This is a genomic window from Herbaspirillum sp. 1130 (assembly GCF_017833835.1).
Taxonomy (GTDB): Bacteria; Pseudomonadota; Gammaproteobacteria; order Burkholderiales; family Burkholderiaceae_D; genus Herbaspirillum; species Herbaspirillum huttiense.
The window spans coordinates 57,672-112,816 of sequence record NZ_JAFICQ010000006.1; the positions used below are offsets into that span (position 1 = coordinate 57,672).

The 55,145-nt window shown below is 64.0% G+C and carries 56 protein-coding genes (1 of these 56 only partly in view); 30 read left to right on the forward strand and 26 right to left on the reverse strand.

Annotated elements, in window-relative coordinates:
- Positions 1 to 285 precede the first annotated feature (285 nt).
- The 7 genes from JOD78_RS24475 to pilM form a co-directional block, all read right to left on the reverse strand.
- A complete protein-coding gene (locus tag JOD78_RS24475; RefSeq protein WP_209569357.1) occupies positions 286 to 1,437 on the reverse strand; it encodes a deoxyguanosinetriphosphate triphosphohydrolase in 1,152 nt (383 codons plus the stop codon).
- Between the two features lies 1 nt (position 1,438).
- A complete protein-coding gene (gene aroKB, locus JOD78_RS24480) occupies positions 1,439 to 3,238 on the reverse strand; it encodes a 3-dehydroquinate synthase (RefSeq protein ID WP_209569356.1) in 1,800 nt (599 codons plus the stop codon).
- A gap of 199 nt (positions 3,239 to 3,437) precedes the next feature.
- A complete protein-coding gene (gene pilQ / locus JOD78_RS24485; protein ID WP_209569354.1) occupies positions 3,438 to 5,474 on the reverse strand; it encodes a type IV pilus secretin PilQ in 2,037 nt (678 codons plus the stop codon).
- Positions 5,471 to 6,118, reverse strand: coding sequence for a hypothetical protein (locus JOD78_RS24490; protein ID WP_121040528.1), 648 nt, complete (start codon positions 6,116 to 6,118; stop codon positions 5,471 to 5,473). The genes pilQ and JOD78_RS24490 overlap by 4 nt, the downstream gene beginning before the upstream one ends.
- A complete protein-coding gene (gene pilO, locus JOD78_RS24495; RefSeq protein ID WP_204727006.1) occupies positions 6,115 to 6,702 on the reverse strand; it encodes a type 4a pilus biogenesis protein PilO in 588 nt (195 codons plus the stop codon). Before pilO ends, JOD78_RS24490 begins: the two co-directional genes overlap by 4 nt.
- Entirely contained in the window at positions 6,699 to 7,283 is a 585-nt protein-coding gene (locus JOD78_RS24500; protein WP_245202283.1) for a pilus assembly protein, read from the reverse strand. Before JOD78_RS24500 ends, pilO begins: the two co-directional genes overlap by 4 nt.
- Positions 7,284 to 7,291: 8 nt before the next feature.
- Positions 7,292 to 8,191 (reverse strand): pilus assembly protein PilM, encoded by a 900-nt coding sequence (pilM, locus tag JOD78_RS24505; protein ID WP_134136950.1) that lies wholly within the window; start codon positions 8,189 to 8,191, stop codon positions 7,292 to 7,294.
- Positions 8,192 to 8,543: 352 nt separating this feature from the next.
- Between pilM and JOD78_RS24510 the strand changes: the two genes are divergently transcribed.
- Positions 8,544 to 10,859, forward strand: coding sequence for a penicillin-binding protein 1A (locus tag JOD78_RS24510; protein ID WP_121040522.1), 2,316 nt, complete (start codon positions 8,544 to 8,546; stop codon positions 10,857 to 10,859).
- Between the two features lie 163 nt (positions 10,860 to 11,022).
- Here JOD78_RS24510 and JOD78_RS24515 read toward each other — a convergent pair whose 3' ends face one another.
- From JOD78_RS24515 to JOD78_RS24530, 4 genes are all read right to left on the reverse strand, one after another.
- On the reverse strand, positions 11,023 to 12,210 hold the full coding sequence (locus tag JOD78_RS24515) for a serine hydrolase (protein WP_209569352.1): 1,188 nt from the start codon (positions 12,208 to 12,210) through the stop codon (positions 11,023 to 11,025).
- Between the two features lie 38 nt (positions 12,211 to 12,248).
- Entirely contained in the window at positions 12,249 to 12,998 is a 750-nt protein-coding gene (queC, locus tag JOD78_RS24520; RefSeq protein WP_121040518.1) for a 7-cyano-7-deazaguanine synthase QueC, read from the reverse strand.
- 120 nt (positions 12,999 to 13,118) lie between these two features.
- Positions 13,119 to 13,889, reverse strand: coding sequence for a DUF3108 domain-containing protein (locus tag JOD78_RS24525; RefSeq protein WP_121040516.1), 771 nt, complete (start codon positions 13,887 to 13,889; stop codon positions 13,119 to 13,121).
- A 158-nt stretch (positions 13,890 to 14,047) separates the two neighbouring features.
- Positions 14,048 to 15,193, reverse strand: coding sequence for a DUF3108 domain-containing protein (locus JOD78_RS24530; RefSeq protein WP_209569350.1), 1,146 nt, complete (start codon positions 15,191 to 15,193; stop codon positions 14,048 to 14,050).
- A gap of 110 nt (positions 15,194 to 15,303) precedes the next feature.
- Between JOD78_RS24530 and JOD78_RS24535 the strand changes: the two genes are divergently transcribed.
- From JOD78_RS24535 to rfaE2, 4 genes are all read left to right on the forward strand, one after another.
- The gene (locus JOD78_RS24535) at positions 15,304 to 16,608 is read left to right on the forward strand and encodes a branched-chain amino acid ABC transporter substrate-binding protein (protein ID WP_209569348.1); all 1,305 of its coding nucleotides are present in this window, start codon (positions 15,304 to 15,306) and stop codon (positions 16,606 to 16,608) included.
- Between the two features lie 29 nt (positions 16,609 to 16,637).
- A complete protein-coding gene (locus tag JOD78_RS24540; protein WP_209569346.1) occupies positions 16,638 to 17,510 on the forward strand; it encodes a PhaM family polyhydroxyalkanoate granule multifunctional regulatory protein in 873 nt (290 codons plus the stop codon).
- 137 nt (positions 17,511 to 17,647) lie between these two features.
- The gene (locus tag JOD78_RS24545; RefSeq protein ID WP_034331293.1) at positions 17,648 to 18,502 is read left to right on the forward strand and encodes a ferritin; all 855 of its coding nucleotides are present in this window, start codon (positions 17,648 to 17,650) and stop codon (positions 18,500 to 18,502) included.
- A gap of 124 nt (positions 18,503 to 18,626) precedes the next feature.
- Positions 18,627 to 19,109 (forward strand): D-glycero-beta-D-manno-heptose 1-phosphate adenylyltransferase, encoded by a 483-nt coding sequence (gene rfaE2, locus JOD78_RS24550; protein ID WP_034331294.1) that lies wholly within the window; start codon positions 18,627 to 18,629, stop codon positions 19,107 to 19,109.
- Positions 19,110 to 19,187: 78 nt separating this feature from the next.
- Here rfaE2 and JOD78_RS24555 read toward each other — a convergent pair whose 3' ends face one another.
- Positions 19,188 to 19,706, reverse strand: a complete 519-nt coding sequence (locus JOD78_RS24555) for a copper chaperone PCu(A)C (protein ID WP_121040508.1) — start codon at positions 19,704 to 19,706, stop codon at positions 19,188 to 19,190.
- An 88-nt stretch (positions 19,707 to 19,794) separates the two neighbouring features.
- Positions 19,795 to 20,181, reverse strand: coding sequence for a DUF2946 family protein (locus tag JOD78_RS24560; protein WP_134136946.1), 387 nt, complete (start codon positions 20,179 to 20,181; stop codon positions 19,795 to 19,797).
- A gap of 211 nt (positions 20,182 to 20,392) precedes the next feature.
- Here JOD78_RS24560 and JOD78_RS24565 point away from each other — a divergent pair, with 211 nt between their 5' ends.
- From JOD78_RS24565 to JOD78_RS24580, 4 genes are all read left to right on the forward strand, one after another.
- The gene (locus JOD78_RS24565) at positions 20,393 to 21,373 is read left to right on the forward strand and encodes an ABC transporter substrate-binding protein (protein ID WP_121040504.1); all 981 of its coding nucleotides are present in this window, start codon (positions 20,393 to 20,395) and stop codon (positions 21,371 to 21,373) included.
- Between the two features lie 166 nt (positions 21,374 to 21,539).
- Positions 21,540 to 22,511: an ABC transporter substrate-binding protein gene (locus tag JOD78_RS24570; protein WP_187697720.1), complete on the forward strand. Its 972-nt coding sequence runs from the start codon at positions 21,540 to 21,542 to the stop codon at positions 22,509 to 22,511.
- A gap of 142 nt (positions 22,512 to 22,653) precedes the next feature.
- Positions 22,654 to 23,547, forward strand: a complete 894-nt coding sequence (locus JOD78_RS24575; protein ID WP_034331299.1) for an ABC transporter permease — start codon at positions 22,654 to 22,656, stop codon at positions 23,545 to 23,547.
- A gap of 1 nt (position 23,548) precedes the next feature.
- Positions 23,549 to 24,343, forward strand: a complete 795-nt coding sequence (locus tag JOD78_RS24580; protein ID WP_034331301.1) for an ABC transporter ATP-binding protein — start codon at positions 23,549 to 23,551, stop codon at positions 24,341 to 24,343.
- Positions 24,344 to 24,404: 61 nt separating this feature from the next.
- On the opposite strand, the gene JOD78_RS24585 is transcribed toward JOD78_RS24580, so the two are convergent.
- Positions 24,405 to 24,887 (reverse strand): tRNA (cytidine(34)-2'-O)-methyltransferase, encoded by a 483-nt coding sequence (locus JOD78_RS24585; RefSeq protein WP_039783793.1) that lies wholly within the window; start codon positions 24,885 to 24,887, stop codon positions 24,405 to 24,407.
- A 37-nt stretch (positions 24,888 to 24,924) separates the two neighbouring features.
- A complete protein-coding gene (locus JOD78_RS24590) occupies positions 24,925 to 25,776 on the reverse strand; it encodes a ComF family protein (RefSeq protein ID WP_134136945.1) in 852 nt (283 codons plus the stop codon).
- Between the two features lie 136 nt (positions 25,777 to 25,912).
- Here JOD78_RS24590 and JOD78_RS24595 point away from each other — a divergent pair, with 136 nt between their 5' ends.
- From JOD78_RS24595 to JOD78_RS24630, 8 genes are all read left to right on the forward strand, one after another.
- A complete protein-coding gene (locus JOD78_RS24595; RefSeq protein WP_134136943.1) occupies positions 25,913 to 26,857 on the forward strand; it encodes a methyltransferase domain-containing protein in 945 nt (314 codons plus the stop codon).
- A gap of 426 nt (positions 26,858 to 27,283) precedes the next feature.
- Complete coding sequence (locus tag JOD78_RS24600) at positions 27,284 to 27,754, forward strand: DUF2244 domain-containing protein (protein ID WP_121040498.1); 471 nt, start codon at positions 27,284 to 27,286, stop codon at positions 27,752 to 27,754.
- 22 nt (positions 27,755 to 27,776) lie between these two features.
- Complete coding sequence (gene coxB, locus JOD78_RS24605) at positions 27,777 to 28,937, forward strand: cytochrome c oxidase subunit II (RefSeq protein ID WP_088756825.1); 1,161 nt, start codon at positions 27,777 to 27,779, stop codon at positions 28,935 to 28,937.
- Between the two features lie 18 nt (positions 28,938 to 28,955).
- Entirely contained in the window at positions 28,956 to 30,575 is a 1,620-nt protein-coding gene (ctaD, locus tag JOD78_RS24610) for a cytochrome c oxidase subunit I (RefSeq protein ID WP_204727015.1), read from the forward strand.
- A gap of 49 nt (positions 30,576 to 30,624) precedes the next feature.
- Positions 30,625 to 30,735, forward strand: coding sequence for a cytochrome oxidase small assembly protein (locus JOD78_RS24615; RefSeq protein WP_209532642.1), 111 nt, complete (start codon positions 30,625 to 30,627; stop codon positions 30,733 to 30,735).
- Positions 30,732 to 31,304, forward strand: a complete 573-nt coding sequence (locus JOD78_RS24620; RefSeq protein WP_039783803.1) for a cytochrome c oxidase assembly protein — start codon at positions 30,732 to 30,734, stop codon at positions 31,302 to 31,304. Before JOD78_RS24615 ends, JOD78_RS24620 begins: the two co-directional genes overlap by 4 nt.
- 73 nt (positions 31,305 to 31,377) lie before the next feature.
- Positions 31,378 to 31,554 (forward strand): DUF2970 domain-containing protein, encoded by a 177-nt coding sequence (locus tag JOD78_RS24625; RefSeq protein ID WP_166675599.1) that lies wholly within the window; start codon positions 31,378 to 31,380, stop codon positions 31,552 to 31,554.
- A gap of 138 nt (positions 31,555 to 31,692) precedes the next feature.
- Positions 31,693 to 32,553, forward strand: a complete 861-nt coding sequence (locus tag JOD78_RS24630; protein WP_034332705.1) for a cytochrome c oxidase subunit 3 — start codon at positions 31,693 to 31,695, stop codon at positions 32,551 to 32,553.
- A 72-nt stretch (positions 32,554 to 32,625) separates the two neighbouring features.
- Here the strand turns inward: JOD78_RS24630 and JOD78_RS24635 are convergent, their stop codons facing one another.
- Positions 32,626 to 32,826: a twin transmembrane helix small protein gene (locus JOD78_RS24635; RefSeq protein ID WP_006461519.1), complete on the reverse strand. Its 201-nt coding sequence runs from the start codon at positions 32,824 to 32,826 to the stop codon at positions 32,626 to 32,628.
- A 108-nt stretch (positions 32,827 to 32,934) separates the two neighbouring features.
- Here JOD78_RS24635 and JOD78_RS24640 point away from each other — a divergent pair, with 108 nt between their 5' ends.
- The 5 genes from JOD78_RS24640 to JOD78_RS24660 are packed head-to-tail and all read left to right on the forward strand — an operon-like array spanning position 32,935 to position 36,944.
- Positions 32,935 to 33,651, forward strand: coding sequence for an SURF1 family protein (locus JOD78_RS24640; protein WP_209569344.1), 717 nt, complete (start codon positions 32,935 to 32,937; stop codon positions 33,649 to 33,651).
- Entirely contained in the window at positions 33,638 to 34,270 is a 633-nt protein-coding gene (locus JOD78_RS24645; RefSeq protein ID WP_209569342.1) for a cytochrome C oxidase subunit I, read from the forward strand. Before JOD78_RS24640 ends, JOD78_RS24645 begins: the two co-directional genes overlap by 14 nt.
- Before the next feature lie 44 nt (positions 34,271 to 34,314).
- Complete coding sequence (locus JOD78_RS24650) at positions 34,315 to 35,451, forward strand: COX15/CtaA family protein (RefSeq protein ID WP_209569341.1); 1,137 nt, start codon at positions 34,315 to 34,317, stop codon at positions 35,449 to 35,451.
- Positions 35,448 to 36,341, forward strand: coding sequence for a heme o synthase (gene cyoE / locus JOD78_RS24655; RefSeq protein WP_134136935.1), 894 nt, complete (start codon positions 35,448 to 35,450; stop codon positions 36,339 to 36,341). The genes JOD78_RS24650 and cyoE overlap by 4 nt, the downstream gene beginning before the upstream one ends.
- A 12-nt stretch (positions 36,342 to 36,353) precedes the next feature.
- Complete coding sequence (locus JOD78_RS24660; RefSeq protein ID WP_034332698.1) at positions 36,354 to 36,944, forward strand: SCO family protein; 591 nt, start codon at positions 36,354 to 36,356, stop codon at positions 36,942 to 36,944.
- A gap of 88 nt (positions 36,945 to 37,032) precedes the next feature.
- On the opposite strand, the gene rpoH is transcribed toward JOD78_RS24660, so the two are convergent.
- Entirely contained in the window at positions 37,033 to 37,902 is an 870-nt protein-coding gene (gene rpoH, locus JOD78_RS24665) for an RNA polymerase sigma factor RpoH (RefSeq protein ID WP_227022784.1), read from the reverse strand.
- A gap of 661 nt (positions 37,903 to 38,563) precedes the next feature.
- Here rpoH and JOD78_RS24670 point away from each other — a divergent pair.
- Entirely contained in the window at positions 38,564 to 39,505 is a 942-nt protein-coding gene (locus tag JOD78_RS24670) for an Abi family protein (RefSeq protein WP_121041346.1), read from the forward strand.
- A gap of 17 nt (positions 39,506 to 39,522) precedes the next feature.
- Here JOD78_RS24670 and ftsX read toward each other — a convergent pair whose 3' ends face one another.
- Genes ftsX through ftsY form a run of 3 tightly spaced genes read right to left on the reverse strand, consistent with a single transcriptional unit; the run spans position 39,523 to position 42,360 of the window.
- Positions 39,523 to 40,446 carry a permease-like cell division protein FtsX gene (gene ftsX / locus JOD78_RS24675; RefSeq protein WP_121040484.1) on the reverse strand — a complete coding sequence of 308 codons (924 nt, stop codon included), beginning with the start codon at positions 40,444 to 40,446 and terminating at the stop codon, positions 39,523 to 39,525.
- The gene (locus tag JOD78_RS24680; RefSeq protein WP_121040482.1) at positions 40,443 to 41,135 is read right to left on the reverse strand and encodes an ATP-binding cassette domain-containing protein; all 693 of its coding nucleotides are present in this window, start codon (positions 41,133 to 41,135) and stop codon (positions 40,443 to 40,445) included. The genes ftsX and JOD78_RS24680 overlap by 4 nt, the downstream gene beginning before the upstream one ends.
- A 4-nt stretch (positions 41,136 to 41,139) precedes the next feature.
- A complete protein-coding gene (gene ftsY / locus JOD78_RS24685) occupies positions 41,140 to 42,360 on the reverse strand; it encodes a signal recognition particle-docking protein FtsY (protein WP_121040480.1) in 1,221 nt (406 codons plus the stop codon).
- 170 nt (positions 42,361 to 42,530) lie between these two features.
- Between ftsY and JOD78_RS24690 the strand changes: the two genes are divergently transcribed.
- The 7 genes from JOD78_RS24690 (at position 42,531) to JOD78_RS24720 (ending at position 48,785) form a co-directional block, all read left to right on the forward strand.
- Complete coding sequence (locus tag JOD78_RS24690) at positions 42,531 to 43,910, forward strand: pitrilysin family protein (RefSeq protein ID WP_204727019.1); 1,380 nt, start codon at positions 42,531 to 42,533, stop codon at positions 43,908 to 43,910.
- Positions 43,911 to 44,046: 136 nt separating this feature from the next.
- The gene (locus JOD78_RS24695) at positions 44,047 to 44,706 is read left to right on the forward strand and encodes a ParA family protein (RefSeq protein ID WP_121040476.1); all 660 of its coding nucleotides are present in this window, start codon (positions 44,047 to 44,049) and stop codon (positions 44,704 to 44,706) included.
- Positions 44,707 to 44,743: 37 nt separating this feature from the next.
- Positions 44,744 to 46,066 carry a pitrilysin family protein gene (locus tag JOD78_RS24700; protein WP_209569339.1) on the forward strand — a complete coding sequence of 441 codons (1,323 nt, stop codon included), beginning with the start codon at positions 44,744 to 44,746 and terminating at the stop codon, positions 46,064 to 46,066.
- A gap of 95 nt (positions 46,067 to 46,161) precedes the next feature.
- Positions 46,162 to 46,833, forward strand: coding sequence for a 16S rRNA (guanine(966)-N(2))-methyltransferase RsmD (rsmD, locus tag JOD78_RS24705; RefSeq protein WP_121040472.1), 672 nt, complete (start codon positions 46,162 to 46,164; stop codon positions 46,831 to 46,833).
- Positions 46,834 to 46,869: 36 nt separating this feature from the next.
- Positions 46,870 to 47,352, forward strand: coding sequence for a pantetheine-phosphate adenylyltransferase (coaD, locus tag JOD78_RS24710; protein ID WP_006461533.1), 483 nt, complete (start codon positions 46,870 to 46,872; stop codon positions 47,350 to 47,352).
- A gap of 83 nt (positions 47,353 to 47,435) precedes the next feature.
- Positions 47,436 to 47,696, forward strand: a complete 261-nt coding sequence (locus JOD78_RS24715) for a YfhL family 4Fe-4S dicluster ferredoxin (protein WP_034330680.1) — start codon at positions 47,436 to 47,438, stop codon at positions 47,694 to 47,696.
- Between the two features lie 201 nt (positions 47,697 to 47,897).
- Positions 47,898 to 48,785 (forward strand): DMT family transporter, encoded by an 888-nt coding sequence (locus tag JOD78_RS24720; protein ID WP_209569337.1) that lies wholly within the window; start codon positions 47,898 to 47,900, stop codon positions 48,783 to 48,785.
- Positions 48,786 to 48,793: 8 nt separating this feature from the next.
- Here the strand turns inward: JOD78_RS24720 and JOD78_RS24725 are convergent, their stop codons facing one another.
- The 6 genes from JOD78_RS24725 to JOD78_RS24750 all read right to left on the reverse strand — a co-directional run.
- Complete coding sequence (locus tag JOD78_RS24725) at positions 48,794 to 49,912, reverse strand: sensor domain-containing diguanylate cyclase (RefSeq protein WP_034330685.1); 1,119 nt, start codon at positions 49,910 to 49,912, stop codon at positions 48,794 to 48,796.
- A gap of 221 nt (positions 49,913 to 50,133) precedes the next feature.
- Entirely contained in the window at positions 50,134 to 51,033 is a 900-nt protein-coding gene (locus tag JOD78_RS24730; protein ID WP_209569336.1) for an SAM-dependent methyltransferase, read from the reverse strand.
- A 198-nt stretch (positions 51,034 to 51,231) separates the two neighbouring features.
- The gene (pcaF, locus tag JOD78_RS24735; protein WP_121040466.1) at positions 51,232 to 52,434 is read right to left on the reverse strand and encodes a 3-oxoadipyl-CoA thiolase; all 1,203 of its coding nucleotides are present in this window, start codon (positions 52,432 to 52,434) and stop codon (positions 51,232 to 51,234) included.
- Between the two features lie 41 nt (positions 52,435 to 52,475).
- The gene (gene paaK, locus JOD78_RS24740) at positions 52,476 to 53,816 is read right to left on the reverse strand and encodes a phenylacetate--CoA ligase PaaK (RefSeq protein ID WP_121040464.1); all 1,341 of its coding nucleotides are present in this window, start codon (positions 53,814 to 53,816) and stop codon (positions 52,476 to 52,478) included.
- 35 nt (positions 53,817 to 53,851) lie between these two features.
- On the reverse strand, positions 53,852 to 54,340 hold the full coding sequence (paaI, locus tag JOD78_RS24745; protein WP_121040462.1) for a hydroxyphenylacetyl-CoA thioesterase PaaI: 489 nt from the start codon (positions 54,338 to 54,340) through the stop codon (positions 53,852 to 53,854).
- Positions 54,333 to 55,145 carry the 3' portion of a 3-hydroxyacyl-CoA dehydrogenase gene (locus JOD78_RS24750; protein WP_134136923.1) on the reverse strand. The gene runs 726 nt beyond the window's last position, so 813 of the gene's 1,539 nt are visible here — the last part of the coding sequence; its start codon lies beyond the right edge, outside the window; it ends in the stop codon at positions 54,333 to 54,335. Before JOD78_RS24750 ends, paaI begins: the two co-directional genes overlap by 8 nt.

Here is a 55,145-nt window from a genome sequence, read left to right on the forward strand (position 1 = left end):
GTTGACAAGTCTGCATTGCACCCGCGCAATCTTTGGAAAAGCCTTGCTGGAAGCGGGTTTGCGGCGATACCGTGCGTGCCGTCGGGCTGACTGCGATGGACGCAGGCGATCAAGAAAAAATGTAACGAAATGTGCGCGGGATGCTGGCAGCGGGATTTCAATTGCATTGGGGTAATGAAATCGCGCTGGCAGCACGACGATGAGGGCGCACGGATGCGCTGAATGAAAACGCCGCGTATCGATACGCGGCGTTCAACGCGGGCGTTGCACCCGCTCCATCAATCCTCACTCCATCACGAACAAGCGCCGATGCTCGCGAATGGCATAGCGATCGGTCATGCCGGCGATGTAGTCGGCGACTTTGCGCGCCTGCTTGTCTAGACGTTGGGTTTCATCCGTGATGCCCTTGACCTGATAGTCCGGCGGCAGCAGGCTGGGTTGGCCGATGAAAGCTTGGAACATCTCGGCGATGATGCGGCGTGCCTTGGCCGTCATGCGATTGACCTGATAGTGGCGGTAGAGCTTCTCGCGCAGGAATTTTTTCAGTATCGCGGCTTCGGCGGCCATCGCATCGGAGAAGGCGATGAGCTGCGGCGCATTGCGCACATCCTCGATGTCGCGCGGGGCGATCTCGGCGATGCGGCTGCGCGAGGTCTGGTTCAGGTCGACGATGAGCGCATTGATCATGCGGCGCACGGTCTCATGGATGACGCGGCGTCCGGTGATGCCGAGATACGCCTGTTCGACTTCGCGCAGATGGCGTGCGAAGAAATCGACTTCGCTCATCAGCTCCATGGTCAACAGTCCGGAGCGCAGGCCATCGTCGATGTCGTGATTGTTGTAGGCGATCTCATCGGCCAGGTTGGCCAGCTGCGCTTCCAGCGAGGGCTGCTTCTTTTCCAGGAAGCGCACGCCGATCTCGCCCAGCTGGCGCGCATTGTGCAGGGAGCAGTGCTTGAGGATGCCTTCGCGCGTCTCGAAGGTGAGATTGAGGCCATCGAAGGCAGCGTAGTGCTGCTCCAGCTCATCGACCACGCGCAGGCTCTGCAGGTTGTGTTCGAAGCCGCCGTGATGCTTCATGCAGTGGTTGAGCTCGTCCTGCCCGGCATGGCCGAAGGGCGTGTGGCCGAGGTCGTGGGCCAGCGAGATGGCTTCCACCAGGTCTTCGTTCAGTTGCAGGTTGCGCGCGCAGGAGCGGGCGATCTGGGCGACTTCGATGCTGTGGGTCAGGCGGGTGCGGAACAGGTCGCCTTCATGATTGACGAAGACCTGCGTCTTGTATTCGAGACGGCGGAAGGCGGTGGAGTGGACGATGCGGTCACGGTCGCGCTGGAATTCGCTGCGCGAGCCCGGTGGCGTTTCACTGAAGCGCCGGCCTCGCGAACTTGCCGAGTGGGCGGCATAGGGGGCGAGATGGTCGGGCGCTTCAGTGTGCATGTCATTCTCCGGTGCAGGCCGCCAGGGTTTGCAAGAGCAGTTCCTGCGGCGCGTTGGTAATCAGGGGACTGCCCAGCGGCTTGATCAGGATGAACTTGATCGCACCGCCTTCGTTTTTCTTGTCCACTTCCATCAGGTCCAGCCAGCGTTCGGTGCCCAGATTCGGAGCCACCGTCGGCAGGCCGGCCGCGGCGGTCACGGCGCGGATGCGCTCGCGCGTGGCGCCATCGATATAGCCCAGGCGCTGCGACAAATCGGCCGCCATCACCATGCCGCAACCGACGGCCTCGCCATGCAGCCACTGGCCGTAGCCCAGGCCATTCTCGATCGCATGGCCGAAGGTGTGGCCGAAGTTGAGGATGGCGCGCAGGCCACCTTCGCGTTCGTCCTGGCGCACCACCTCGGCCTTGATCTCGCAGGAGCGCTGGATCGCATAGGCCAGGGCGGCGTCATCCTTGGAGACCAGGCGCGCCATATTGGTTTCGATCCAGTCGAAGAAGGGCGCGTCGATGATGGCACCGTGCTTGATGACTTCTGCAATGCCCGCCGCCAGTTCGCGCGGGGGCAGGGTGTGCAGGGTGGCGGTATCGGCGATGACGGCCTGCGGCTGGTAGAAGGCGCCGATCATGTTCTTGCCGAGCGGATGGTTGATGCCGGTCTTGCCGCCCACCGAGGAATCCACCTGCGACAGCAAGGTCGTGGGCACTTGGACGAAGGGCACGCCGCGCATGTAGGAGGCCGCCGCAAAGCCGGTCAGGTCGCCGATCACGCCGCCGCCCAGGGCGATGAGGGTGGTCTTGCGGTCGCACTTGTCGGCCAGCAGACGATCGAAGATCTTCATCAGGCTGGCCCAGTTCTTCTCTTCCTCGCCGTCGGGCAGCACGATCTCGGTGACCTGCTTGCCGGCCGCGCGCAGCGCTTGCGCCACCTTGTCGAGGTAGAGCGGACCGACCTTGTCATTGGTGACGATGGCCACGCGCTTGCCCTTGACGTATTGCGGCAAAAGCGTGGCGTCATCCAGCAGGCCGCGGCCGATGTGGATGGGATAGCTGCGTTCGCCCAGGTCGACGTTGAGGGTCAGCGAGGCAATCGTGGTAGCGGCGGGAGCGATGTTCTGGTTCATGCTGCGAAGATTCGGTTCGGTGCTGGCGGCACCATGGAAGATCTGGGTGGAATGACTGCGGGACAGCGTGGTGCTGCCGTCCGCGCCTTGCGTCAGGACCGCGCTGTGACTCTCGAATACGACGGTTTCGTCAGGTTCCGGTTCGGTCAGCCAGGAACCGTCCTTGGGCGAGAGTTCCAGATGGCTGATGATGGTCTGCACCAGGAATTGCACGTTGGGCCGGTTGGTCTCGACCACGAAATCGGCCACTTCGCGATACAGCGGATCGCGCTGGCGCGACAGCTCTTCGAGCTTGCGGCGCGGATCGGCGGTCTGCAGCAGCGGGCGGTTCTTGTCGCGGCCGGTACGTTGCAGGATCTGGTTGATGCTGGCGCGCAGGTAGACGACGGTGCCGCCCTTCTTGAGGTTCTCGCGATTCTCGGCACGCAGGACGGCGCCGCCGCCGGTGGCCAGCACGATGTCGGGCTGGGCCGCGAGCTCGCGGATGATCTCGGCTTCGCGGCGACGGAAGTTCTCCTCGCCCTCGATCTCGAAGATCACCGGGATGGTGGCACCGGTCCGCGCTTCGATCTCGTGGTCCGAATCGACGAAGCGCTTGTTCAGCTTTTTGGCCAGGGCCCGGCCTATGGTGGTCTTGCCGGCTCCCATCAGGCCGACAAGGAAAATGCTTCCCGTCATATCTAAGAATTCTGCGCTTTGCGCTACTGGCCAATGTCATGGCGCCGCACGTCTGCCGGCACGGTCGCCTGCCGCCCGGTGGACGGCTGTGTTGCCCGCCGCTGGCGGGCTTGCGCCCGGCGCAGCGGGCCTGGAACAGCGATTTTACCGTTCTTTGGCCCGCCACCGGGGAAAAATCCCGTGGCCGGGGCCTTCCGGCTCAATACGGGCGCGGCCCGGCGACGATGCGCGGGGTCAGGAAGATCAGCAGCTCGGTCTTGTCCCGCACCTTGCTCTGGCTGCGAAACAGCGCCCCCAGTACCGGGAGGTCGCCCAGCAGCGGTACCCGCGTCTCGTGGTCGTTGTCGGTCTGGGTGTAGATGCCGCCGATGACCACCGTGCCGCCATCCTCGACCTGGACCTTGGTCTTGATGTGCTTGGTGTTGATGGCCAGCCCGCCCGGCGTGACGCTGCCCCGGCTGTCCTTGTTGACGTCCACGTCGAGGATCACGTTGCCGTCCGGGGTGATCTGGGGCGTGACCTCCAGCTTGAGGTTGGCCTTCTTGAAGGCGGTAGCGGTGCTGCCATTGCCGGCAGATTGCTGGTAGGGAATTTCTTCGCCCTGCTCGATCAGCGCTGCCTGCTGGTCGGCCGTGATCAGGCGCGGGCTGGAGACGATCTTGCCGCGCCCGTCGGCTTCCAGTGCCGAGAGTTCGACGTTGAGGAAGCGCCGGGCAGCGGCATTGAAGAGGGTGAAGGCGAAGCTGCCCGGGGCTGCGCCGCTGAGACCGTCGGCGCGCAGGTTCAGGGCCGGTTCGCGCAGGGTGAGATCGGGTGTGGCCGGCGTCTGGCCACTCTGTTCAGCGATGGCCGCATAGCCGTTGCCGACGGCGGCACCGCGTGTGGTGGCGGCCAGTCCCAGCTTGATGCCGAGATTGCGCGAAAAGCTGTCGTCGGCCTCGACGATGCGGGCTTCGATGAGCACCTGGCGCGAGGCCACGTCGATGCGCTCGATCAGCTTGCGTACATTGGCCAGCACGGCCAGCGTGTCGGTGACCAGCAACTGGTTGGTGTGGCTGTCGATCATGGCGCTGCCCCGGCGCGACAGCAGGGCATTGCGGCGATTGGCCTGGGTGCTGCCGTCTTCGCCGATGCCCAGCGCCTTGCGCAGGGTGTCGGCGCGCTGGTAATTGAGCTGGAAGCTCTCGGCGTGCAAGGGTTCGAGGTCGGCGATCATGGCTTTCTGCTCCAGCTCCAGTCGCTCGCGCGCCAGCATCTCGTCGCGCGGCGCGATCCACAGCACTTCGCCATGGCGGCGCATTTCCAGCCCCCGGGCCTGCAGGATCAGGTCCAGCACCTGCTCCCAGGGCAGGTCCTTCAGGCGCAGGCTCAGCTGGCCCGTGACCGTATCGCTGGCCACGATGTTGACGCCGCTGTGCTCGGCCAGCACTTGCAGGGCGGTACGCACCTCGATGTTCTGGAAGTTCAGCGACAGCCGGGGGCCGCCGTAGGTCTTGCCTTCCTGCAAGCCGGCCGCCGCAATCCCGGGCAGAGCCGATTTGACCGGCAGGACATCGATCATCAGCCGGCGTTTGCTCTGATAGGCCTGGTAGCGCCACTGGCCCTGCATCTCCAGGACCAGACGCGCGCCGTCCTGATGGCCGTAAGCACGGTATTGCAGGACCGGCGTGCCCATCTGTCCGGTCTCGACCAGCCGCCGCAGGGCCAGCGGGACGGTCGCACCGGCGATGTCGGCGATCAGGCGTCCGCCCAGCTGGCGTACCTGCACGGTATGTGCGTGGCTGCCCATGTCCACTGCCAGGTGCGCCTCGCCCTGTGGGCCGCGGCGCAAGTCGATCGCTTGCAGCGCAACGGGATCGGAGGGCGGCTGCAGCGTCAGGTCCACCAGCAGGCGCACTTCTTCGGTGCGCAGTTGATAGATGGCGGCGTGCTTGAGCATCACCTGCAGGCGCAGGCGTTCATCATCCTCGGCCAGCTGGATGCGCTTGACCAGGCCGCTGCCGCTCAGGGACCGTGCGAGCGTTGCCGCCGCCGTGCTCCGGGGCAGGTCGAGGACCAGTTGCGGTGGCTCGATCAACAGGAAGTTCTGGACCAGTGCAGGGTCCACCGGAGCCTGCAACTGCAGTTCCAGGGTCGTACCGTCTGCACGGGGATGGAGGTGGATGGCCAGCAGGCGGTTTTCCGCCAAGGCAACGTGGTTCGCCAGCAGGGCCAGCAGGAACAGGATCATTTTCATGGCGACATTCCGGGACGGATCAGGCGGCGACGTGTGTGGCGCTGGGAAGTTCGCGCCGGGACCTTGCGCGCAGGGGCGAGGGGCATCGGGCCGGCAGCGGGGAGGGCGGCCATGGCAATGGTCTGTCGAGCAGCGTCGTCCTGGCCGATGTCGAGGGCGTCTTCGCGTACCGCCAGGACACGTCCGAGGCCGCCAGGCAGCGTATCCCCGGTTTGCAACTGCCTGGTGCTGCCCTCCAGTTCAGCGATGGCGATCCACTCCTGATCACGGCGCAGCGTACCCAGCAGGCGCAGGACGGGCGTCGGAAGCGGAGCAGTTGGGGCTGCGGGTTGGACCGGATTGTTTTCTTCATCCTCCTCATCTTGCGCGCGAACCCGTGAGGCGGCCGGTCGCGTCGGACTGGCGGGCGCAAGCGCGCCGAGCTGGAAGGGATCGGGCAACTCGCTGTCCTCGCCGGGGAGGCTGTCTTCCGTCGCCGCGTCGGAGAGGGCGGCAGCAGGAAGGGGCAGGGTGGAAGAGGGCCGGACCTGCGTGATCCACATCCGCGTGGCGTGGACTTCATCGGGATGGTCGAGCGCCATCATTGCGCCCATCACCAGCCCCGCCAGCAAGACCGGCAGCGCTGCCAGCCAGAGCGGGCTCATGGCGCGCTCTCCTTCGTCCCGGTGCCGGACAGGCTCGCCGTCACCAGTGCGCTCACGGAGGCATTCATCTGCAACTCGCTTTGCCCGTCCTGTTCGACGACATTGACATCGAGCCGCTCGACCATCACCGGCAAGGGCAGGCTGCTGACCAGTTCCACAAAGCGCAGCAGGCCGGCATGGCTGCCGCGCAGCACGATGGCCGCGGCCAGCTTGCCGCTCAATGGCTTGAAGGAGGACAGCGTCAGCCCGCATTCACTGGCGCGGCGGGCCAGCTTGGCTTGCAGCAGCTCCGGCTGCAGCTGATCGGTCGGCCACAACTGGCTCTGCTGCGCGGTCAGTTGTACCGCCAGCGCCCGTTCACGTGATTGCAGGGCAGGCAGTTGCGCCTGCTGGGTCAATGCCGCCTGGTATTGCACGCGCAGATCCTGCTGTCGCTGGCGCGCGGACCGCCGTGCCTCATCCAGTTCGCTCACGGCCAGCAGCAGGCCACTGCCTGCACACGCCAGCAGGGCCAGCAAACACAAGGCCAGCCGGGGCAGCAACGGCCAGTGCGCGGGATGGGTCTGCCAGCGCGACTGGTTCACGGTGCGGCCACCTTGGCTGCGGTTGCGGGGGCGGGCGCGGGGGACGTGCCCGTCTGCAAGGCCGGCAGGGGGATGGCCAGGATGAAGGCATAGGCACCGTCTTCGACGTGCAGGTCATGCAGGGTGGCCCCCTCCAGGCCGGCAGCACCCAGCGCGGCGGTAAAGTCGCGGACTTCCTGCGCGCTGGCCGCCTGGCCGCGCAATTCGCCGCGATCGCCTTGCAGCAACAGGCGGTGCAGGCGGATCTTGCCCGCGCTTGCCTGCGCCGCTCGGGCGGCAGCCCGCAGCAATTGCGCCGACTGCTGGCGGCGTTTGCCGAGCTGCTGGTGTGCCGTGATCTGCTTTTCCAGCGCGGCGATCTGGCTGCGCAACTCGGCCGTTTGCCTGGCCTGGGGGGCCAGGGTATGCAACTCGCCGGTCAACAGCACATTGGCTTTTTCCAGTGAGGCCGTGTGCAAGGAAACGCGCCAGCCGGGGAAGGCCGCCAGCGCGATGCCCAGCAGCAGGAAGAAGACCAGCACCCGATAGAAATTCCGTTCCCGCGTGCGCCGCCGCTGTGCCGGTGACTGAGAGAAATCCATGTCGCATCTCATGCCAGTCCCTCCCAGGCCAGGGCCAGTGCCAGCTGGTAGTCCGGCGGCATCAGCGCCGCGATCTGCGGCGTCAGCACCAGCGAGGAGGGAGGCGCGGCCACCCGGGCCTCCAGCCCCGCGTACTTGACGAAGGCGCGGGCAATCGTGCCGAGAGCCGGATGGTCGCCACTCAGGAGCAGGCGACGCGGCAGGGGTTTCAGCAAGGGCGCGGCATGCGCCAGCAGGGCCAGGTGCCCGCCGCGGGCGCTGACCTCCGGCAAGGCGTGGCTGGGACCCTCGCCGTGCAGCAGCCAGCGGGCGCTGCGATCCAGGCGCAGCACGGCGGTCTCGCCGGGAAGCCGGTCGTCGCGCAGCCAGGCGGCCAGGCACAGGTCTTCCGGTGCCAGGGTGACCAGCGGCCGGCCCACCGCTGCAGCCAGCGACAGGCGGTCTTCGATGATGAGCCGGGAGGCGGCCACCGCCAGTACCTGCTGGTCCGAGGGCGAGCCCGGCGGCGGACCCAGTTCACGGTAGTCCATGGCGTGATCGTCAGCGCCGATGCCGTGGGCCGCGAGTTCGGATTGCACTTGCCGCCAGCGTTGTACCGGGTGGCTGTCAGCCGGCAGCACGAGTCGGCGTCCGGTGAGGCCTTGCACCGGGACCGCCAGCGCCAGGGTGGCGCCCTGGCAGCCGGCCTCGTCCAGCAGGGAGCGGCAGATCAGGGTCAAGGCCTCGAAGTCGGTGATCTGTCCGTCCCGGCAGATCACTCCGCCGGTGAGCCGCTGCGTCAGCTTCAATAACTGCGCGCGGCGACCGCTACGGCGCAGCAGCGCCAGCCGCACACGGTCGGTCGCGATGTCGAGGCCTGCGCACAGGCGCGGGGTGCCGAGGCCGAAAAAGAGGGGTAAGCCTGTCATATGCCGTTCTCATGCGGAGGGAAACCCCGGATTCTCCGGTCTGCGCGGCCAGGCGGGAATCGCTGAAACTTGAGGAATGCCCGTCAATTTGCAGCAATTTGCGCCCAATGCCGCACTTCCCCGCTCTCACTCCGGAACCGGCCTCCTGCCCTTTGGTCTATTTGCAACACCCGGCCGCGCGGCGGCTCAGGGCGAGCCGCTATAATGCGGGCTTGTTTCTTCCACTCCGGCTCTGGCCTGCAGCTTCGGCCTGCTTTAACGCTTAATTCGAATGTCTTCATCTTCCAACGGCGGCGATCAACCCAAACCGGCATCGGCGGATGCCCCCGCAGAAAAAGCGCCCCGCAAGCGCATGCACTGGTCGCTGCGCATCCTTCTGGGTTTGTTCGGTACCGTGCTGGGCCTGGTGGTGATGGTGCTGTTGGGCGTGACCTTCATCGTCGCCCTGACCTATCCCAAGCTGCCCGACCTCGATACGCTGACCGACTATCGCCCCAAGATCCCGCTGCGCATCTTCTCCGCCGATGGCGTGCTGATCGGCGAATTCGGCGAGGAGCGCCGCAACCTGGTCCACTTCAAGGACATCCCGGACATCATGAAGAAGGCCGTGCTGGCCATCGAGGATGACCGTTTCTACGAACACGGCGGTGTCGACTACCAAGGTATCGCCCGCGCTACCTTCTCCAACCTGTCCGGCGGCGGCGGCGGTGCTTCCACCATCACGCAGCAGGTGGCGCGCAACTTCTTCCTGACCAGCAACGAGCCGACCTTCCTGCAGAAGGCCACGCGCAAGTTCTTCTACGAGATCCCGCTGGCCTGGAAGATCGAGAACAACCTCACCAAGGACCAGATCCTTGAGGTCTACATGAACCAGATCTATCTGGGCCAGCGCGCCTATGGCTTCGCCTCGGCCGCCCAGATCTATTTTGGCAAGCAACTGAAGGACCTCACCATCGCCGAAGCAGCCATGCTGGCCGGCCTGCCCAAGGCCCCCTCGGCCTACAACCCGGTGGTCAATCCCAAGCGCGCGCATGCGCGCCAGCAGTACATTCTCTTGCGCATGCGCCAGCTGGGCTACATCACCGATGCCCAATATCAGGAAGCCAAGGATGAGGAGCTGCGCGTCAAGGGCGACAGCTCGGCCTTCGGCATGCATGCCGAATACGTGGCCGAAATGGCGCGCCAGCTGGTCTATGCGCAATACAAGGACGAGACCTACACGCGCGGCCTGAACGTCTTCACCACCATCACCAAGGCTGACCAGGACGCCGCCTACATCGCCCTGCGCCGCGGCATCATCGACTATGAGCGCCGCCATGGCTATCGCGGTCCGGAAGGCTACATGGAGCTGCCGGAGAAGGCCACCAAGGAAGTGGTGGAAGATGCGGTTGAAGTGGAACTGGCCGACCATCCCGACAGTGACGACATGGTCGCCGCCGTGGTGCTGGAGGCCAAGCCCAAGGAAATCACCGCCATGCTCTCGACCGGCGAAGAGATCAGCATCTCCGGTGCCGGCCTGGGCTTCGGTGCCAACCTGCTGTCGGACAAGGCACCGCCGCAGAAAAAGATCCGCCGTGGCGCCATCATCCGCGTGTTCCAGGATGGCAACAGCTGGATCATCACCCAGATGCCGGAAGTGGAATCGGCCTTCGTCTCGGTGAACTCGCGCGATGGTGCGATCCGCTCGCTGGTCGGCGGCTTCGACTTCAACCGCAACAAGTTCAACCACGTCACGCAGGCGTGGCGCCAGCCGGGTTCGTCGTTCAAGCCCTTCATCTATTCGTCGTCGCTGGAAAAGGGCCTGTCGCCGGCCACCATCATCAATGATGCGCCGCTGACCTTCACCCAGACCGGCGGCCAGGTGTGGCAGCCGAAGAACTACGGTGGCAAGTTCGAAGGCCCGATCTCGATGCGCCGCGCCTTGCAGAAGTCGATCAACCTGGTGTCCATCCGCATCCTGGAGCGCGTCGGCGTGAAGTATGCGCAGGAATACATCACCCGCTTCGGTTTCGATGCCGACAAGAACCCGCCCTACCTGACCCTGGCGCTGGGCGCGGGCAACGTCACGCCGCTGCAGATGGTGGGCGCGTATTCGGTGTTTGCCAACGGCGGCTACAAGATCAATCCCTACCTGATCACCAAGGTCACCGACAGCAACGGCGAAGTCCTCTCGCAGGCCAAGCCGGCTACTGCCGAGGATGAATCCAATCGCGTCATCGATGCACGCAATGCCTTCATCATGGACAGCATGCTGCGCGACGTGGTGCGCCATGGCACCGCCGTCAAGGCCTTGTCGCTGAAGCGTACCGACCTGGCCGGCAAGACCGGTACCACCAACGATTCCATGGATGCCTGGTTCGCCGGCTATCAACCGGGCCTGACCGCGATTGCGTGGATTGGCTATGACCAGCCCAAGAGCCTGGGCGACCGCGAAACCGGTGGCGGCCTGGCCCTGCCGGTGTGGATCAGCTACATGTCCAAGGCGCTCAAGGATGTGCCCAACGTGGATCGCAAGGTGCCGGATGGCGTGATCGAAGCGGGCGGCGAGTACTACTATGCCGAGTTCCCGCCCAGCGCCATGGTGCGTGACCTGGGCATGGGCGATCGCGGTGGACTGACGCCGGAAGAAGAAAAAGCCAAGACGCAGATGAAGAACGAGCTGTTCTGATTTCTGATTTCTGATTTCTGATTTCTGATTTTCGATGAACGGATCAAAAAATATAAACGATTTATATCATTTAAATTTTTTCCGTTGATCGCTGCTTCAAACGAAAACCGTCTGTTGCAAGACAGGCGGTTTTTTCATGGCCATCGGTATGCGGCAGGCCAGCTTACTCCTTGCCCGACACCACATGACTGATGCTGCGCATGGCCAGCATGGTCAGCACTTCATCCTGCTCCGTGCCGTAGTCGCTGAGTTTGACGATGACCGTGCGCGTGGCCGGGTTGACGTAGATGTACTGGCCGAACACGCCGATAGCCGAGAAGTCGCGGTCATTGGCATTGCCCGGCGGGATCCACCAGCCATCGCGATAATCCAGCGCATTGCCGTTGTTGACCGGCTGGCGTGGCTCGGCGGCCCAGGCCGGGCTGACGATCTGTTGCTCGCCGATGCGGCCGCCATGCAGATAGAGCAAACCGAGGCGGGAGAAGTCGCGCGCCGTGGTATTGAGGCAGCAGAAGGCCTTCTCCACGCCATGCTGGCGGCTGTCCACGCTCCAGCTGGCATCCTGCTCCATGCCCAGCGGCTCCCACAGCGCCTGCTGGGCGAAGTCGGAGAGGCGCATGCCGGTGGCGCGCGCCAGCACCCGCGACAGGATCAGCGTATCGACGCTGCGATATTCGAAGCGAGAACCCGGTGCAAAGCGCAAACCACTGCGGCGGGCGATGAAACGCTGCAGGTCGGTGCTGACGAACATGCGCACCACCGGCGAGGCGAGCGAACCGCCGTAGTTTTCATCGACATCGATGCCGGAGCGCATGTCCAGCAACTGGCCGATGGTGATGTTGGCGTAAGCCGAGGAAATCTCATCGGGTTTCAGATAGCGGCCAATGGGATCATTGAGCGATCGGATCTTGCCCTGTTTCAGCGCCACACCGGTCAGCGCCGAGACGAAGGACTTGGCCACCGAGAAGGAAGTGAAGCGCGAATTGGCATCGTAGCCATCGATGTAGCGCTCATAGACCACGCTGCCATCCTGGATCACCACAAAGGCGTGCGCCGCCGTGCCCTTGATGAAATCGATCAGCGGCAGGCGCTTGCCGTCTTTCCAGGGCACATCAATGTTGAGCGGGCGCAGCGCGGTGGGCAGCGGCTGTGGATGCGAGGATCGTGCAATCGGGTTGTCCTCGAATACCTTGAAGCTCTGACTGCGCGGGGTCAGGTCGAATTGCAGGTCGACCAGCGCGGGCAGGCTGGGCAGGTCGGCGATGCGGCGGCCGATCTCGGCGCTGGCCAGCAGCACCAGCAAGGCGGCGGCGCTGCGGGCGAGCAGAAGGGTGGTGCGGGCTTGGGGCATGAGGCTCGCTCTTGGAATGGTGAGCCTATTGTGCCCGATTACCCGGCGCTTTTGCGTACCGCGTACTGTTGATAGCCACGGGCGCGCAGTTCGCAGGCCGGGCACTTGCCGCAGCCATGGCCCCAGTCATGCAGCTGGCCGCGTTCGCCCAGGTAGCAGGTGTGGGTGTCGGCGCGGATCAGGTCCACCAGCGCGGTGCCGCCCAGCGATTCGGCCAGGGACCAGGTCTCGGCCTTGTCGATCCACATCAGCGGGGTTTCCACCTTCAGTTGCGTGGCCATGCCCAGGTTGAGCGCCACTTGCAGCGCCTTCATGGTGTCGTCGCGGCAATCGGGATAACCGGAAAAATCGGTCTCGCACATGCCGCCGACCAGCACGTTCAAGCCACGGCGATAAGCCAGCGTGGCGGCCACGGTCATGAACAGCAGGTTGCGGCCGGGCACGAAGGTATTGGGCAGGCCGTTGTCCTGCATGGCGATGGCGACATCGCGTGTCAAGGCCGTGTCGGAAATCTTGCCGATCAGCGACAGGTCGATCATGTGATCCTCGCCCAGGCGTGCTTGCCATGCGGGCGAGAAGGCTTTCATCTTTTCCAGCAGGGCCGGACGCACTTCCAGTTCGATGGCATGGCGCTGGCCGTAGTCGAAGCCGATGGTCTCCACCCGTTGATAGCGGGACAGCGCCCAGGCCAGGCAAGTGGTGGAATCCTGTCCGCCGGAGAAGAGCACCAGGGCGCTCTGGGTGCTGAGGGTCGGGGCGATGGCGGGAGTGGCGGGATTGGCGGACATGGTCGGGCTCAACAAGTAATCGGAATCGGGGGAATCAGGCGCGTGATGGGGGCGAAAAACGCACGCGGGGCCAGGCGGCATCGCTGCCGGCCTGGCCCCGCGCCTGCAATAGCGGCAAGCTTAGTTGGTTTTCTTGACCGAATCCAGCACCTGCTCGATATAGTCGCCATTGGGATCGGTGAACTTCAGGCGCACCGGATACCACTCCATCTTCGGTGCCAGCCAGATGTCGAGTTTCTGGGCCTGGTCGTCCGGGGGCGGATTGCGGAACAGGTGCAGCGCTTCGGTCTCGCCCTGGGCGGTCTTGATCTTTTCGCGGCCCACCACCTTGAAGGTCCACTGCTCGGCATCACGCGGACCGGCCACGAAGAAATTCCACTCCGAACCCGGCTTCATCTTGGCGGCATTGGCGCGGGCAATCGCCACGAACTGCCAGGTGATGCCGGTGCGGTCCTGCTCGCCCCCCTGCAGCGGGAAGCTCTCGGCCGATTCGGTGAAGGTGATCTTGTTCTGTTCGCGATTGAAGGTGGTGGTGGTCGGTTCGCGGCGCAGGCGCTTTTCGACAAAACGCGACGGAGCCAGGCCGTAGGCGTCGATGCCGCCCTCACTGCTGGTTTCCAGGATCTTGCCCAGCAGCATGGCGCGGGTTTCGGTGTTGACGCTGTAGGCGGTCTTGCTCTGCGTCCACTTGACCAGGCCTTCCCCCTTCAGATCGAGGCCGCTTTGCTTGGCGGTGATGGCGTAATGCAGCTCGGCCGAAGGCGGCAGGTTGAAGGGGCGCTTGTCCACCGGATGCGGACCGTCGGCGGCCAGGGCGGGCGCGCTGGCGATCAGGGCGGCCAGCGGCAGCGCAGCGAGGGTGGTTTTGAGGCGATATGAAAGAAATGTCATGGCGAGCTCTTCGTGTTGGTCTCTGTGGGGCTCGGCGATGAGGCAATGCCGAGCCATATGAAGGAATACGACCAAAATGCCGGGGGGCGGTTCTGCCTTCCGGGCGCGTAATTGTGCGCAATTGTTTCCGATTTTGACAGGGCTTGCAGGATCTGGTCTTACTGGTCCACCGGTTTGAGGCCCGACAGGTCCAGTTGGGTGTAGTCGCCATTGGGCCGCAGGTCGGTATAGCGCACCCGCACCGGATACCACTCATGCTGCGGGGCCAGCCAGATATCGACGCGGTCGTCATAGGAGCCGGGCTTGGGCTGGCGCACCACGTGCCAGGTCTGGACCGTGCCGACGGGCAGCGTCAGGCTTTCCTGGCCCAACACCTGCACGCGCCAGATTTCGCCATCGCGCACGCCGGCCACGAACAGGTCGATCACTGCGCCCGGCTGGAGCTGGCCCGGATCGCCCCGGCCGATGGCGGCCAGTTGCCAGATCAGGCTGGCGCGGTCCTGCTCGCCGCCCCGGCGCGGGTAGCTGGTGGTGGAGGCGGAAAAGCTGACGACGTTGCGTTCGCGGTTGAAGTGGGTGTTGGTGGCCGACTTGAAGCCCTTCTGTTCCGTATAGAGCTCGGGCGAGACGCCCCAGGCATCAAGCTCGCCCACGCTGGTGAAATTGAGAAGCGTGAAGAACAGCGCCTTGGCCTTGCCTTCCACCTTGTAGTGATCGCCCTCGTTGTGCCAGGCGATGCTGCCGCGGCCGTAGGCCGGCTGCTGGTCCTTGGTGCCGGTGACGTCGTATTCCAGCAGCACGCTGGGCGGGGCGCTGGTCTGGTATTGCTTGCCGGTGGCGGCCTCGGGCGCATCGCCGCTGCCGGTTGCGGTGCTGGCGGTGCCGCTGCCCGGCCCGCTGCCTGGCGAGGCCGGGCCCGCAGTTTCCGCAGGGGAGGGCGCTGCGGCCGTTTGCGTCGCTTCCGGGGCAGGCGTGGTGATGCGTTCCACGGTCTCGCGGATAGGCTCGTCTGGCGGTTCGACGGAGGGCTCGGGTGCGCGCCGTGGCTGTGGAGCCGGGCGACTGGCGGGAGTGGACGGTTTGGCCGTCTTCGGTGGTACCGGCTTGGGTGTCGGCAGTGCCACCGGCTGCTCCGGCGGCGGCACCGGGCGCAGTTCCACCGTGATGGCCTGTTCCTGCGTCCGGCCCGGCATCACGATCTGGCGCCGGCCCCAGTCCACCAGCGCGGCGTGCAGTGCCAGGCTCGATGCAATCAGGATCAACAGGCGCGGCCAGCGCCGGGTGGGACGGGAAACTTCGATCATGCCCGCCAGTGTATCGGATCATGCAATCAGCGTCGTGGGGGCGCAGGGCAAAGGAGGGCCATTTCAAACAACGTACAATGCGGGTTTTGCCGCCGTCTCTTGCAGAATCGATGAACCTGTCCCTGTCTTCCCGCCCGCCCCTGCGCATGTTCCCGGCCGCCCTGCTGGCGCTGGCCGCCTTGTCCACCCCGGTTTCCAGCGTTGCCGCACCCTTGCCGCCGGTGCGCATCGGCATGATCGATGGCCTCTCCGGTCCTTTCGCCAATGCCGGTGAAGCGGTGGTGCGCAACATCAGCTACGCCATCGAGCGCGTCAATGCGCGCGGCGGCGTGAATCTGCCCGATGGCAAGCACCTGCTGCAGTTCTCCACCTTCGACAACAAGCTGGGCGTGGAAGACTCGCTGGTGCAGTTCCGCCAGTTGACGGACGAGCGCATTCCCTTCCTGATCGAAGGCAACAGCTCGGCCGTGGCTGCGGCCTTGATCGATGCGGTCAACAAGCACAACCAGCGCGAGCCCGACCGGCGCGTGCTGTTCCTGAATTATTCGGCGGTCGATCCCACGCTGACCAACGAGAAATGCAGCTTCTGGCATTTCCGTTTCGATGCCAGTGCCGACATGCGTATGCAGGCCCTGACCGAAGCCATCAAGGCTGATCCGGCGACCAAGAAGGTCTACCTGATCGGCCAGGACTACAGCTTCGGCCGCCAGGTCGCCAAGGCCGCGCGCGAGCAGATCACGGCCAAGCGGCCCGATATCGCCATCGTCGGCGACGAGCTGCATCCCATCGGCAAGATCAAGGATTTCGCGCCCTACATCGCCAAGATGCGCAGCGCCGGGGCCGACGCCGTCATCACCGGCAACTGGGGCAATGACCTGACGCTGCTGGTGAAGGCCGCACGCGATGCCGGCTTCAAGGCCAAGTTCTACACCTTCTATGCCAACAGCCTGGGCGCGCCGGCGGCCATTGGGGACGCGGGTGTGGGCGTGGTGCGCGCGGTGGCGGAATGGCATCCCAATGCGGGCGGCAATCCGGGCTCGCCCAGTGACGCCTACTACCAGGAATTCCGCAAGCGCTACCCGCAGCCCAAGGATGATTACCTCTACCTGCGCATGCAGGTGATGATCGACATGCTGGTCAAGGCCATCGAGAAAGCCAGGAGCACCGATCCCAAGGCGGTTGCATATGCATTGGAAGGCGCGCATTATCAGAGCGCCTTCCACGAGGCCACCTTGCGGGCCGAGGATCACCAGCTGATCCAGCCGCTCTACCTGATGCAGATGCAGCGCGCCGACAGCGGCGGCATCCGCTTCGACAATGAGGGCAGCGGCTTCGGATTCCGTACCGAGCGCTTCATCCCGGCCGAGCAGACCGCACTGCCGAGCACCTGCCGGATGCAGCGCCCGCCACGCTGAGCACGACACCACAACAAGAGGAGCGATCAATGTTGAACCATGAGCAGATGCCGGGCGCAGGCTCGGTAGCCGATACCATCGATTTCATGAAGAAGATGTGGAGCAGCATGGGCGCCCCCGCCATGGCCACGCCTTCGCTGTCGGTGGAGGACATCAACAAGAAGATCAGCGACCTGAAGACCGTGGCCTCCTGGCTGGAGCTGAACCTGAACATGCTCAAGGCCACCATCCAGACCCTGGAAGTGCAGAGCGCCACGCTCTCCACCCTGCAGGCCATGAGCGAGATCATGGCGTCGCGCGGCACGCCCCAGGCCGAGGCCCCGGCGGAGGAAGAGGGCAGCGCGGCCCCGGCTTTCCCCTTCGGTTTCCCGATGTGGCCGGGAGCAGGCGCCCAGCCCGAAGAAACGCCTGAAGAAGAGGAAGAGCCTGCTTCCGTGCCTGAAGTTGCAGAGGAGCAAGCCGCCGCGCCGCGGGCCGATGCCGGGCCCGCTGCAGAAGCCGAGGGTAGCGTCCCGCCGGCCCCGGACTTCCAGTCCGCCATCGCCAATCCCAATGCCTGGTGGAATGTGTTGCAGGAGCAATTCAAGCACGCCGTCGGCAACGCCCTGGCCGGTGGCCTGGCTGAGCAGGAGCCGCTGTTGAAGCCCGCCAAGCCGCCCAAGCCCGAGAAGGCCCCCAAGCGTAGCGAAAATAAGACAGTTGCCCCCAAGCCCAAGGCAGGCGCCAAAGCCAAGCCCGCTGGCGCTCCCAAGCCGGCCAAGGGAGCCAAGACGGCCCCGAAGAAGCCACCGGTCAAGAAAGCGCCCAAGCGTGCGGAAAATACGAGCGCGCCCGCCCGGACGGCTGTTGTACAATCCCGGCAAAACAAGAAGCCAGCCTCCCGCAAGCCAAATTCCCCCTGATCCTCGCCATGGCAGAGCCTGGCCCCGGGCGCAGCCGCGCCGGGCCTCTGTCATATTGCTGAAACCTGACCGTTTTAGTATGGATCGGGAAAATCTTGTTAAAATCAAACACTTAACGCATATAGGCACATACTGAGATGCTGTACCCAGAATTGTTCAAATCGCTAGAGCAGGTCCGTTGGAATATGGATAAGGATATTCCCTGGGACAAGTTCGACGCTTCCTTGCTCACCGACGAACAGGCGCAGACCATCCGCATGAACGCCATCACGGAATGGTCGGCGCTGCCGGCTACCGAGATGTTCCTGCGCGACAATCGCGGGGACAGCGATTTCTCGGCATTCATGTCGGTATGGTTCTTCGAGGAACAGAAGCACTCGCTGGTGCTGATGGAATACCTGCGCCGCTTCCGCCCGGACCTGTGCCCGACCGAAGAAGAGCTGCACAACGTGCGCTTCGAGTTCGATCCCGCCCCGCCGCTGGAAACCCTGATGCTGCACTTCTGCGGCGAGATCCGCCTGAACCACTGGTATCGCTGTGCCGCCGACTGGCACACCGAGCCGGTCATCAAGCAGATCTACAAGATCATCAGCCAGGACGAAGCCCGCCACGGCGGCGCCTACCTGCGCTACATGAAGAAGGCTCTGAACGAAGTGGGCGACAAGGCCCGTGCCGCCTTCGCCAAGATCGGCGTGTTGATGGCCTCGGCGCGCCGCACTGAAAAGCCGCTGCACCCGACCAACCTGCACGTGAACCAGGCGCTGTTCCCCAACGACACCGTCCAGAGCCGCCTGCCGGATCCGGAATGGCTGGAACGCTGGCTGGACAACCAGATCAAGTTCGACGGCGAGTGGGAAAAGAAGGTCGTGGACCGCATCCTGCACAACATGTCGCTGCTGTTTGAACGTACCTTCAGCAACGTCCAGGAACTGAACCGCTACCGCAAGGAAGTGACCCAGCGCATCCTGCCGCCGGGTACGGCGGCCGCCTGACAGGGAAAAATCCTTCACAGGCAGCAAGGCAGTACAATCACGAAAGCCGCAACCCAGGTTGCGGCTTTTTTCATCCTGCAATCAGCAATCAATCACCCGCTCACCCGAACCGATCCCGATCAACATGGCCGACTTCGAATCCAAACTCTGCACCCGCGACGAACTCCAGCAGCGCGTAGCGCAATTGCCCAAGCCGGTGGTGATGACCAATGGCGTCTTCGACATCCTGCATCGCGGCCACGTGACCTACCTGGCGCAGGCCCGCGCCCAGGGTGCGTCGCTGGTGGTGGCAGCCAATACCGATGCCTCCGTCAAGCGCCTGGGCAAGGGCGATGACCGTCCGATCAACACCTGCGAAGACCGCATGGCGGTACTGGCGGCGCTGGAATCGGTGTCGCTGGTAGTCCCCTTCGATGAAGACACGGCGCTGGAAGCCGTGCAGCAGGCGCGTCCGGAGATCTACGTCAAGGGCGGCGACTACGACATGCACGCCATCCCCGAAGGCCAGGCCGTGGCGGCCTATGGCGGCCAGGTGCTGTCGATTGCCTTCGAGCATGACCGCTCCACCACCAAGCTGCTGGCCAAGGTGCGCAAGCTGGCTGGCTGATCGCGTCAGGCTGCAAACGACAAGGCCGGCAGGAGCATCGCTCGCTGCCGGCCTTGCCGTTTCAGGCTGCCCGGTGGGTCAGTGGTGCGTGTGGCCCTTCATGTCCTTCATGTCGTCCTTGCCCGCCGCTGCCGCATTGCGGTCCTCGACGTTGAAGGTCACGTCGACCTTGCCGGCCTTCTCGAAGGTCAGCGTGGCCGGCACCTTCTCACCCGCCTGCAGCGGCTTGGACAGGCCCATCAACATGATGTGGTAGCCATTGCCCGGCTGCATGGTGATCTTCTGGCCGGGTTTGACTTCCAGGCCGCCCTCGACTTCGCGCATCTTCATGACGTTGCCTTCCATGGCCATGGTGTGGATTTCACCCGACTTGGCCACCGGCGAGGACACGCCCACCAGGCGATCCGGTGCGCTGCCCTTGTTCTCGATGCTCACGTAGGCACCGGCGGCCGGCTGGCCGGGAACCGTCGCGCGGGCGTAGGGATGGCCGATTTCCAGCTGGCCCAGCTTGTATTCATGGGCCTGTGACAGCGGGGCGGCAGCCAGCAGGGCGGAGGTGATGGCCAAGGTGGCCAGCTTTTGGACGAAATGCTTCATATCAGTGATTCCTGGTTGTCTTGTTCATGTCTGGAATGCGGGCGCGCGGCCTGCATGGGTGGGCGCAAAGGCCCGGGGAACGGCGGGTTCAGGCCGGTGGCGCACGGGCCCGCGGCGAACCCGGTGCCAGGCTGAGCGGACGCAGGCGTAGCGCGGCGCCGGCCAGCGGATAGCCGATGCCCGGCAGGACCGTGGTATCGAAGGAAGAGTCCGGTGCCGGCGTGGCCGCCTGTGTGCCGCAACAGAGCGGGCAATGGCTGGCCGCCAGATGCGCAGGTGCATTGCCGGAAGCGCCGCCGCCCACGCTGCAGATGGCCATGGCCGGACTGTCCCGCAGGGTGCGCGCGGCGGCCTGCTGCCACCAGGGCGCGGCCACCATCGCCAGCAGCAGCGCCAGGCTGGTCCACACCTGCAGGCGCAGCCAGGGGCGGCGCAAGGCAAGTCGTGTGGGGGAGGGGCGCAGGCGGGAAGACATGGGGCCTGATTATAGCGCCCGTCTTCTTTTTTGCCCGGTGCGCTGCTTGATCCCGATCAGGGGATATCCTGCAATGCGAGCCGCCCGGCCCGCCTGCCAGCGCGGGCGGCGGCGGGCCTTCATGCAAATTGATTGTTGACAGGCGCTAGGCTAGACTTAGCGTCTTTTCGGGTTTTTGGGTTTTCGTTCACATTTTTCCAAGGGAGACTGCATGTCCTACACCAACAAGCTGACACTGCGCGCGATGGTCGCCGCCCTGTCCCTGGCTGCCGTCTGCGCAGCCCCGGCCATGGCTGCCGACAAATCGGTCGCCGTGACCGCCATCGTCGAACACCCGGCCCTGGACGCCGTGCGTGACGGCGTGAAGGACGAGCTGAAGGAAGAAGGCTTTGAAGCCGGCAAGAACCTGAAGTGGGAATACCAGAGCGCCCAGGGCAACACCGGCACCGCCGCCCAGATCGCGCGCAAGTTCGTCGGCGACAAGCCCGACGTCATCGTGGCCATCGCCACCCCCTCGGCCCAAGCGCTGGTATCGGCCACCAAGAGCATCCCGGTGGTTTATTCCGGCGTGACCGATCCGGTCGCAGCCCAACTGGTGAAGGACTGGAAAGCCTCCGGCACCAACGTCACCGGCGTGTCCGACCTGCTGGAACTGGACAAGCAAATCGACCTGATCAAGCGCGTGGTCCCCAACGCCAAGCGCGTGGGCATGGTCTACAACCCGGGCGAAGCCAACTCCGCCGTGGTGGTCAAGGCCCTGAAGGAACTGCTGGCCAAGTCCAACATGACCCTGGTGGAAGCCGCCGCACCCCGTTCGGTGGACGTCGGTTCGGCCGCCAAGAGCCTGATCGGCAAGGTCGACGTGATCTACACCAACACCGACAACAACGTGGTGTCGGCCTATGAAGCGCTGGTCAAGGTCGGCAACGACGCCAAGATCCCGCTGGTGGCCTCCGACACCGACAGCGTCAAGCGCGGCGCCATCGCTGCCCTGGGCGTGAACTACTATGACCTGGGCCGCCAGACCGGCAAGGTGGTCGGCCGCATCCTCAAGGGTGAAAAGCCGGGCGACATCGCCTCGGCCACCAGCAGCAAGCTTGAACTGTTCGTCAACACCGCCGCCGCCCAGAAGCAGGGCGTGACCCTGTCGCCGGAACTGGTGAACTCGGCCAAGACCGTCATCAAGCAATAAACCAGGTATCGCCTGAAGATCCCGCTGCCATGCGGGATCTTCCGTATCTGGCCGCAACAACGCAACAACGCAACACCGCAACAACGCAGCAAGATCTGCCCATACGCATAACGGGCCCGGTCGAGAGGAACGCCGAGGCCTGACCACCATGAACGAGGAGAGGACCATGTTTGCAGTATCGAAGTCATTGCGCGCCATCGCCGGCGCGCTCGCCCTGAGCGCCATCTGCGCGTCGGCCCTGGCCGCCGAGAAGGTGGTGGCCATCACCTCCTTCGTCGAACACCCGGCGCTGGACGCCGTGCGGGACGGTACCAAGGATGAACTGATCGCCGAAGGCTTCGAGCCCGGCAAGAATCTGAAGTGGGATTTCCAGAGCGCCCAGGCCAATGCCGGTACGGCCGGCCAGATCGCCAAGAAGTTCGTGGGTGACAACCCCGACGTGATCGTGGCCATCGGCACCCCCTCGGCGCAGCCGATGGTGGCCGCGACCAAGAGCATCCCCATCGTCTACTCGGCCATCGCCGATCCCATGGCCGCACAGCTGGTCAAGGACTGGAAGCCGTCCGGCACCAACGTGACGGGCCTGTCGCACATGCTGGACCCGGTCAAGCAGGTCGAGGTCATCAAGCGCGTGGTGCCCGAGGCCAAGCGGGTGGGCGTGGTTTACAATCCGGGCGAAGCCAATTCCGTGTCGGCCCTGAACAACCTCAAGGGCGAGCTGCAGAAAGCCGGCCTGACCCTGGTGGAAGCCGCCGCGCCTCGTTCGGTGGACGTGGCCCCGGCCGCCAAGAGCCTGATCGGCAAGATCGACGTGATGTACACCACCACCGACAACAACGTGGTCTCGGTCTTCGAGTCGCTGGCCAAGGTCTGCAACGATGCCAAGATCCCGCTGATCGCCTCCGACACCGGCAGCGTCAAGCGCGGTGCCGTGGCCGCCCTGGGCGTGAACTTCTACGACATGGGCCGCCAGACCGGCAAGGTCGTGGCCCGTATCCTGAAGGGCGAGAAGGCCGGCGAGATCGCTTCGTCGCCGGTCAAGAATCTTGAGCTGTACGTCAATACCTCGGCGGCGCAGAAGCAGGGCGTGACCCTGTCGCCGGAGTTTTTGAAGTCGGCCACCAAGGTCCTCAACTGAAACTGAGCATGACCGCAGTCTGATTCGTCGGCCATGCACCGCCGGCGCCGCACCACCCGTGCAGCGCCGGCGCCACGCAGAAGACATTCGGCATTGGCGTACCGCGCCGTGCCGAATGTGTTTTTTTTAGAAAGTCCTTTTTATGTCGCTGTATACCCTCCTGGGCGCCCTGGAGATCGGCCTGATCTTCAGTCTGGTGGCCCTCGGCGTGCTGATTTCCTTCCGCATCCTGGTGTTCCCTGACCTGACCGTCGACGGCAGCTTCCCGCTGGGCGGTGCCGTGGCCGCCACCATGATCGCAGCCGGTTTCAATCCCTTCCTCGCCACCTTCGTCGCGCTGCTGGCCGGTGCGCTGGCCGGTTTCATCACCGCCTGGCTGAACGTGCGCCTGAAGATCATGGACCTGCTGGCCAGTATCCTCATGATGATCGCGCTGTACTCGATCAACCTGCGCGTCATGGGCAAGCCCAACGTGCCGCTCATTTCCGAGCCGACCATCTTCACCATCCTGCAGCCGGGCTCGATTCCCGACTACGTGGCCCGACCGCTGATCCTGCTGGTGGTGGTGACTGGCGCCAAGCTGCTGCTGGACTGGTTCTTCTCTTCCGAGATCGGCCTGGCCATGCGCGCCACCGGTGCCAATGCCCGCATGGCGCGTGCCCAAGGCATCGCCACCGGCCGCGCGACGCTGGCCGGCATGGCCCTGGCCAATGCCCTGGTGGCCCTGGCCGGCGCCCTGTTTGCACAGACCCAGGGCGGTTCCGACATCTCCATGGGCATCGGTACCATCGTCATCGGCCTGGCTGCCGTCATCATCGGCGAGAACATCCTGCCGGCGCGCCGCCTGGTGTGGACCACGCTGGCGGTGATCCTGGGCGCGATCCTGTATCGCTTCTTCATTGCCCTGGCGCTCAACAGCGACTTCATCGGCTTGCAGGCGCAGGACCTGAACCTGGTGACGGCCGTGCTGGTGATGCTGGCGCTGGTGCTGCCCATGGGCAAGCGCAAACTGAAACTGCTGAGAAAGGGAGCCTGAAATGTTGAAAGCCACCGATCTCAAGATCACCTTCAATCCCGGCACGCCCATCGAGAACCCGGCCCTGCGCGGCCTCTCGCTGGAAATCCCGACCGGCCAGTTCGTGGCCGTGATCGGCTCCAACGGCGCCGGCAAGTCGACCTTCCTCAACGCCATCTCCGGTGACCTGCTGGTCGATACCGGCAAGATCGAAATCGACGGCACCGACGTCACCCGCAAGCAGGCGTGGGATCGCGCCGGCATGGTGGCGCGCGTGTTCCAGGACCCGATGGCCGGTACCTGCGAGGCGCTGACCATCGAGGAGAACATGGCGCTGGCAATGGCCCGTGGACGCCGCCGCGGCTTCAACTTCGCCATTCGCGGCAAGATGCGCGAGCTGTTCCGCGAGAAGCTGGCCATCCTCAACCTGGGCCTCGAAAACCGTCTGACCGACCGCATCGGCCTGCTCTCGGGCGGCCAGCGCCAGGCGGTGAGCCTGTTGATGGCTTCGCTGCAGCCTTCGCGCATCCTGCTGCTGGATGAGCACACGGCCGCGCTGGACCCGAAGACGGCCGCCTTCGTGCTGGAACTGACGGCCAAGATCGTCTCCGAGGCCAAGCTGACCACCATGATGGTGACCCACAGCATGCGCCAGGCGCTGGACTACGGCGACCGCACCGTGATGCTGCACCAGGGCCGCGTGGTGCTGGATGTCTCCGGCCCCGAACGCGCCGGACTGGACGTGCCGGACCTGCTCAAGATGTTCGAGCAGACGCGCGGCGAGAAGCTCTCGGACGACGCCCTGTTGCTGGGCTGATCGGCCCTGCCAACGAAAACGGCTCCCTCGGGAGCCGTTTTTTCATGGGCGCAGCGGGTCGTCAGCTGCCACCGTCATAGCCATTCTGCCGCCAGGCTTCATACACCACCACCGCCACCGTATTGGAGAGGTTGATGCTGCGGTTGCCCGGCCGCATCGGCAGACGGATGCGCTGTGCTGTGGGGAAGGATTCACGCCGCTCCGGCGCCAGCCCGCGCGTTTCGGAGCCGAACACGAAGGTGTCGCCCGGACGGAAGGCCAGGCCGGCAAAGGGCGTGGAGCCATGCGTGGTCATGGCGAACATGCGCGCCTCATCGAATTGCGGATCCTGGCGGCGATGGGCCAGGAACTGGTCCCAGTCCTTGTGCACCTGCATGTTGGCGTATTCGTGGTAATCCAGCCCGGCACGCCGCATCTTGGCGTCATCGAGCGGGAAGCCGAGCGGCTCCACCAGGTGCAGTTGCGCGCCGGTATTGGCGCACAGGCGGATGATGTTGCCGGTATTGGGAGGGATCTCCGGCTCGACCAGGACGACGTGGAACAAACAATTCTCCTGCTATGTAAAGGATGGCCGACCCGCTTCAGGTCGGCAGGGTGCGCGCAAAGACCAGGTTGGTCACGCGCCGGGCGCCGTGCCGCTTGAGCACGATCGCCACTTCATTCAAGGTGGCGCCGGTGGTCATGACATCGTCGACGATGCCCACATGCAGCCCGCGCACCTGGTCCATGGCCGCGAACGGCAGGGCGAAGGCCGAACGCACGTTGCGCGCGCGAGCCCCGACCGGCAGGGCCGACTGCGCATCGGTTTCCTTCTTGCGTTCCAGCAGGCGCGGCTGCACCGGGATGTCCATCAGCTTGCCCAGCGGCCGGGCGATTTCCAGCGCCTGGTTGAAGCCGCGTTCCTGCAATCGCGCCAATCCCAGCGGCACCGGGGCCAGCAAGGTCGGCATCGGCAGCTGCACGTCGCTGCCGGGCACCGGATTGCGGCGCGTGGCATCGAAGATCAATCGCGCCAGCAGCGGTGCCAGGCGCAGGTCGCCGCCGAACTTCAGGGCCAGCGCCAGCTGGTCGGACGGGGCGAAATAATCGGTGGCCACGATGGTGGCGTCGAAGGCCGGGCGATCCTTGAGGCAGGCACCGCAGCGCAGTTCCTTGCCGGTCACCGGCATGGGCAGGGCGCACTGAATGCAGCGGCGGTGCTGGCGCGTGTAGAAACGCTTGTGGCAGGGCGCGCAGAGAGTCTCGCGTCCGGCCGCGCCGCACAGCGCGCAGGACGACGGCAGCAGCTGCGGTACATGCGCCAGCAGGCGCTGCAGCCAGCCGGGGCCGGATGGCTTGCCCGGCCGTGCCGGCTTGCCGCCGACGGCGCGATAGGCGGTGCCAGGCTTGGCCTGGGGCGATGCGGCAGCGGGTTTGGAGGATTTGAGATCCATGCGAGGTGCGCCCGGGAAAAATGGATTTCGACTAAACTACGCGCATTATCGCATCAGCCCCGTGGATCGGCGGCCCTCTGCTGGCCGCCCGAGCTTGCCACGCTGCTGCGCAGTCCATCTTCCTGTTCCGTTGCCCATGTCCCTGCCGCCGCCTTCTGCCAGCGCCAAGCTGAGCGCTCCCATCGACCTGCCCCTGGTGCGCCGCCGTTTCGGCCAGCCCCAGCGCGTGGCCGAATCCGATTTCCTGCGCCGCGAAGTCTCGGCCCGCATGCAGGAGCGCCTGGCCCTGGTGAAAATCGCCCCACGTGAAGTATTGGACGCCGGATGCGGCGAAGGGGCCGACCTGCCGGTGCTGCAGAAACGCTATCCCGAGGCGCAGGTGATCGGTCTGGACGGCGCCTACGGCATGCTCGCCAGGGCCGCCGACCACCAGCGCGGCGCGCAGACGGCCATGAACCGCCTGTTCGGCTCCATCAACAAGTGGCTCGGTTCCGGTCCGAATGCCGGTGGTCCCGAACTGGCCTGTGCCGACTTCGCGCGCCTGCCGCTGGCGGCCAATGCGCTGGACCTGGTCTGGTCCAACCTGGCCCTGCACTGGCATCCCCAGCCCGACCGCGTGTTTGCCGAGTGGCGTCGCGTGCTGCGGGTGGAGGGTTTGCTGATGTTTTCCTGCTTCGGCCCCGATACCCTGCGCGAAGTGCGCAGCGCTTTCGAACAAATCGATCTTGCACCGCACACCTTGCCCTTCGTCGACATGCACGACTTCGGCGACATGCTGGTCAATGCCGGCTTTTCCACACCGGTGATGGACATGGAAACCATCACCGTCACCTACGAAACGCCCCAGCGTCTGCTGGAAGATGTGCGCGCCTGGGGTGGCAATCCGCTGGAATCGCGGCGCCGCAGCATGATGAGCCGCCGCCAGTACCAGCGCCTGCTGGCGGCCTTCGAGGCCATGCGCAAGCCCGACGGCAAGATCCCGCTGACCTTCGAGGTCGTCTACGGCCACGCCTTCCGTCCGGTGCCCAAGACCACCGCGGCTGGCGAGAGCATCATTCGCTTCGAACGCCCGCCGCGATAGTCGAAACTTCATATAAGGCTTAGTCGCCCAGCCCTATCTGGCCTGTCAGATAGTTGCTGTATCGTTACGCCCTGCCTGTTCCTGCCGAAGCCTTCATATCGCCGCAAAGCCGCGCCCCTGGCGGCTCTGCTGCCGCTATCCCGGCCCGCCGGACAGCCCGCAAGCGCCACCGTTGTCAATGCGGCGGTGCGTGCTTGATCCATGGCGACGTTAGCCCTTATACTCAAATGGGTAAAAAAATTCACACAAAGAAATTCCAGTACGAACGAATAGCAAGAATAAATAAAGACCGCAAAACGGATAGCCACGGAGTGCGCCCCACGCAAGACGGCCCCCGGCAGGAACGGGCTGGCCCGCATCCAGTGAGCATCCCCTGCGGTAAGAGACAGAGACACGCTCGACCGACAATCATGCTGGCGAGGTGCCATGGAGACGCGGGAATGGATATTGAAGCGCAATTGTTCGATTGCGCCACGCCAGCTGGCGTGGGTCTTCGCAGTCCTTTGTACGGTTTCACTCACGGTCGCGCTGGGCTTCACGCTGCGCGGCGCTTGGATCATCCTGGTTTTTTCATGCATTGAACTGGTGGCGGTGGGCGCGGCCATGCTGGTCTACGCCCGTCACGCCACCGATCGCGAAGTGCTGGTGCTGGCCGATCATGGCCTGGAGGTGGAAGTCATCCAGGGTAGTCGTTCGCACCGCAGCAGCTTGCAGTTGCATGGCATGCGCATCGCTTTTCCTGTGGGCCGGCAGTCGCTGGTGGCCCTGGAAAGCCGGGGGCAGCGCGTGGAAATTGGCCGGTTCATGAGCTTGTGGCAGCGGCGCGCTTTGGTGCAGGAGCTGCAACAGGAACTGGCCGCCAGGGGTGGCGGGGTGGCAGCACTCTCATTCTTATAATTTTGGGCTTTTGAGGAAATCCATGAAACTTGCGAAGCGCCTTCAATCCTTGACCCTCGGTGCCTCGCTGCTGGCGGCCGGCTTGCCGGCCTGGGCAGTGGTGGATAGTCCGGGCGGACCGGCCGTGCTGCAGATGAATTTCCAGCCGCCGGTGACCAAGATCGCCGAGCAGATCTATGACCTGCACATCCTGATGCTGATCATCTGCCTGGTCATCTTCGTGGCGGTCTTCGGGGTGATGTTCTATTCCATCATCAAGCACCGCAAGTCGGTCGGCCACAAGCCCGCCAGCTTCCACGAAAGCACGACCGTGGAAATCGCCTGGACCGTGGTGCCCTTCCTGATCGTCATCGGCATGGCCTTGCCGGCCACCAAGACCGTGGTGGCCATGAAGGACACCTCCAACGCCGACCTCACCATCAAGGTCACCGGCATGCAGTGGAAGTGGGGGTATGACTATCTCAAGGGCGATGGTGAAGGCATCTCCTTCCTCTCCAGCCTGGCCACGCCGCGCGAGCAGGTCACCGATCCCACCCTGAAGAAAAACGACAACTACCTGATCGAAGTCGACAATCCGGTGGTGGTGCCCGTCAACAAGAAGGTGCGCATCGTCACCACCGCCAATGACGTGATCCACTCCTGGACCATCCCCGCTTTCGGCGTGAAGCAGGATGCGATTCCCGGCTTCGTGCGCGACACCTGGTTCCGCGCCGAGAAGATCGGTACCTATCGCGGCCAGTGCGTGGAATTGTGCGGCAAGGATCACGCCTTCATGCCCATCGTGGTCAACGTGGTCAGCGATGACGACTACAAGAAATGGGTCGAGGGCAAGAAGAAGGAAATGGCCGCCAAGGCCGATGATCCCAGCAAGGTCTGGACGGTGGATGAGCTGAAGCAGCGCGGCGAGAAGGTCTATGCGGCCAACTGCGTGGCCTGCCACCAGGCCAATGGCAAGGGCGTGCCGGGTGCCTTCCCGGCGCTCGATGGCAGCGCGATGGTCAATGGCCCCAAGGATGGCCAGATCCACATCCTGCTCAACGGCAAGAACGCCATGCCGGCCTGGAAGGGTGTGTTGAACGACACCGAAATCGCCGCCGTGATCACTTATACGCGCAACAGCTGGTCCAACAAGGCCCAGGAAAACATCGTGCAGCCGGCCGAAGTCCTGGCCGCCCGCAAGTAATCGTTTGGAGAACCGGACATGACTACCACCGTCGATCACGCCCCCGATCATTCCCACGATCACGGGCATGGGCACGCTCACGATGACCACGCGCACGACCATCCGCACGGCTGGCGGCGCTGGCTCTTTGCCACCAATCACAAGGACATCGGTACGCTCTACCTGTGGTTCTCGTTCACCATGCTGCTCTCGGGCGGCGTGCTGGCGCTGTTGATCCGGGCCGAGCTGTTCCAGCCGGGCCTGCAGTTCTTCCGTCCTGAATTCTTCAACCAGTTGACCACCATGCACGGCCTGGTGATGGTGTTCGGTGCGATCATGCCGGCCTTCGTGGGCTTCGCCAACTGGATGATCCCGCTGCAGATCGGGGCGTCCGACATGGCCTTTGCGCGCATGAACAACTTCTCGTTCTGGCTGCTGCCGCCGGCCGCGCTCCTGCTGGCCGGTTCCTTCCTGGTGCCGGGCGGCGCCACCGCGGCCGGCTGGACGCTGTACGCACCGCTGTCGACCCAGATGGGCCCAGGCATGGACATGGGCATCTTCGCCATGCACATCATGGGTGCTTCTTCCATCATGGGTTCGATCAACATCATCGTCACCATCCTCAACATGCGCGCGCCCGGCATGACGCTGATGAAGATGCCCATGTTCTGCTGGACCTGGCTCATCACCGCCTACCTGCTGATTGCCGTGATGCCGGTGCTGGCCGGTGCCATCACCATGACGCTGACCGACCGTCACTTCGGCACCTCCTTCTTCAACGCTGCCGGCGGCGGTGACCCGGTGATGTACCAGCACATCTTCTGGTTCTTCGGCCACCCCGAGGTCTACATCATGATCCTGCCGGCCTTCGGCATCGTCTCGCAGATCATCCCGGCCTTCGCGCGCAAGCCGCTGTTCGGCTATGCCTCGATGGTGTATGCGACGGCCTCGATTGCGATCCTGTCCTTCATCGTCTGGGCGCACCACATGTTCACCACCGGCATGCCGGTGACCGCGCAGCTGTTCTTCATGTACGCCACTATGCTCATCGCCGTGCCCACCGGCGTGAAGATCTTCAACTGGATCGCCACCATGTGGCGCGGCTCCATGACCTTCGAGACGCCGATGCTGTTCTCGGTGGGCTTCATCTTCGTCTTCACCATGGGCGGCTTCACCGGCCTGATCCTGGCGGTGACCCCGATCGACATCCAGATGCAGGATACCTACTACGTGGTGGCCCACTTCCACTACGTGCTGGTGGCCGGTTCGCTCTTCGCGCTCTTCGCCGGCTACTACTACTGGGGCCCGAAGTGGACCGGCTTCATGTACAACGAATGGCGCGGCAAGTTCCACTTCTGGGCCTCGCTGATCACCTTCAACATCACCTTCTTCCCGATGCACTTCCTGGGGCTGGCGGGCATGCCGCGCCGCTATGCGGATTACCCGGCACAGTTCACCGACTTCAACATGGTGGCCTCCATCGGTGCCTTCGGGTTCGGGCTGTCGCAGGTGTACTTCCTGTTCTTCGTGGTGATCCCCTCGATCAAGGGTGGCAAGAAGGCGGAAGCCAAGCCCTGGGAAGGGGCAGAGGGCCTGGAATGGACCGTGCCCAGCCCGGCGCCTTTCCACACCTTCGAAGAACCGCCGGTGGTGAAGTAAACGCCTGTGGATAACACAAGTCATCGTCCCTAATGCAAAGGCAACCCTCATGACCGAACGCAAGAAACCCAACAACCTGCGCACCGGCCTCCTGCTGGGGCTGGTGGCGCTGGCCTTCTTCGTCGGCATCTTCATCAACCGCATCTGGTTCGCCAAATGAGCAGAGATGACGATCAGGTGGAAGAGACGACATCACGCGGCCTGAACCGCGTGATGTTCAGGAAGCTGCTGGTGGTGGCGGTGCTGATGTTCGGCTTTGGCTATGCGCTCATCCCGGTCTATCGCAAGATTTGCGAAGTGACCGGCGTGAACTTCCTCACGCCCAAGGATGTGACGGTGGAAGCGCCGGCCAATACGCAGATCGACAAGACGCGCACCATCACTGTGGAGTTCGATGGCAATGCCCAAGGACCGTGGCGCTTCCGCCCGACGGTGGCCAGCATGCAGGTGCACCCCGGCGAGATGACGCAGGTCACCTACGAAGTGGTCAACACCCAGCCGCGCAATGTGGATGCACAGGCCATCCCGAGCTATGCACCGCTGCAGTCGGCGGCCTTCTTCAAGAAGGTGGAGTGCTTCTGTTTCACGCAGCAGACATTGGGACCAAACCAGGCCAAGCAGATGCCGGTGGTGTTCTATATCGACCCCAAGCTGCCCAAGGAAGTGACCACGATCACGCTGTCCTATACCTTCTTCGAGATCAACGGCAAGGCCAAGACGGCGGGCTGACCAGCCCCGAGGAGCGGGTGTGAACGATGAGCTGAAAAAGGCGGCCCGGCGCAAGGCCTCCTTCGGCGCGACGATGAAGGCGGTGTTCTGGTCCTTCTTCGGCGTGCGCAAGCGCAAGGATTACGAGTCGGATGCAGCACGCCTCAATCCGGTGCACGTCATCATCGCCGGCATTCTCGGTGCGGTGATCTTCGTGACCGTGCTGGTGAGCATCGTCAAGCTGGTGGTGCGTAGCGCGGCAGGTGGATGAGACTGATCGAGACTGACCGAAAAAGAGCATTAAGGAAACGTAAACCCTGTATCGCAAGAGCATTCAACGCAGCTTAATGCCCATCTTTGCTGCTCTTGCCCAGGCCAGGACAATCGGATTTCGTACCGGGAGAAGAACATGAGTTCTCAACAAGCCAAGGCACCCCATTATTTCGTTCCAGGCCCGTCGCGCTGGCCGATGATGGCGGGCATTTCCATGCTCATCACCATGATCGGGGCTTCGGCCTGGGTCAATGGCGTCTCGTGGGCGCCCTACGTCAATATCCTCGGCATCCTGATGGTGCTGGTGGTGCTGTACTACTGGTTCGGCGATGCGATCCGCGAATCGGAGTCGGGCCTCTACAGCGAGCGCATCGACCTGTCCTATCGCTGGAGCATGAGCTGGTTCATCTTCTCGGAGGTGATGTTCTTCGCGGCCTTCTTCGGCGCGCTGTTCTATGCGCGCAGCATCACCATGCCGTGGCTGGCCGATCTGGACCACAAGGTGATCTGGCCCGACTTCACCGGCCAGTGGGGCAATGTCGGCCCGGCCGGCACGGTGGAGAATTTCACCACCATGGGTCCGTTCCCGATTCCGACCATCAACACCTTGCTGCTGCTGACCTCGGGCGTGACGCTGACCATCTCGCACCACGCCATGCGCGCCGGCCATCGCGCGCAGACGGCCGTGTGGCTGTTCCTGACCATCCTGCTGGGTGCCGTCTTCATGGGCTTCCAGGCTTATGAATACATCCACGCCTACAGCGAGCTCAACCTCAAGCTGACCTCCGGCATCTACGGCTCGACCTTCTTCATGCTGACCGGCTTCCACGGCTTCCACGTGACCATGGGCGCGATCATGCTGTCGGTGGTGCTCTATCGCGTGCTGCGCGGGCACTTCACGCCCACGCATCACTTCGCCTTCGAAGGCGCGGCGTGGTACTGGCACTTCGTGGACGTGGTGTGGCTGGGCCTGTATGTGGTGGTGTACTGGCTGTAAGGCACGCCCTGTCTGCGCAATGACAAAGCCGCACTTCGGTGCGGCTTTTTTGTGGGGTGCGTGCGGATGAAATCAGCGGATGCCGGTCGGCTGTATCCAGCCCAGCTTGTAGCTCAGCAGGATGAAGAGGAACAGCGCCACCGAGAAGCCGACCCGCAGCGTCAGCGCCTGGACCGTGCGATTGCTCTTGCCCTTGTCGCGCATCAGGAAGATCAATGCCGAGGCCAGGCTGGCCAGGATCAGGATGAAGGCGATGGCGACGATGATTTTCATGAGGATGGAACCCTGTCTCCGAAGGCGTGCATGCGGTATGCTGCGACGCTGATGTGCAAGATTTTTTCTTGTCCTGTGTGCGCTTCATTGTAAGGCCAAACTTCATCGATGCCGACCCGATTCGTTTTTCGCCTCATCCCGTTTTGCGCCACGCTGCTCGTGGCTGCCGCCAGCATTGCGCTGGGCCAGTGGCAGACGCATCGCGCCGAGGAGAAGCTGGCCCTGCAGCAGCGCATGCAGGCGCGGGGCAGCGAGGCTCCTCTGAGTGCGCTGCCGGTTGACGCGAGCGATGCGGAGTTTCGACAGATCCGCCTGCGCGGCCACTATCTTGCGCAGTGGACGCTGTATCTGGAGAACCGCCCCTACAACGGTGTCGTTGGTTTCCATGTCCTCACGCTGTTCCAGCCCGAGGGCAGTGGACCGGCCGTGGTCGTGGCACGCGGCTGGGCCCCGCGCGATGCTGCCGATCGCACGCGCGTGCCTCAGGTGCCGCCGCCATCGGGCGTTACCGAGGTGGAAGGCATCCTGCGTCGCGATGCCGGGCATGTGCTGCAACTGGGGACGGCCGATGCACCGCGTCCGCAAGCCATCCTGCAGAATCTCGATGTGCCGGCACTGGCCAAGGCCAGCGGTATAACGCTGGCACCGCTGGTGATCGAGCAGGGCGGGGCGGCGGGCGATACCTTGGTGCGCGACTGGCCCGCTCCGTCATTGGGTATCGATCGTCATCGTGGCTATGCCGTGCAGTGGTACGCACTGGCGGGCATGGCTCTTCTTTTTTTCATCGTGACAGGATTCAAACGTGGTCGTCATGACAAAGCCTGAAGCTGAGCAATCCGCGCAAGCCGCATCCGCCGACGAGGTGCGCCGCCGCCGCATTGGCCGCTGGAAGATGCTGGCGGTGGTGGCCGTGTGTGCCGCACCGATGATCGCTTCCTACCTCACCTATTACGTGATCAAACCGCAGAGCCGCAACAACTATGGTGCGCTGATCGATCCGCGCCAGTATCCGATTCCGGATCTCGGCAGCAGTGCCATCGATGGCGGTCCGGCCAGGCTGCAGGATTACAAGGGCAAGTGGGTGATGCTGCAGGTCGATCGCGGCGACTGCGGCGAACCCTGCCAGAAGAAACTGTTGACCATGCGCCAGCTGCGGCTGATGCAAGGCAAGGAAATGGAGCGTATCGAGCGCGTGTGGCTGGTCACGGATCGCGCACCGATTGCGACTTTGCTCCTGCGCGAATTCGACGGAACCGATATCCTTCGGGTTGACGCTGGCAAATTGCAGTCCTGGTTGCCGGCCGATGCCGGCACCTCGGCCGAAGACCACATCTACCTGATCGACCCGCTGGGCAACCTGATGATGCGCTTCCCCAAGGACCCCGATCCCGGCAAGATGAAGAAGGACATTTCCAAATTGCTGCGCGCTTCCTCCATCGGCTGATGCGGATGGATCGCCTGCGCGCAGTGACGCACGTTTGACTCAAGATGAATGCAACGACGCTGATACAACTGGGCCTGACCGGGCTCGTGGTGGCCCTGATTCCGCTGGCGCTGGTGTGGCGCGCACAGGGCGTGGCCAACAAATACCGCAAGCTGGTGTGGGTGACGCTGTTCTTTACCTTCGACCTGATCATGTTCGGGGCCTTCACGCGCCTGACCGATTCGGGCCTTGGCTGTCCCGACTGGCCGGGCTGCTACAGCCATGCCAATCCGCTGCTGGCGCATGAGCACATCAATGCCGCGCAGGAAGCCATGCCGTTTGGTCCGGTGACCTGGGCCAAGGCCTGGATCGAAATGATCCACCGCTATTTCGCCATGGCCGTGGGCTTCCTCATCATCGTGCTGATGGTGGCCGCCTGGCGGCGCTGGATCAAGTCGGGCAAGACCGAACTGCAGTTCCGTCCCTGGTTCCCGACGGCGCTCCTGGGCTTCGTCTGCCTGCAGGGCGCCTTCGGTGCCTGGACCGTGACCATGAAGCTGCAGCCCATCATCGTCACCATCCACTTGCTGCTGGGCCTGACGCTCCTGGCCATGCTGGCCTGGCTGGGGGCGCGGCAGGAAGAGCATGTGCCGGTCTCGCCCGCAGGCCGCGCGCTGGTGGTGCCGGCCACTATCGGCGCGGCCCTGCTGGGTTTGCAGATCGCGCTGGGCGGCTGGGTCAGCACCAATTACGCGGCGCTGGCCTGTTCCGATTTCCCGCTGTGCAATGGCAAGCTGGTGCCGGAGATGGACTTCGAACACGGCTTCACGCTCTGGCGCCACCTCGGCATGACCTCCTCGGGCGACTACCTGCCGGTGGAAGCGCTGACCGCGATCCACTGGGTACATCGCAGTTTTGCCTTTGTCGTCATCTTGTATGTTGTATGGCTGGCACACCGCGCGCTGCGTGATGAAGGCTTGCGCAAGACCGCCCGCTGGATGCTGACGGTGCTGGGTTTGCAGCTCTGTACTGGTCTGGCGACCATCTATCTGAACTGGCCGCTGGCCATTGCGGTGATCCATAACGGCGGCGCGGCGCTGCTGGTCATCCTGATGGTCATGTTAAACTACAAGGTCCGTTACGCACCCTCCGGCCTGGCCGCCGCTGCTCCACCAGCATCCGCCCGGCCCGTCACGCCATGACCACATTGACCGCCCAACCCAACCGCATCGCCCAGTACTGGGCACTGACCAAGCCGCGCGTGACGCAGCTGGCAGTGTTCTGTGCCGTGATCGGCATGTTCCTTTCCACGCCTGACCTGCCGGACTGGCACAAGGTCATCTTCGGCACGCTGGGCATCTGGCTCCTGGCCGGCGCGGCTTTCGCCATCAATTGCCTGGTCGAGCGCGAGATCGATTCGCGCATGGCCCGCACCGCCCGCCGTCCGATGGCGCGCGGCGAAATCACGGTAGGCCAGACGCTGGTGTTCTCGGGCGTGCTGGGTGGCCTGGGCATGTGGGTGCTGTACAACCTGGTCAATCCGCTGACCATGTGGCTGACCTTCGCCACCTTCGTTGGCTACGCCATCATCTACACCATCATCCTGAAACCCGCGACCTCGCAGAACATCGTCATCGGTGGCCTGGCTGGTGCCATGCCGCCCGCGCTGGGCTGGGCGGCCATGGCCAATGACGTGCCGATGCAGGCCTGGGTGCTGGTGATGATCATCTTCATCTGGACCCCGCCGCATTTCTGGGCGCTGGCCATGTACCGCCGCGACGATTACGCCAAGTCCGGCCTGCCGATGCTGCCCATCACGCATGGCATGGAGGTCACCAAGCTGCACATCCTGATGTACACCATTGCACTGCTGGCGGTGAGCATGCTGCCCTTTGCCATCGGCATGAGCGGCCTGATCTACCTGGGTACCGCCATCGTGCTGGGTGCGATCTTCTTCTGGTATTCGTGGCAGATCTATCGCCACTACACCGACCTGATCGCGCGCAAGGCCTTTGCTTATTCGATCGTCTACCTGTCCATCCTGTTTGCGGTGCTGCTGGTGGACCATTACTTCCTGTTCCGCAGTTTCTGATTCCCTGAACGCATGAAACGATTCCTCTCGGCGCTGCTGCTGGCCGGCTGCGCAACGCTGCTGGCGGCCTGCGGGCCGTCCAAGCCTGAACTGAAGTTCAACAATACCGATGTCACCGGGCTGGATTACGCGAAGGACTTCGCCCTGACCGACCACACTGGCAAGCCGCGCACTCTGGCCGATTTCAAGGGCAAGGTGGTGGTGATGTTCTTCGGCTATACGCAGTGCCCGGACGTGTGCCCGACCACCATGGTCGAGATGTCCAACGTCATGAAGGAACTGGGACCGGATGCCGACCGCGTGCAGGTGCTCTTCGTGACCGTCGATCCGGAGCGCGATACCCAGGAAGTGCTGGCGCAATACGTGCCGGCCTTCGACAAGCGTTTCCTCGGCTTGCGCGGCGACCTGCAGCAGACCGAGAAGGTGGCCAAGGAATTCAAGGTGTTCTACCAGAAGGTGCCGGGCAAGCAGCCGGGCAGCTATACGATGGATCACACGGCGGGCAGCTACGTATTCGATCCGCAGGGACACATCCGCCTGTTCGTCAAGCACGGACAAGGGCCGCAGACGCTGGCGCATGACATCAAGTTGCTGCTGTCGTGATGGCTTGAAACGATATAAATCGTTTGGATAAAAAGAAAGGCACCCGAGGGTGCCTTTTTCATTGCTGCTGACCTGAATGAAATCCGGATCAGGAGTAAGCCTGCAGCGCGGTCTTCATCTTCTTCAGCGCGACTGCTTCGATCTGGCGGATACGCTCGGCCGACACGCCGAACTCGTCAGCCAGTTCATGCAGGGTTGCACCCGAGCCGTCGTCATTGGCGAGCCAGCGGGCTTCGACGATGCGGCGCGAACGGTCATCCAGCTTGGACAGTGCAGCTTCCAGGCCTTCGGACTGCAGGCGGTCGTATTGCTTGGCTTCGATCACGCGGGTCGGTTCCGAATTGTCGGAGGACAGGTAGGCGATGGGGGCGAACTTGTCATCTTCATCATCGGTGGGCGACTCCAGGGCGATGTCGCGACCGGACAGACGGGTTTCCATCTCGATCACTTCTTCGCGCTTGACGTCCAGGGTCTTGGCCAAGGCCTCGACCTGGGCCGGCGTCATCGCGTCCAGGCCTTCCTTGTGGCTGCGCAGGTTGAAGAACAGCTTGCGCTGGGCCTTGGTGGTCGCGACCTTCACGAGACGCCAGTTCTTCAGGATGTACTCGTGGATCTCGGCCTTGATCCAGTGCATGGCATAAGACACCAGACGCACGTTCTGGGCCGGGTCGAAGCGCTTGACGGCCTTCATCAGGCCGATATTGCCTTCCTGGATCAGGTCGGCGTGCGGCAGGCCGTAGCCGAGATAGCCACGGGCAATCGACACCACCAGGCGCAGGTGCGACAGCACCATCTTCTGAGCGGCGCCCAGGTCGTTCTTTTCACGCAGGTCGCGCGCCAGCTTGATCTCTTCTTCGTGGGTCAGCATGGGCAGGCGGTTCACTGCCGAGATATACGCGTCGATATTGCCCAGGCTGCCGGAAAAACCCAGCGCGAGTGCATTGGACTCGGCAGGCATGAGTGCAGTGTGTGCAGACGCAGTTTTCATGGATTCTCCTTGGTTCCTTTGCGGAAACAGTATGAAACGGTAGGAAGCAAATGCTTCGGATGCCAGGGGCAATGTTCCCAACTTCCCTGGCGCGGCCTCGTGGCCGCTGCTGTTTGATGCAGTGCTCCGGAAAACTGGAGCAATTCGATAAGGTATTCTAGCACTCGTCACCCGGGAGTGCTAATAGCATGATAGTGAGGGAGTAATAGCGTTAATCTATTGCTGTCCAGCCAATCATTGCATCCCATTCCCTTCATATTAGTCGCCTTTGGGCGACAAAAGTTGCGACAGGGGTCAAAAGGGGGCCAGAAACTTGTAACACTTTTTTGCAGCGCGCCAAGGCCTATATGAAGTGCGGCAACGGCTTGGCCAACAGTGCAGGGGAGACAGCTTTTGTCGCATGACAACTCGTCAATCGACGAGGTTGGCTCTGATAAGAAGACGGGGAGAGGAGCAACTTATTGTTGCGGACAGGCAGGATCGATAAAATTTCCCGCCAGAAAGTCCAAAGCCCGCAGTGAGCGGGCTTTGTCCTCAATTTACAGGGGCACGACCAAATGATTGGAAAACCCCTGTCTCTATGGGCCCGAGTATAGCACCCGGGCTTCCCAATTTTCAACAGGCTGGCGGCATGCTGAAACACCTCACTGCTCCTCGGTTATCCACGCTCCAGCAGTTCTTTCTGACAACTTCATATCAGGATACCTTGGGATGTTATGCCTGGAACCAGGCCGTCGCCGCAGGGCTGCTGCCATTGCTGGCCGATGTCGAGGTCTCCCTGCGCAATGCCTTGCATGGTGCATTGTCACGCCATTACGGCGCGGCTGAATCATTTGGCTGGATGATGCCCAGGTCCAATCCGGCGCATGCGATCAATCCGGCTGCACCGGCCGTGCTGCCGCCGATCCATAAATTGAGTCCGAAATCGCGTGCCGATGTGATCTGCGCGATGGAAAAGGTCATGGGAAGGAAGCCATCTTCATATATCGTCACGCCAGATGACGTGGTGGCCGCTTTGCCCTTCGGTTTCTGGGAAGTCCTCATCAGCGGGCTCGCCCATCGTGCCCAGCCCGCCGGACTGCAAGCGGCGATCCTGGCGGAGGTATTTCCGCATGCCCCGGATATTGCCCTCTTTGCCCATGACAGTCCGGAATTCAGGAAACGCGTCGTCACCCTCCTCAAGCGGATACGTGACGTGCGCAATCGGATCGGACATCACGACGCGCTATGGACCCTCCCCGAATTCGACCGGTTCGGCGTTCTCGGATTCATCCCGCGCCGGCCCCGGCATACCGTCAATAGCCTGCGGCGGCTTGCGGAACATTTATCGTGGTTTGCCGGCTGGATCGATCCGGTGATCTCCCTGCATCTGCGTCAGAGCGATCATTGGTGGTCGTTGCAGGTACTGCTGGATCGCCACGCCTTGGCGATCTATCGTCGCACGGGTGGCCGGGCAGGCAGCTATCGCCTGGTCCTGGCGCAGACCAGGGTGCCGTGCGAGCCCTTTAGCAAGCGCAGAAGGGGCTCACGCCAGTCGGTGGCATCCCCAGGCTGGGATCGTTACTTCTTCTGAGCAGCGAATTTGCCGGCTCAGGCCTTCCTCGCCAACTGCCTGCGCACCGACAGCATCGCCCCGAACAAGCCCAACAAGCCGCTGATGGCCAGCAGCAGGCCGATGGCCATGGGGCTGGGCAGGGCCAGCTGGAATTCCGAGGCATACAGGTGGGCGAAATCCAGGATGGCTTCATTGAGCGGCTGCTGCGCCGCCACCACCAGCCCCAGCGCCACCGCGCCCGCACACAGGCCCAGCAGCGCGCCGGTGTAATAGAACGGACGATAGATGAAGGAATTGGTCGCCCCGAACAGCCGCGAGACCTCGATTTCGTCGCGCTGCGTCATGACCTGCAGGCGAATCGTGTTGAAAACGACCGCCACCACCACCGCCCCCAGCGTGATCCCCAGGAACAGCAGCACCAGCCGCAGGATGCGCAGCAGCGCCGCCAGGCGCTTGACCCATTCGGAATCGATCTGCACCGTATCCACGCCCGGCTGCTTCTTGAGCTGCTGGGCGATGTCATCCACCCGGCTGGCATTCATGGCGTTCTCGAAGCCGGGCAGGCGCACCACGTAGCTGTCCGGCAGCGGATTGCTGCCCAGCGTGGCCAGCACGTCGGCCAGGCCGGTCTTGCTCTTCATCGCATCGAAGGCTTTTTCGCGCGGGATGAACTCGACCTTGCCATTGGTGTTGCCGTCCTTCAACACTTGGCTGATGGTCTTGCCCACGGCCTGCGCGGCCTCGCGGCTGGCATCGGGTTTCATGAAGATGCTGATCTCCGGCTCCACCGACATCTGCTCCGAGATCGGGCGCACGTTTTCCAGCGCCGAGAGGCCGGCAAAGGGCAGCGCCAGCGCAATCGAGACCACCAGCACGTTCAACAGGAAATTGCCCGGCGAGCGCAGCAGGTGGCGCAGGGCGTCCGCAATGGCGGCGAAATGCTGTCGGAGCCAGTTCATGGCGACACCTCCACGGGATTGGCTACGCCGTTGTGCCAGCCATCGACGATGCGGCCACGGTCCAGGTAGATGATGCGGTCGGCACCGGTGAGGAAATTTTCGTCGTGGGTCGAGATCAGGCAGGTCACGCCCACGCCGTGGAAGGATTTCAAGGCGGCCAGCACCTTGTTGGCATTGGCCCGGTCCAGATTGGCCGTCGGCTCGTCAGCCAGAATGATCTGCGGACGGTTGACGATGGCGCGTGCAATGGCCACGCGCTGCTGCTCACCGCCGGACAGTTCCAGCGGCTCGCACATGGCCTTCTCCAGCAGGTCGACCTTGTCGAGCGCGGCGCGGGCGCGCTTTTCCGCATCCGGGCGGGAAGAGCCGGTCACGATCAGCGGCAGCATCACGTTGGCCAGCAGATTGCGGTCCAGCAACAGCTTCTGCTGCTGGAAGATCAGCCCCAGGTTGCGCCGCAGGTAGGGCAGGCCGGAAGGTTTCAAGCCCGCGATGTCGGTGCCGCTGACGGTGAGCTTGCCCGAAGTGGGCCGCTCGATGGCCGCGATCATCTTCAGCAGCGTGGACTTGCCGGCACCGGAAGGGCCGGCCAAAAAGATCAATTCGCCCTTCTTCACCGACAACGTAATGTCGCGCAGGGCATAGACCTCGCGCGCGTATTGCTTGGAAACCCGGGTAAATTCAATCATCGGTTCAACTCAGGAGGGCATCGACGAATTCGGTGGCATTGAACGGCTGCAGGTCTTCGATCTTCTCGCCCACGCCGATGAAGTACAGCGGCACCGGGCGGGTCTTGGCGATGGCGGCCAGGATGCCGCCCTTGGCGGTGCCATCCAGCTTGGTCACCACCAGGCCGGTCAGCCCCAGTGCATCATCGAAGGCCTTGACCTGGGCCAGCGCATTCTGGCCGGTGTTGCCGTCGATGACCAGCAGCACTTCATGCGGTGCCGAGTTCATCGCCTTGGCAATGACCCGCTTGATCTTCTTGAGTTCATCCATCAGGTGCAATTGCGTCGGCAGGCGGCCGGCGGTATCGACCATCACCACATGGGTGCCGCGCGCTTGCGCCGAATGCACCGAGTCATAGGCGACGGCGGCCGGATCGCCGGATTCCTGCGCGATCACCTGGACGTTGTTGCGCTCGCCCCAGACCGCCAGCTGCTCGCGGGCGGCTGCGCGGAAGGTGTCGCCGGCGGCCAGCAGCACCGACTGGCCGTGCGCCTGCAGATGCAGGGCCAGCTTGCCGATGGTGGTGGTCTTGCCGGCACCGTTGACGCCGGCAATCATCATCACCAGCGGCTTGTCGCGGCCCAGCACCAGCGGGCGCTGCAGCGGCTGCAGCAGGTCGATCAGCAGGGTGCGCAGGGCGGTGCGCACCTGGGCGGCTTCGGTCAGGCGCTCGTTTTTGACTTTTTTCTTCAGCTCGGCCAGCAGCCACTGGGTGGCTTCCACGCCGGCGTCCGATACCAGCAGGGCCGATTCCAGTTCCTCGTACAAGTCTTCATCGATGCGCGCACCCACGAACAGCGTGGTCAGGTTGCTCGAGGTCTTGGACAGCCCGGCCTTCAGGCGCGAGAGCCACGAGCGCTTGACCTCTGGGGCCGGTTCCGGCGCGGCGACGATCTCGACTTCTTCGGCGGACTCTTCGATGGCGGCCACCGGCTCCGGGGGGGCGGCCGGGGCAGTCAAGGGTTGGGGCACAGGCTCCGGGTCAGCGATCGGCGTCGGGGCTGGCGGTGCTACCGGTGCAGGCGCGGCAACTGGTGGCTGAACCGCAGCGGGAGCGGCAGGAGCAGGAGCAACGGATTCAGTCGGGGGCGGAACCACCGGGGCCGGCTGGGCTGCCGGTTCGGCCTGGGGCGGCAGCGCGGGTTGCGCTTCCGGTTTGGGTTTTCTTTTGAAAAAACTGAACATCGGATGGCGGATAGGCTGGATGGTAGCTGCGGCCGGGGCGGGGGGAGGGCGGGACGGCAGGCGCGTGGCTGCCCTGACAACCGCAGTGGACAGGTTACAATTGCCCTTCCACAAGACCCGCGCATGGCCGCCAGGGTCAATGAATCCTGCATTTTATCAGAGCACAGCCCATGAAATCGAAGATCAGAGCCCTCCTGGCCACCGCCCTGCTGAGCCTCCTGGCCGCTACGGCGGCGCAGGTGCGGGCCGAGCCGGCGCGCGAATTCGTGCTGGCCAACGGCATGAAAGTGGTCGTCAAGGAAGACCGGCGCGCCCCCACGGCGGTGCAGATGGTCTGGTACAAGGTCGGCAGCATCGATGAACTCAACGGCACCACCGGGGTATCGCACGCGCTGGAACACATGATGTTCAAGGGCACCAAGAACCACAAGGTCGGCGAATTCAGCCGCCTGGTGGCCGAGCTGGGCGGGCAGGAAAACGCCTTCACCGCCAATGACTTCACCGCCTACTTCCAGCAGATCGAAAAGAGCCATCTGGAAAAGGTGATGGCGCTCGAAGCCGACCGCATGGCCAACCTGCAATTCGACGCCAAGGAATTCGCCAAGGAAATCCGCGTCATCATGGAAGAACGCCGCTGGCGCACCGATGACCAGCCCATGGGCCTGCTGAATGAAGCCCTGAACGCCGCCGCCTGGACCGCCCACCCCTATCACCACCCCGTGGTCGGCTGGATGGACGACCTGCAGCACATGACGGTGCAGGACATCGCCGGCTGGTATCGCCAGTGGTACGCCCCCAACAACGCCACGCTGGTGGTGGCCGGGGATGTCGATGCCCAGCGCGTGCTGGCCCTGGCCAAAAAATATTTCGGCAAGATCCCGTCCCACCCCGTGCCCCAGGGCAAGCCGCAGAACGAGCCCGAGCAACTGGGCTTGCGCCGCGTCACCGTCAAGGCACCGGCTGAAAATCCTTATGTCGTGATGGCCTGGAAGGTGCCCGCCCTGCGCAATGTGGAAGCCGACCAGGAAGCCTACGCCCTCGACGTGCTCTCCGCCGTGCTGGATGGCTATGACAATGCCCGCCTGACGGCCAACCTGGTGCGCACCGCCAGCCAGGCCACTGCAGTGGGCGCCAGCTACAGCGGCGTGGCGCGCGGCCCGGTGCTGTTCACGCTGGAAGGCAGCCCGGCCAACGGCGTTTCCACCGAACAGCTGGAAGGCCTGCTGCGCGCAGAAGTGCAGCGCATCGCCAGCGAAGGCGTCTCCGAGCAGGAACTGCAGCGCGTCAAGACGCAACTGATCGCCTCGCAGGTCTACAAGCGCGATTCCGTTTTCGGCCAGGCCATGGAGATCGGCATGATGGAAACCACCGGCCTGGGCCAGAAGAACATCGACCGCATCATCGACCGCCTCAAAAGCGTGACCGCCGCCCAGGTGCAGGCGGTGGCCCAGAAATACTTCAAGGACGATACGCTCACGGTCGCCACGCTGGTCCCGCTGCCGCTGAACGGCAAGAAGCCCGCCGCGCCGCCGCCCGGCCTGTTGCATTGAGGATTGACGTTTTTTGCACCATTAAGCCGGGGTGAATGCTGTATCGAACGGCATTAACGACGGCTTAATGGGATGTCCAAGTCGCTGAGTTCTTCCTTTTCTGATCGATCGGCTTCTGTTCTTTACGGAGAAAACCATGCCCGTCATCGTCGTCGCCAACCCCAAGGGAGGCGTAGGCAAGACCACCCTGGCCACCAACCTGGCCGGTTATTTCGCCAGCCTTGGCCATGCCGTCATGCTGGGCGACATCGACCGCCAGCAGTCTTCGCGTGCCTGGCTGTCGATCCGTCCGGAGCAGGCGCGCCCCATCAGCACCTGGGACATCAACGAGGACTACGTCGCCAAGCCCCCCAAGGGCAGCACCCACGTGGTGCTGGACACGCCCGCCGGGCTGCATGGCTGGCGTCTCAACGATACCCTCAAGCTGGCCGACAAGATCCTGGTGCCGCTGCAGCCCTCGATTTTCGACATCCTGGCCACCCAGGATTTCCTGCGCCGCCTGGCCAATGAAAAGGCGGTACGCGATGGCGAGATCGATGTCGGCATCGTCGGCATGCGGGTCGATGCCCGCACCCGCTCGGCCGAGCAGCTGCAGCGCTTCATCGAGGGCCTGAAGCTGCCGGTGCTGGGCCATCTGCGCGATACCCAGAACTACGTGCAACTGGCCGCGCACGGCCTGACCCTGTGGGATATCGCGCCTTCGCGCGTGCAGCGCGATCTCGACCAGTGGCAGCCCATCCTGCAGTGGCTGGGCGGACAGCCCGCCGCTGCACCTGAACCTGAACAGAACGCCTGACATCACGCGTGCCCCGTCGCTTTCGATTTCCGTTTCCATGAAAAAAATTCTTCCTCTCCTGCTGCTCCCGCTGGCCTTCCTCTGCAGCGCTCCCGCCTCGGCGGCCCTGGCCATCCAGTCCTGGACCCAGCCCGATGGCGCGCGCGTGCTGTTCGTGGCCAATCACTCCATTCCCATGCTGGATGTGAGCGTGCAGTTCGATGCCGGCCAGCGCCGTGATCCCGCCGCCAAGGCCGGCCTGGCCGAGCTGACCGTGGCCAGCCTCACGCGCGGCGTGGAGGCCGCCAACGGCGCGCCGGCACTCACCGAAGCCCAGATCCTCGACGGCTTTGCCGATGTCGCCGCCCAGCAGAATGGCGGGGCCGGGCAGGACCGTGCCGGCGTGAGCCTGCGCAGCCTGTCCTCGCCCGCCGAGCGCGATGCCGCGCTGGGTTTGCTGGGCCGCATGCTGGCCCATCCGGCCTTCCCGCAGGCGGGCCTGGAGCGTGACCGTGCGCTGGCCATCGCCAATCTGAAGGAAGAACTGACCAAGCCCGAAACCATCGCCGAGAAGGCCTTCATGGAAGCCGCCTACGGCAGCCATCCCTATGCCGTCGATGCCAGCGAAGCCAGTCTGCAGGCCATCACCCGTGAGGACCTGCTGGCCTTCCATCGCGCCCACTACGTGGCCAACCGCGCCGTGATTGCCCTGATCGGCGACATCACCGAAGCGCAGGCGCGCAGCATCGCCAGCGCCCTCACGCGTGAACTGCCGCAGGGCAGCGCCTTGCCGGCCCTGCCGCAAGTGGCTGCGCCCAAGGGCGTGGAGCGCCGCATCGCCCATCCGGCTTCGCAATCGCACATCCTCATCGGTGCCCCGGCCATCCAGCGCGGCGACAATGATTTCTTCGCGCTCACGGTGGGCAACTACGTGCTGGGCGGCGGCGGTTTCGTCTCGCGCCTGACCGATGAAGTGCGCGAGAAGCGTGGCCTCAGCTACAGCGTCTACAGTTATTTCTCGCCGCTGGCGCAGCCGGGTCCGTTCCAGATCGGCCTGCAGACCAAGAAGGAGCAGACCGCCGAAGCCCTGCACGTGACCCGCGCCACGCTGGACAAATTCCTGCAGGAAGGCCCGACCGCCGCCGAACTGAAGGCCGCCAAGGACAACCTCGCCGGTGGCTTCGCGCTGCGCATCGACAGCAATGCCAAGCTGCTGGAGAACCTCTCGGTGATCGGCTTCTATGGCCTGCCGCTGGATTACCTGGACCACTGGATCGAACGCATCCGCGCGGTGAGCGTGCAGGATGTGCGTGCGGCCTTCCGCAAGCATGTGCATCCGGAAGAATTGTCCACCGTCATCGTCGGTGAAGCCGCCGAGTAAATCGCCGGGTAAATCGTTTAGTCCATTTGTTCATTTGAGAATCACGGGATCCACCGATCCCGTCGACGGCCCCGCCGTCAGCAGCAAGGAAAGTCATGCGCAAGAGCAGTCCCCCCTCCCATGGCGCGCCCTCCAAGGGCGGCAAGCCATCCCGGCCCGTCAACCGTGGCCCGCACCAGGTGCGCATCATCGGCGGCCAGTGGAAGCGCACGCCGCTGCCGGTGCTGGACGCCGAAGGCCTGCGTCCCACGCCCGACCGCGTGCGCGAGACCGTCTTCAACTGGATCACCCATCTCATCGATGGTGCCTGGGAGCAAGTGGCCTGCCTGGATCTCTTCGCCGGCTCCGGCGCCCTCGGTTTCGAAGCCGCCAGCCGTGGCGCGCGCCGCGTGGTGATGGTGGAAAACAGCAGCCCGGCCGTGCGCCAGCTGGAAGCCAACCGCGACAAGCTCAAGGCCGACAAGCTGGCCATCGTCCGTGGCGACGCCCTGGCCGCCGTGCAGAGCGCGGCCCAGCGCGAGCCCGCGGGCTACGGCCTGGTCTTCATCGATCCGCCGTATCACCAGGGCTGGCTGGAAAAAGTGTTGCCAGCCTGCATGCCTTTGCTCACGCCCTCCGGACTGGTCTATGCCGAAGCCGAATATCCGCTCGACGGCGAGCAGGCCCCCGAATGGATGCAGGACTGGGAAGTGGTCCGCGCCGACAAGGCCGGCATGGTCTTCTATCATTTATTGCAACGCAAAAGCGGCACCCAAATTGAGGCATAATGCGCCTTCTGATTCAATAGCCGGAGAGGAGACACCATGGTCACAGCTGTATATCCGGGGACATTCGATCCGTTGACGCGCGGTCATGAGGACCTGGTCCGCCGCGCTTCCGGATTGTTCGACAAGCTGGTCGTGGGCGTAGCCGACAGCAAGAACAAGAAGCCCTTCTTTTCGCTCGAAGAGCGCCTGTCGATTGCCAACGAAGTGCTGGGGCATTATCCCAATGTGCAGGTGGAGAGCTTCTCGGGCCTCTTGAAGGATTTCGTGCGCCAGAACAATGCGCGCGTCATCGTGCGCGGCCTGCGCGCGGTCTCGGACTTCGAATACGAATTCCAGATGGCCGGCATGAACCGCTACCTGCTGCCGGACGTGGAAACGCTGTTCCTGACCCCGTCCGACCAGTACCAGTTCATCTCCGGCACCATCGTGCGCGAGATTGCGCAGCTGGGCGGCGATGTGTCCAAGTTCGTGTTCCCCTCGGTAGAGAAGTGGCTCAAGGAAAAGATCGCCAAGCAATGATGCCGGCGATGGTCAGGATTCAAGCCAGGCAACAGGCAAGCAAAAGGTAGTGCAATGATGTTTCAAGCAAGCGAGGTGCGGCAATGGCACTGATGATTACCGACGATTGCATCAACTGCGACGTCTGCGAACCGGAATGCCCCAACGAGGCCATCTACATGGGGCCGCAGATCTATGAGATCGATCCGGACAAATGTACCGAATGCGTCGGCCATTTCGAGGAACCGCAGTGCCAGCAGGTCTGCCCGGTGGCCTGCATCCCGTTCAATCCGGCCTGGCGCGAAAGCCGCGAGCAGTTGATGGACAAGTACGAACGCCTGCAGGCCGAGGCCAAGCGCAGCTGATCGTCCGGCTGCGGCCGTGCTGCAATTGAATGCCGTTCAGTGCTGCACTGAACGGCATTTTGATTTTGTTAATGCTCCTTGCTGGGAGCATTAAGCCTGGATTAATACCCGCTATCAGCGCCGGCCAACCACCGTCTGCCACTGCGCACGTACATTGGCTTGCCTGCCGGATTGACTGACGCGCCTCCTCCTGAACACGACATGCACCACCTGCCCAAATCCGCCGTCGCCGCCTTGCTGCTCAACACCTTCATCTGGGGCCTGTCCTGGACCGGCACGCGCGCGCTGGAAGGCATGGGCCTGCATCCGGTCTGGGCCACGGCCGCCATCTTCAGCGGCTGTGCGCTCTTGCTGCTGACCCTGCGCCATCGCGAACTGCCGCTGCTGTGGCGCCATCCGGCCCTGCTGGGCGTGGGGCTGGCCACGGGGCTGACCAATGCCTCCTTCAACATGGCAGTGGCCTATGGCGACGTGGTGCGGGTGATCCTGCTGTTCTACCTGATGCCGGTGTGGACCGTGATCCTGGCGCGCCTGGTGCTGCACGAAGCCATCACCCCGCGTTCGCTGGCACGCGTGGCCCTGGGATTGGGGGGCGCCTTCATCGTGCTGTACCAGCCGCGCCTGGGCCTGCCGCTGCCGCAGAGCCTGCCGGACTGGATGGCGGTGGCCTCGGGCCTGCTGTTTGCGGTGACCAACGTGCTGTTGCGCCGCCTGCACGGTTTCTCCGATGGCACGCGGGCGGTGGCGATGCTGGTGGGTAGCGGGGTCTTTGCCAGCCTCTTGGGCGTGGTGCTGTCGGCGGCCGGGGTGGTGGCCTGGCCGCTGCCCCTGCCGGTGGCGGCCGCGCCCGTGGTGGCGCTGTGGGCGGTGCTGTTCCTGGTATCGAACCTGAGCCTGCAATATGGCGTGGCACGTTTGCCGGCCAACATCGCTGCCGTCATCATGCTGGCCGAAATCCTGGTGGCGACCTTCTCGGCCTGGATGCTGGGCGCGGCCGAGCTGCGGCCGCAGGATCTGATCGGCGGCGTACTCATCATCGCCGCCCCCTGGATCGTCCGCGACCGCCGGGTGGCGGCGCAGCCGGCCTGATCAGTCGCTCATTCGGCCGGTGCCAGCATGACCCGGTTGCGCCCGGCTTCCTTGGCCTGGTAGAGCGCCTGGTCGGCGGCCTTGAGCATGGCCTGCTTGACCTCGGCGGCGGGACGGCTGCGGTCGGGCGGTGACAGCGAGGCCGCGCCGATGGAGGCGCTGATGCGCAGCGGATCGCGCGAGCCTTCAATCATTACGCCACGACTGCAGATGCCGGCGCGGATACGCTCGGCGATGCGTGCGGCGTCGTCCCGCGTGGCGTGCGTGAGCAGGACCACGAACTCTTCCCCGCCGAAGCGCCCCAGCGCATCCGACAGGCGCAGTTCCTTCTTGATGCGCGCGGCCACTTCACGCAGCACATCGTCGCCGCTCTGGTGGCCGAACTGGTCGTTGACGCGCTTGAAATGGTCGATGTCGATGAACAGGCAAGACAGTGCCGAGCGGTCACGCTGGCTGCGTGCCACTTCTTCCTGCATGCGCTGCTCGATGTAGCGGCGGTTGTTCACGCCGGTCAGCGGATCGGTGAGGCCGATGTGCTTGAGGCGTTCGTTGTTGATGACGTTTTCCAGGCAGATGGCCGCCACGGTCGCCAGGCGCTGGATGAAGTCGGTGGCCAGGCTGCGGGTGAAGCGCTCGGCATAGGCGCTGCCCAGCGACAGGTAGCCCAGCAGCCGGTGCTGGCGCACCAGCGGCAGCACCGCCACGCTCACCGGCTGGTAATGCGGGAACAGCGCGCCGTGCAGCGCCGGCACGTACTGGCCCAGGCGCGGTTTTTCATCGTCCAGCGGGCCATCCTCGTCGATGAAGTGCAGCGGGGCTTTCAGGAACAGCAGCTTGGGGAATTCGTTCACGCCGATCTGCAGGTCGCGCAGGATGCGCTGGATCGCGTAGTCGCCATCGATCAGGGACAGCGTCACCGTCTCCAGGCTGAACACGCCGGGCATCACGGTCAGGATGACGTCAATCAGTTCGCGGAATTCGCTGGCGCCGATCAGTTTCAGGTCGAAGGCCTGATGGCGTTCGATGATGGACTGGTTGATGTGCGCCTGCTGCAGCAGCTCCTGCAGCTCGCTCCTCAGTTGCTCGTTGTCGGCAATCAGCGATTCCATATCGATGGTGGCTTTCATGTGCTCATCTGCATTTTCCGGCGTCCGGCCGGCCCCTTGCCCAATCCGGTTGCCCGGTCTCCCTGCGGCCGCGATGTCGCGCGTGCGGCCTGACTGCCTGTATTGCGATTGCCGTGATCCGATCCGACGTTATCGGCAGGGACGGCGGCAAATGAAGCCCGTCCCGCTGTCATTCCTGTCCAGCAAGAAGCGTTCCCGTCCGCTTGCCTGCTGGCGCCGCCTCAGGCGGCCAGGGGCGCGAAGAAGCGCTCGCCCATCTCTTCCAGACCCAGCGTGCGCAGCACTTCCTGCAGGCGCTCGGCCGGACGGCGGCGCGGCAGGTCGCGGTATTGCGCAATGATCAACTCATTCTTCATCGAATGTTCCCAGCCCACCAGCTCGGTCACGCTGACCTTGTAGCCATGCGCTTCCAGCTGCAGGCAACGCAGCACGTTGGTGACCTGGCTGCCGAATTCGCGCGTGTGCAGCGGATGGCGCCAGATCTCGGTGAGCGAATTGGCAAGCGACTTGCCCTTGTTGCGATTGAGCACCGAGGCCACTTCGGCCTGGCAACACGGCACCAGCACGATGAAGCGCGCCTGTTTGGCCAGCGCGAAATGGATGGCGTCATCGGTGGCGGTATCGCAGGCGTGCAGGGCGGTGACGACGTCAATCTTTTCCGGCAGGCTGGGCGAGGTGATGGAATCGGCCACCGACAGGTTCAGGAAGGACATGCCGCCGAAGCCCAGGCGTGCGGCCAGTTCTTCGGACTTGCGCACCAGCTCTTCGCGCGTTTCGATGCCGTAGATGCGCGGTGCCCCTTGCAGGCTTTTGAAGAACAGGTCGTAGAGGATGAAGCCGAGATAGGATTTGCCCGCGCCATGGTCGACCAGGCTCACGTCGGGATGATCGTCCAGCACTTCCTGCAGCAGCGGTTCGATGAACTGGTAGAGGTGGTAGACCTGTTTCAGTTTGCGGCGGCTGTCCTGGTTCAGCTTGCCGTCGCGCGTGAGGATGTGGAGTTCCTTGAGCAGTTCGATGGACTGGCCGGGGCGGATCTCATGCGCCTGCGGGGTGCTCTCGGCAGTGGGTTTGGCCCGGTTCGGCTGGCGGCCGGGGGCGCTGTTGGCTTGCTTGCTCATGATGCTGCACTGGCGAAGGGCCGGCGCGCAGGCCGGCGGGGTGGATTCGGGGGCAGGGCGGCGAGCTCCGGAGCTCGGCAAAGGCCTGCCGTGGCCGGGCATTTTACCCGATCCCGATGTCCACTTCGTGAAGTGCTGCTGCCGTGCGCGCCATGTTGCAAGCGAGCAAACATGCGCGCACGGGCCAGTCTCATGGGCTCACACCCGTTCGATCACCAGCGCGATGCCCTGGCCCACGCCGATGCACATGGTGCACAACGCATACCGGCCACCGGTGCGCTCCAGCTGGTTGAGCGCGGTGGTCACCAGCCGCGCGCCGGAAGCCCCCAGCGGGTGGCCGATGGCAATCGCACCGCCATTCGGATTGACGTGTGCGGCATCGTCGGGCAAGCCCAGATCGCGCGTCACCGCCAGTCCCTGTGCGGCAAAGGCTTCGTTGAGTTCGATCACGTCCATCTGCGCCAGCGTCAGTCCGACTTGCGCCAATACCTTGCGTGCTGCCGGGGCCGGGCCGAAGCCCATGATGCGCGGCGCGACACCGGCGGTGGCCATGCCCAGCACGCGCGCACGCGGCTTCAGGCGATACAGGTCGGCCGCCTTGGGCGAGGCCAGCAGCAGCGCGCAGGCGCCATCGTTGACGCCGGACGCATTGCCGGCCGTGACCGTGCCATCGGGACGCACCACGCCCTTCAGTTTGGCCAGCGTGGCCAGGGTGGTGTCCGGGCGCGGATGTTCGTCGGTGGTGACGATGAGCGGATCGCCCTTCTTCTGCGGGATGGCCAGCGGTGCGATCTCGCCCGCGAAGAAACCGGCCTCTTGTGCTGCCGCCCAGCGTTGCTGGCTGCGCAGTGCAAAGGCGTCCTGGTCGGCCCGGTTGATGTTGAAATCGGTGGCGACGTTTTCGGCCGTCTCGGGCATCGAGTCGATGCCGTACTGCGCCTTCATCAGCGGATTGACGAAGCGCCAGCCGATGGTGGTATCGAAGATCGCGGCACTGCGCGAGAAAGCCGATTCCGCCTTGCCCATCACGAAGGGCGCGCGCGTCATGCTCTCCACGCCGCCGGCGATCATCAGCTGCACCTCGCCCGATTTGATGGCGCGTGCGGCCATGCCCACCGCATCGAGGCTGGAGCCGCACAGGCGGTTGAGGGTGGTGCCCGGCACCTCGATGGGCAAGCCGGCCAGCAGACCGGCCATGCGGGCCACGTTGCGGTTGTCTTCGCCGGCCTGGTTGGCGCAGCCGTAAAGGATGTCGTCGACGCAGCGCCAGTCCACGCCGGGGTTGCGCTCCATCAGGCTGCGGATCGGCGCAGCCGCCAGGTCATCGGCGCGCACCGCGCCCAATGCACCGCCATAGCGGCCGAAGGGCGTGCGGATGGCGTCACAGATCAATGCTTCCATAAGTTGTTTTCTTCCTGGATCAAGGGTTGCAGGGCCGGGCATCAGGCCGGAACGGCCGAGGTGGCGGCGGCTTCGGCCTTCTTGCGATGGTCGATCACGCGTTTGGCCTTGCCCACCGAGGTGCGCTCGATCATGCCGGCCGGCACCACCGTCACCTTGGTCGAAATGCCGACATAGGTCTTGATGCTGTGCTGCAGTTCTTTCTCCAGCGCCTCCACGTGTTCGTTGGAGGCATCCTCGCGCAGCTCGGCGAAGACGCACATGCTGTCCATGTGGCCGTGGCGTTCGATCTGCAGCTGGTATTGCGGGGCCAGTTGCGGCAGCTTCAGGATCAGTTCCTCGATCTGGGTCGGGAACACGTTCACGCCACGGATGATGAGCATGTCGTCCGAACGTCCGGTGATCTTGCCGATGCGGCGCATCGCGCGCGAGGTCGGCGGCAACAGGCGCGTGAGGTCGCGGGTACGGTAGCGGATCATCGGCAGCGCTTCCTTGGTCAGCGAGGTAAAGACCAGTTCGCCTTCAGAGCCATCGGGCAGCACTTCGCCGGTATCCGGGTCGATGATCTCGGGATAGAAATGGTCTTCCCAGATCACCGGGCCATCCTTGCTCTCGATGCATTCGCTGGCCACGCCCGGCCCCATCACTTCGGAGAGGCCGTAGATGTCCACTGCATCGATGCCGGCGCGCTGCTGGATCTCGCGGCGCATGGCATCGGTCCAGGGCTCGGCGCCGAAGATGCCGACCTTCAGCGAGCTGGCCGCCGCATCCAGTCCCTGGCGCTGGAACTCCTCGATCACGTTGAGCATGTAGGAGGGCGTGACCATGATGATGCTGGGTTTGAAATCACGAATGAGCTGCACCTGCTTCTCGGTCTGGCCGCCCGACATGGGGATCACGGTGCAGCCCAGTTTTTCGGCACCATAGTGCGCGCCCAGGCCGCCGGTGAAGAGCCCGTAGCCATAGGAAATCTGCACGATGTCGCCACGCCGGCCGCCGGCGGCGCGAATGGAGCGCGCCACCACGGTAGCCCAGGTATCGATGTCGTTCTGCGTATAGCCCACCACGGTCGGCTTGCCGGTGGTGCCGCTGGAAGCGTGCACCCGCACCACCTGTTCGCGCGGTACGGCAAACATGCCGAAGGGATAGTGGTCGCGCAGGTCCTGCTTGGTGGTGAAGGGAAATTTGGACAGATCCGACAGGCTCTTGAGATCGTCCGGATGCACGCCGGCCTGGTCGAAGGCATTGCGGTAGTGCGCCACGTTGTCATAGGCGTGCTGCAAGGACCATTTCAGGCGTTGCAGCTGCAGCGCCTGCAGTTCGTCGCGGCTGGCGGTTTCGATGGGTTCCAGATCGCCGGGTTGTGGAGTGCGGGTGGTCATGGTGGTCTCCTGTCTCTGTTGGTATTGGTGTTCTTTTATGCGTGGCCTTGCTGCGCCGCTGGCAGTCCGCTGATCACCTCGCCCTTGATGCGATAGGACTTGCCCCGGAACAGCGCGATGATCTTGCCGTCCTGGTTGCTCACGGTGATGTCGTAGACCCCGGTGCGGCCGGCCAGCGTACGTTCCTGTGCCTCGGCAGTCAGGACGTCATTGCGCAGGGCCGGTGCCACGTATTCGATGCTGCACCCCGATGCCACGGTGTTGAGATTACGGCTGTTGCAGGCAAATGCAAAGCTGCTGTCGGCCAGCGCGAAGATGAAACCGCCGTGGCAGGTGGCGTGGCCATTGAGCATGTCGCTGCGCACCAGCATGCTCATGCGCGCGCGGCCGGGCGCGACTTCCAGGATCCTCATGCCCAGCGCCTGGGAAGCGTTGTCGCGCGGGAACATGGCCTGTACCGTGGCCTCGGCCAGGGCTTGCGGATCCATCTCGGCAGATGGGAATGACAATGCGGTTTCACTCATGGAATTTCCTCCCGGATGCTTGCAGTCGTTGGAGCAGGGGCGAGACGCGGTAGCGGTCTTCGCCATAGGTGGCACTGAGCTGGCGCAGTACATTGGCGACGGTGTCGACGCCGATGGCATCGGCCCAGGCCAGCGGGCCGCGCGGATAGTTGACGCCCTTCTGCATGGCCAGGTCGGCGTCCTGCTTGCTGCACACGCCCTGGCTGACGGCGTCCGCCGCTTCGTTGATGAGCATGCAGACGGTGCGCATGACCACCATGCCCGGCACGTCCTGCAGCGGCGAGAGGGCAAAGCCGCAGTGTTGCAGCACGCCCGCCACCGCCTCCCAGGCCCGGTCGCGGCACTGGTCGGCGCGGGTCAGGGCCAGGCGCGGGGCCGTGGCATAGTCCAGTGCCAGGTCCACCAGCACCACGTCGGGCATGTTGTAGTCATAGGATTGCTGGGTCGCGGTGCGGCCGCCGGTCATGTAGAGGCGGCCGGGGCCGGCCTTCATCAGCAGCTGGTCGGCGCGCGCCTCGCAGTACTCCACGCGGCCCTGATAGCGCGCGCGGATCACTTCCACCAGCGGATGCGTACCGAACAATTGCAGCGGTACCGTGGGCGTGCCGAATGCCGGGACGGTGACTGGCTGTGGCGTTTCCGGTGCCTCGCCATAGCGATAGAAACCGCGTCCGCTCTTGCGCCCGAGGAAGCCGGCGTGCACCAGCTCCTGCTGGATCAGCGACGGCGTGAAACGAGGATCGTTGAAATACGCCTGGAACACCGATTGCGTGACGGCGAAATTGACGTCATGCCCGATCAGGTC

Bases quoted from the DNA above. Each gene is read 5' to 3' on its own strand.
- JOD78_RS24560 (WP_134136946.1), bottom strand. From the start codon at position 20,181: ATGTCTTCCCGCCTGCGCCCCTCCCCCACACGACTTGCCTTGCGCCGC.
- JOD78_RS24475 (WP_209569357.1), bottom strand. From the start codon at position 1,437: ATGCACACTGAAGCGCCCGACCATCTCGCCCCCTATGCCGCCCACTCG.
- JOD78_RS24615 (WP_209532642.1), top strand. From the start codon at position 30,625: ATGACCGAACGCAAGAAACCCAACAACCTGCGCACCGGCCTCCTGCTG.
- JOD78_RS24680 (WP_121040482.1), bottom strand. From the start codon at position 41,135: ATGATTGAATTTACCCGGGTTTCCAAGCAATACGCGCGCGAGGTCTAT.
- JOD78_RS24720 (WP_209569337.1), top strand. From the start codon at position 47,898: ATGCACCACCTGCCCAAATCCGCCGTCGCCGCCTTGCTGCTCAACACC.
- JOD78_RS24715 (WP_034330680.1), top strand. From the start codon at position 47,436: ATGGCACTGATGATTACCGACGATTGCATCAACTGCGACGTCTGCGAA.
- JOD78_RS24695 (WP_121040476.1), top strand. From the start codon at position 44,047: ATGCCCGTCATCGTCGTCGCCAACCCCAAGGGAGGCGTAGGCAAGACC.
- JOD78_RS24725 (WP_034330685.1), bottom strand. From the start codon at position 49,912: ATGAAAGCCACCATCGATATGGAATCGCTGATTGCCGACAACGAGCAA.
- ftsY (WP_121040480.1), bottom strand. From the start codon at position 42,360: ATGTTCAGTTTTTTCAAAAGAAAACCCAAACCGGAAGCGCAACCCGCG.
- JOD78_RS24600 (WP_121040498.1), top strand. From the start codon at position 27,284: ATGGAGACGCGGGAATGGATATTGAAGCGCAATTGTTCGATTGCGCCA.
- JOD78_RS24650 (WP_209569341.1), top strand. From the start codon at position 34,315: ATGAATGCAACGACGCTGATACAACTGGGCCTGACCGGGCTCGTGGTG.
- JOD78_RS24730 (WP_209569336.1), bottom strand. From the start codon at position 51,033: ATGAGCAAGCAAGCCAACAGCGCCCCCGGCCGCCAGCCGAACCGGGCC.
- coxB (WP_088756825.1), top strand. From the start codon at position 27,777: ATGAAACTTGCGAAGCGCCTTCAATCCTTGACCCTCGGTGCCTCGCTG.
- pilQ (WP_209569354.1), bottom strand. From the start codon at position 5,474: ATGAAAATGATCCTGTTCCTGCTGGCCCTGCTGGCGAACCACGTTGCC.
- JOD78_RS24640 (WP_209569344.1), top strand. From the start codon at position 32,935: ATGCCGACCCGATTCGTTTTTCGCCTCATCCCGTTTTGCGCCACGCTG.
- JOD78_RS24500 (WP_245202283.1), bottom strand. From the start codon at position 7,283: ATGGATTTCTCTCAGTCACCGGCACAGCGGCGGCGCACGCGGGAACGG.
- JOD78_RS24690 (WP_204727019.1), top strand. From the start codon at position 42,531: ATGAAATCGAAGATCAGAGCCCTCCTGGCCACCGCCCTGCTGAGCCTC.
- pcaF (WP_121040466.1), bottom strand. From the start codon at position 52,434: ATGGAAGCATTGATCTGTGACGCCATCCGCACGCCCTTCGGCCGCTAT.
- JOD78_RS24555 (WP_121040508.1), bottom strand. From the start codon at position 19,706: ATGAAGCATTTCGTCCAAAAGCTGGCCACCTTGGCCATCACCTCCGCC.
- JOD78_RS24625 (WP_166675599.1), top strand. From the start codon at position 31,378: ATGAAGGCGGTGTTCTGGTCCTTCTTCGGCGTGCGCAAGCGCAAGGAT.
- JOD78_RS24525 (WP_121040516.1), bottom strand. From the start codon at position 13,889: ATGACATTTCTTTCATATCGCCTCAAAACCACCCTCGCTGCGCTGCCG.
- JOD78_RS24490 (WP_121040528.1), bottom strand. From the start codon at position 6,118: ATGAGCCCGCTCTGGCTGGCAGCGCTGCCGGTCTTGCTGGCGGGGCTG.
- JOD78_RS24590 (WP_134136945.1), bottom strand. From the start codon at position 25,776: ATGGATCTCAAATCCTCCAAACCCGCTGCCGCATCGCCCCAGGCCAAG.
- JOD78_RS24530 (WP_209569350.1), bottom strand. From the start codon at position 15,193: ATGATCGAAGTTTCCCGTCCCACCCGGCGCTGGCCGCGCCTGTTGATC.
- JOD78_RS24545 (WP_034331293.1), top strand. From the start codon at position 17,648: ATGCTGTACCCAGAATTGTTCAAATCGCTAGAGCAGGTCCGTTGGAAT.
- coaD (WP_006461533.1), top strand. From the start codon at position 46,870: ATGGTCACAGCTGTATATCCGGGGACATTCGATCCGTTGACGCGCGGT.
- JOD78_RS24660 (WP_034332698.1), top strand. From the start codon at position 36,354: ATGAAACGATTCCTCTCGGCGCTGCTGCTGGCCGGCTGCGCAACGCTG.
- JOD78_RS24510 (WP_121040522.1), top strand. From the start codon at position 8,544: ATGCACTGGTCGCTGCGCATCCTTCTGGGTTTGTTCGGTACCGTGCTG.
- JOD78_RS24535 (WP_209569348.1), top strand. From the start codon at position 15,304: ATGAACCTGTCCCTGTCTTCCCGCCCGCCCCTGCGCATGTTCCCGGCC.
- JOD78_RS24635 (WP_006461519.1), bottom strand. From the start codon at position 32,826: ATGAAAATCATCGTCGCCATCGCCTTCATCCTGATCCTGGCCAGCCTG.
- JOD78_RS24620 (WP_039783803.1), top strand. From the start codon at position 30,732: ATGAGCAGAGATGACGATCAGGTGGAAGAGACGACATCACGCGGCCTG.
- pilM (WP_134136950.1), bottom strand. From the start codon at position 8,191: ATGACAGGCTTACCCCTCTTTTTCGGCCTCGGCACCCCGCGCCTGTGC.
- rfaE2 (WP_034331294.1), top strand. From the start codon at position 18,627: ATGGCCGACTTCGAATCCAAACTCTGCACCCGCGACGAACTCCAGCAG.
- ftsX (WP_121040484.1), bottom strand. From the start codon at position 40,446: ATGAACTGGCTCCGACAGCATTTCGCCGCCATTGCGGACGCCCTGCGC.
- paaK (WP_121040464.1), bottom strand. From the start codon at position 53,816: ATGACCACCCGCACTCCACAACCCGGCGATCTGGAACCCATCGAAACC.
- JOD78_RS24540 (WP_209569346.1), top strand. From the start codon at position 16,638: ATGTTGAACCATGAGCAGATGCCGGGCGCAGGCTCGGTAGCCGATACC.
- rpoH (WP_227022784.1), bottom strand. From the start codon at position 37,902: ATGCCTGCCGAGTCCAATGCACTCGCGCTGGGTTTTTCCGGCAGCCTG.
- rsmD (WP_121040472.1), top strand. From the start codon at position 46,162: ATGCGCAAGAGCAGTCCCCCCTCCCATGGCGCGCCCTCCAAGGGCGGC.
- JOD78_RS24670 (WP_121041346.1), top strand. From the start codon at position 38,564: ATGCTGAAACACCTCACTGCTCCTCGGTTATCCACGCTCCAGCAGTTC.
- JOD78_RS24575 (WP_034331299.1), top strand. From the start codon at position 22,654: ATGTCGCTGTATACCCTCCTGGGCGCCCTGGAGATCGGCCTGATCTTC.
- queC (WP_121040518.1), bottom strand. From the start codon at position 12,998: ATGTCCGCCAATCCCGCCACTCCCGCCATCGCCCCGACCCTCAGCACC.
- JOD78_RS24630 (WP_034332705.1), top strand. From the start codon at position 31,693: ATGAGTTCTCAACAAGCCAAGGCACCCCATTATTTCGTTCCAGGCCCG.
- JOD78_RS24515 (WP_209569352.1), bottom strand. From the start codon at position 12,210: ATGCCCCAAGCCCGCACCACCCTTCTGCTCGCCCGCAGCGCCGCCGCC.
- cyoE (WP_134136935.1), top strand. From the start codon at position 35,448: ATGACCACATTGACCGCCCAACCCAACCGCATCGCCCAGTACTGGGCA.
- aroKB (WP_209569356.1), bottom strand. From the start codon at position 3,238: ATGACGGGAAGCATTTTCCTTGTCGGCCTGATGGGAGCCGGCAAGACC.
- paaI (WP_121040462.1), bottom strand. From the start codon at position 54,340: ATGAGTGAAACCGCATTGTCATTCCCATCTGCCGAGATGGATCCGCAA.
- ctaD (WP_204727015.1), top strand. From the start codon at position 28,956: ATGACTACCACCGTCGATCACGCCCCCGATCATTCCCACGATCACGGG.
- JOD78_RS24595 (WP_134136943.1), top strand. From the start codon at position 25,913: ATGTCCCTGCCGCCGCCTTCTGCCAGCGCCAAGCTGAGCGCTCCCATC.
- JOD78_RS24570 (WP_187697720.1), top strand. From the start codon at position 21,540: ATGTTTGCAGTATCGAAGTCATTGCGCGCCATCGCCGGCGCGCTCGCC.
- JOD78_RS24645 (WP_209569342.1), top strand. From the start codon at position 33,638: ATGACAAAGCCTGAAGCTGAGCAATCCGCGCAAGCCGCATCCGCCGAC.
- JOD78_RS24565 (WP_121040504.1), top strand. From the start codon at position 20,393: ATGTCCTACACCAACAAGCTGACACTGCGCGCGATGGTCGCCGCCCTG.
- JOD78_RS24580 (WP_034331301.1), top strand. From the start codon at position 23,549: ATGTTGAAAGCCACCGATCTCAAGATCACCTTCAATCCCGGCACGCCC.
- JOD78_RS24700 (WP_209569339.1), top strand. From the start codon at position 44,744: ATGAAAAAAATTCTTCCTCTCCTGCTGCTCCCGCTGGCCTTCCTCTGC.